General features: G+C 33.0%; 61 protein-coding genes, 1 pseudogene and 1 other annotated feature (1 of these 63 running past the window's edge). Of the genes and pseudogenes, 37 read left to right on the top strand and 25 right to left on the bottom strand.

The features are described 5' to 3' along the window. Positions 1-378, top strand: the 3' end of a protein-coding gene (topA, locus tag A9G07_RS08955; protein WP_065734879.1) for a type I DNA topoisomerase. It extends 2,223 nt beyond the left edge of the window; 378 of the gene's 2,601 nt are visible here — the last part of the coding sequence; the start codon falls outside the window, past its left edge; it ends in the stop codon at positions 376-378. 164 nt (positions 379-542) lie between these two features. After that, positions 543-1,514 (top strand): HTH-type transcriptional regulator CysB, encoded by a 972-nt coding sequence (cysB, locus tag A9G07_RS08950; RefSeq protein ID WP_065734878.1) that lies wholly within the window; start codon positions 543-545, stop codon positions 1,512-1,514. Between the two features lie 75 nt (positions 1,515-1,589). Here the strand turns inward: cysB and hisIE are convergent, their stop codons facing one another. From hisIE to A9G07_RS08905, 9 genes are all read right to left on the bottom strand, one after another. Further along, positions 1,590-2,216 carry a bifunctional phosphoribosyl-AMP cyclohydrolase/phosphoribosyl-ATP diphosphatase HisIE gene (hisIE, locus tag A9G07_RS08945; protein WP_065734877.1) on the bottom strand — a complete coding sequence of 209 codons (627 nt, stop codon included), beginning with the start codon at positions 2,214-2,216 and terminating at the stop codon, positions 1,590-1,592. Then, positions 2,210-2,986: an imidazole glycerol phosphate synthase subunit HisF gene (gene hisF / locus A9G07_RS08940; RefSeq protein ID WP_065734876.1), complete on the bottom strand. Its 777-nt coding sequence runs from the start codon at positions 2,984-2,986 to the stop codon at positions 2,210-2,212. Before hisF ends, hisIE begins: the two co-directional genes overlap by 7 nt. Continuing rightward, positions 2,968-3,705, bottom strand: coding sequence for a 1-(5-phosphoribosyl)-5-[(5-phosphoribosylamino)methylideneamino]imidazole-4-carboxamide isomerase (hisA, locus tag A9G07_RS08935; protein WP_065734905.1), 738 nt, complete (start codon positions 3,703-3,705; stop codon positions 2,968-2,970). The genes hisF and hisA overlap by 19 nt, the downstream gene beginning before the upstream one ends. 17 nt (positions 3,706-3,722) lie before the next feature. After that, positions 3,723-4,310: an imidazole glycerol phosphate synthase subunit HisH gene (gene hisH / locus A9G07_RS08930; RefSeq protein ID WP_065563474.1), complete on the bottom strand. Its 588-nt coding sequence runs from the start codon at positions 4,308-4,310 to the stop codon at positions 3,723-3,725. Beyond that, a complete protein-coding gene (gene hisB, locus A9G07_RS08925) occupies positions 4,311-5,378 on the bottom strand; it encodes a bifunctional histidinol-phosphatase/imidazoleglycerol-phosphate dehydratase HisB (RefSeq protein ID WP_065734875.1) in 1,068 nt (355 codons plus the stop codon). A gap of 8 nt (positions 5,379-5,386) precedes the next feature. Continuing rightward, positions 5,387-6,445 carry a histidinol-phosphate transaminase gene (hisC, locus tag A9G07_RS08920; RefSeq protein ID WP_065734874.1) on the bottom strand — a complete coding sequence of 353 codons (1,059 nt, stop codon included), beginning with the start codon at positions 6,443-6,445 and terminating at the stop codon, positions 5,387-5,389. Between the two features lie 12 nt (positions 6,446-6,457). After that, positions 6,458-7,756 carry a histidinol dehydrogenase gene (gene hisD, locus A9G07_RS08915; RefSeq protein WP_065734873.1) on the bottom strand — a complete coding sequence of 433 codons (1,299 nt, stop codon included), beginning with the start codon at positions 7,754-7,756 and terminating at the stop codon, positions 6,458-6,460. 4 nt (positions 7,757-7,760) lie between these two features. Next, entirely contained in the window at positions 7,761-8,660 is a 900-nt protein-coding gene (gene hisG, locus A9G07_RS08910; protein ID WP_065563470.1) for an ATP phosphoribosyltransferase, read from the bottom strand. A gap of 32 nt (positions 8,661-8,692) precedes the next feature. Continuing rightward, positions 8,693-8,818 (bottom strand) — a sequence feature (His leader region). A 191-nt stretch (positions 8,819-9,009) separates the two neighbouring features. Then, the gene (locus A9G07_RS08905; protein WP_065563469.1) at positions 9,010-9,402 is read right to left on the bottom strand and encodes an Lrp/AsnC family transcriptional regulator; all 393 of its coding nucleotides are present in this window, start codon (positions 9,400-9,402) and stop codon (positions 9,010-9,012) included. A gap of 106 nt (positions 9,403-9,508) precedes the next feature. On the opposite strand from A9G07_RS08905, the gene A9G07_RS08900 reads away from it, so the two are divergent. Then, positions 9,509-10,060, top strand: a complete 552-nt coding sequence (locus A9G07_RS08900; RefSeq protein ID WP_065734872.1) for a cysteine hydrolase family protein — start codon at positions 9,509-9,511, stop codon at positions 10,058-10,060. Positions 10,061-10,200: 140 nt separating this feature from the next. Continuing rightward, positions 10,201-11,355: a hypothetical protein gene (locus A9G07_RS08895; RefSeq protein WP_065734871.1), complete on the top strand. Its 1,155-nt coding sequence runs from the start codon at positions 10,201-10,203 to the stop codon at positions 11,353-11,355. A gap of 366 nt (positions 11,356-11,721) precedes the next feature. Here A9G07_RS08895 and A9G07_RS08890 read toward each other — a convergent pair whose 3' ends face one another. Next, positions 11,722-12,138 carry a DoxX family protein gene (locus tag A9G07_RS08890; RefSeq protein ID WP_065734870.1) on the bottom strand — a complete coding sequence of 139 codons (417 nt, stop codon included), beginning with the start codon at positions 12,136-12,138 and terminating at the stop codon, positions 11,722-11,724. Between the two features lie 414 nt (positions 12,139-12,552). Here A9G07_RS08890 and A9G07_RS08885 point away from each other — a divergent pair, with 414 nt between their 5' ends. Next, positions 12,553-13,176, top strand: coding sequence for a TetR/AcrR family transcriptional regulator (locus A9G07_RS08885; RefSeq protein WP_065734869.1), 624 nt, complete (start codon positions 12,553-12,555; stop codon positions 13,174-13,176). Positions 13,177-13,290: 114 nt separating this feature from the next. On the opposite strand, the gene A9G07_RS08880 is transcribed toward A9G07_RS08885, so the two are convergent. Both A9G07_RS08880 and crcB read right to left on the bottom strand, forming a co-directional pair. Further along, entirely contained in the window at positions 13,291-13,689 is a 399-nt protein-coding gene (locus A9G07_RS08880; protein ID WP_065734868.1) for a cell division inhibitor SulA, read from the bottom strand. 106 nt (positions 13,690-13,795) lie between these two features. Further along, on the bottom strand, positions 13,796-14,173 hold the full coding sequence (gene crcB, locus A9G07_RS08875) for a fluoride efflux transporter CrcB (RefSeq protein WP_065734867.1): 378 nt from the start codon (positions 14,171-14,173) through the stop codon (positions 13,796-13,798). 186 nt (positions 14,174-14,359) lie between these two features. On the opposite strand from crcB, the gene A9G07_RS08870 reads away from it, so the two are divergent. From A9G07_RS08870 to hxlB, 8 genes are all read left to right on the top strand, one after another. Further along, positions 14,360-14,962, top strand: coding sequence for a riboflavin synthase (locus tag A9G07_RS08870; RefSeq protein ID WP_065734866.1), 603 nt, complete (start codon positions 14,360-14,362; stop codon positions 14,960-14,962). A gap of 504 nt (positions 14,963-15,466) precedes the next feature. Continuing rightward, the gene (locus A9G07_RS08865; RefSeq protein ID WP_065734865.1) at positions 15,467-17,437 is read left to right on the top strand and encodes a BglG family transcription antiterminator; all 1,971 of its coding nucleotides are present in this window, start codon (positions 15,467-15,469) and stop codon (positions 17,435-17,437) included. After that, on the top strand, positions 17,427-17,882 hold the full coding sequence (locus A9G07_RS08860; protein WP_065563460.1) for a PTS sugar transporter subunit IIA: 456 nt from the start codon (positions 17,427-17,429) through the stop codon (positions 17,880-17,882). The genes A9G07_RS08865 and A9G07_RS08860 overlap by 11 nt, the downstream gene beginning before the upstream one ends. A gap of 29 nt (positions 17,883-17,911) precedes the next feature. Continuing rightward, entirely contained in the window at positions 17,912-19,249 is a 1,338-nt protein-coding gene (locus tag A9G07_RS08855; RefSeq protein WP_065563459.1) for a PTS galactitol transporter subunit IIC, read from the top strand. A 14-nt stretch (positions 19,250-19,263) separates the two neighbouring features. Continuing rightward, positions 19,264-19,548, top strand: a complete 285-nt coding sequence (locus tag A9G07_RS08850; RefSeq protein ID WP_065563458.1) for a PTS sugar transporter subunit IIB — start codon at positions 19,264-19,266, stop codon at positions 19,546-19,548. A gap of 97 nt (positions 19,549-19,645) precedes the next feature. Next, positions 19,646-20,161 (top strand): YjbQ family protein, encoded by a 516-nt coding sequence (locus tag A9G07_RS08845; RefSeq protein ID WP_065734864.1) that lies wholly within the window; start codon positions 19,646-19,648, stop codon positions 20,159-20,161. Between the two features lie 15 nt (positions 20,162-20,176). Further along, a complete protein-coding gene (gene rpe, locus A9G07_RS08840; protein WP_065734863.1) occupies positions 20,177-20,827 on the top strand; it encodes a ribulose-phosphate 3-epimerase in 651 nt (216 codons plus the stop codon). A 10-nt stretch (positions 20,828-20,837) separates the two neighbouring features. Then, positions 20,838-21,374, top strand: a complete 537-nt coding sequence (gene hxlB, locus A9G07_RS08835; protein ID WP_065734862.1) for a 6-phospho-3-hexuloisomerase — start codon at positions 20,838-20,840, stop codon at positions 21,372-21,374. A gap of 239 nt (positions 21,375-21,613) precedes the next feature. On the opposite strand, the gene mmuM is transcribed toward hxlB, so the two are convergent. From mmuM to mfd, 6 genes are all read right to left on the bottom strand, one after another. Beyond that, positions 21,614-22,540, bottom strand: a complete 927-nt coding sequence (mmuM, locus tag A9G07_RS08830; RefSeq protein WP_065734861.1) for a homocysteine S-methyltransferase — start codon at positions 22,538-22,540, stop codon at positions 21,614-21,616. Then, positions 22,540-23,931, bottom strand: coding sequence for an S-methylmethionine permease (gene mmuP / locus A9G07_RS08825; RefSeq protein ID WP_065734860.1), 1,392 nt, complete (start codon positions 23,929-23,931; stop codon positions 22,540-22,542). Before mmuP ends, mmuM begins: the two co-directional genes overlap by 1 nt. A gap of 150 nt (positions 23,932-24,081) precedes the next feature. Then, a complete protein-coding gene (locus A9G07_RS08820) occupies positions 24,082-25,602 on the bottom strand; it encodes a DUF945 family protein (protein WP_065734859.1) in 1,521 nt (506 codons plus the stop codon). Between the two features lie 250 nt (positions 25,603-25,852). Further along, positions 25,853-27,238, bottom strand: a complete 1,386-nt coding sequence (locus tag A9G07_RS08815; protein ID WP_065734858.1) for a DUF945 family protein — start codon at positions 27,236-27,238, stop codon at positions 25,853-25,855. 103 nt (positions 27,239-27,341) lie between these two features. Continuing rightward, a complete protein-coding gene (locus tag A9G07_RS08810) occupies positions 27,342-28,868 on the bottom strand; it encodes a DUF945 family protein (RefSeq protein ID WP_065734857.1) in 1,527 nt (508 codons plus the stop codon). A 25-nt stretch (positions 28,869-28,893) separates the two neighbouring features. Continuing rightward, positions 28,894-32,343 (bottom strand): transcription-repair coupling factor, encoded by a 3,450-nt coding sequence (gene mfd / locus A9G07_RS08805; RefSeq protein ID WP_065734856.1) that lies wholly within the window; start codon positions 32,341-32,343, stop codon positions 28,894-28,896. Between the two features lie 153 nt (positions 32,344-32,496). On the opposite strand from mfd, the gene lolC reads away from it, so the two are divergent. From lolC to lolE, 3 genes are read left to right on the top strand one after another with little or no spacing between them, the layout of a single operon-like run. Further along, positions 32,497-33,699, top strand: coding sequence for a lipoprotein-releasing ABC transporter permease subunit LolC (lolC, locus tag A9G07_RS08800; protein ID WP_065734904.1), 1,203 nt, complete (start codon positions 32,497-32,499; stop codon positions 33,697-33,699). Continuing rightward, a complete protein-coding gene (gene lolD / locus A9G07_RS08795) occupies positions 33,692-34,384 on the top strand; it encodes a lipoprotein-releasing ABC transporter ATP-binding protein LolD (protein ID WP_065563449.1) in 693 nt (230 codons plus the stop codon). Before lolC ends, lolD begins: the two co-directional genes overlap by 8 nt. 13 nt (positions 34,385-34,397) lie before the next feature. Continuing rightward, positions 34,398-35,636, top strand: a complete 1,239-nt coding sequence (gene lolE, locus A9G07_RS08790; protein ID WP_065734855.1) for a lipoprotein-releasing ABC transporter permease subunit LolE — start codon at positions 34,398-34,400, stop codon at positions 35,634-35,636. A 50-nt stretch (positions 35,637-35,686) separates the two neighbouring features. Here the strand turns inward: lolE and A9G07_RS08785 are convergent, their stop codons facing one another. The 3 genes from A9G07_RS08785 to A9G07_RS08775 form a co-directional block, all read right to left on the bottom strand. Continuing rightward, positions 35,687-36,412, bottom strand: a complete 726-nt coding sequence (locus A9G07_RS08785) for a rhomboid family intramembrane serine protease (protein ID WP_065734854.1) — start codon at positions 36,410-36,412, stop codon at positions 35,687-35,689. A gap of 54 nt (positions 36,413-36,466) precedes the next feature. After that, positions 36,467-36,991, bottom strand: coding sequence for a GNAT family N-acetyltransferase (locus A9G07_RS08780; RefSeq protein WP_065734853.1), 525 nt, complete (start codon positions 36,989-36,991; stop codon positions 36,467-36,469). A gap of 172 nt (positions 36,992-37,163) precedes the next feature. After that, positions 37,164-38,072 (bottom strand): LysR family transcriptional regulator, encoded by a 909-nt coding sequence (locus A9G07_RS08775; protein WP_065734852.1) that lies wholly within the window; start codon positions 38,070-38,072, stop codon positions 37,164-37,166. 217 nt (positions 38,073-38,289) lie between these two features. Here A9G07_RS08775 and A9G07_RS08770 point away from each other — a divergent pair, with 217 nt between their 5' ends. Next, positions 38,290-39,483 (top strand): MFS transporter, encoded by a 1,194-nt coding sequence (locus A9G07_RS08770; protein ID WP_065734851.1) that lies wholly within the window; start codon positions 38,290-38,292, stop codon positions 39,481-39,483. An 88-nt stretch (positions 39,484-39,571) separates the two neighbouring features. Continuing rightward, positions 39,572-40,297: a Vgb family protein gene (locus tag A9G07_RS08765; protein ID WP_065734850.1), complete on the top strand. Its 726-nt coding sequence runs from the start codon at positions 39,572-39,574 to the stop codon at positions 40,295-40,297. A 274-nt stretch (positions 40,298-40,571) separates the two neighbouring features. Here the strand turns inward: A9G07_RS08765 and A9G07_RS08760 are convergent, their stop codons facing one another. After that, positions 40,572-41,153 carry an IMPACT family protein gene (locus A9G07_RS08760; protein ID WP_065734849.1) on the bottom strand — a complete coding sequence of 194 codons (582 nt, stop codon included), beginning with the start codon at positions 41,151-41,153 and terminating at the stop codon, positions 40,572-40,574. Between the two features lie 60 nt (positions 41,154-41,213). Here A9G07_RS08760 and nfi point away from each other — a divergent pair, with 60 nt between their 5' ends. Together nfi and A9G07_RS08750 are read left to right on the top strand one after the other, a co-directional pair. Then, entirely contained in the window at positions 41,214-41,879 is a 666-nt protein-coding gene (nfi, locus tag A9G07_RS08755; RefSeq protein ID WP_065563507.1) for a deoxyribonuclease V, read from the top strand. Next, positions 41,869-42,615: a tRNA1(Val) (adenine(37)-N6)-methyltransferase gene (locus A9G07_RS08750; protein WP_065734848.1), complete on the top strand. Its 747-nt coding sequence runs from the start codon at positions 41,869-41,871 to the stop codon at positions 42,613-42,615. The genes nfi and A9G07_RS08750 overlap by 11 nt, the downstream gene beginning before the upstream one ends. Positions 42,616-42,626: 11 nt before the next feature. Here the strand turns inward: A9G07_RS08750 and A9G07_RS08745 are convergent, their stop codons facing one another. The 3 genes from A9G07_RS08745 to apt all read right to left on the bottom strand — a co-directional run bounded on the left by A9G07_RS08745 (position 42,627) and on the right by apt (position 45,633). Further along, positions 42,627-44,036 (bottom strand): basic amino acid/polyamine antiporter, encoded by a 1,410-nt coding sequence (locus tag A9G07_RS08745; protein WP_065734847.1) that lies wholly within the window; start codon positions 44,034-44,036, stop codon positions 42,627-42,629. A 37-nt stretch (positions 44,037-44,073) separates the two neighbouring features. Continuing rightward, positions 44,074-44,844 carry a dimethylargininase gene (ddaH, locus tag A9G07_RS08740; protein WP_065563439.1) on the bottom strand — a complete coding sequence of 257 codons (771 nt, stop codon included), beginning with the start codon at positions 44,842-44,844 and terminating at the stop codon, positions 44,074-44,076. Between the two features lie 243 nt (positions 44,845-45,087). Then, positions 45,088-45,633 carry an adenine phosphoribosyltransferase gene (gene apt / locus A9G07_RS08735; RefSeq protein WP_065563438.1) on the bottom strand — a complete coding sequence of 182 codons (546 nt, stop codon included), beginning with the start codon at positions 45,631-45,633 and terminating at the stop codon, positions 45,088-45,090. A 250-nt stretch (positions 45,634-45,883) separates the two neighbouring features. Here apt and A9G07_RS08730 point away from each other — a divergent pair, with 250 nt between their 5' ends. The 17 genes and pseudogenes from A9G07_RS08730 (at position 45,884) to A9G07_RS08665 (ending at position 57,527) form a co-directional block, all read left to right on the top strand. Next, positions 45,884-47,236, top strand: coding sequence for a vWA domain-containing protein (locus A9G07_RS08730; RefSeq protein WP_065734846.1), 1,353 nt, complete (start codon positions 45,884-45,886; stop codon positions 47,234-47,236). Positions 47,237-47,238: 2 nt separating this feature from the next. Continuing rightward, positions 47,239-48,705: a sensor histidine kinase gene (locus tag A9G07_RS08725; RefSeq protein WP_065734845.1), complete on the top strand. Its 1,467-nt coding sequence runs from the start codon at positions 47,239-47,241 to the stop codon at positions 48,703-48,705. Next, complete coding sequence (locus tag A9G07_RS08720; protein WP_065734844.1) at positions 48,686-49,369, top strand: response regulator transcription factor; 684 nt, start codon at positions 48,686-48,688, stop codon at positions 49,367-49,369. Before A9G07_RS08725 ends, A9G07_RS08720 begins: the two co-directional genes overlap by 20 nt. Before the next feature lie 149 nt (positions 49,370-49,518). Beyond that, positions 49,519-50,163: an RHS repeat domain-containing protein gene (locus A9G07_RS08715; RefSeq protein ID WP_065734843.1), complete on the top strand. Its 645-nt coding sequence runs from the start codon at positions 49,519-49,521 to the stop codon at positions 50,161-50,163. A 12-nt stretch (positions 50,164-50,175) separates the two neighbouring features. Further along, entirely contained in the window at positions 50,176-50,595 is a 420-nt protein-coding gene (locus A9G07_RS08710; protein ID WP_065734842.1) for a hypothetical protein, read from the top strand. 401 nt (positions 50,596-50,996) lie between these two features. Next, positions 50,997-51,251 carry an RHS repeat domain-containing protein gene (locus A9G07_RS12025; RefSeq protein WP_176713963.1) on the top strand — a complete coding sequence of 85 codons (255 nt, stop codon included), beginning with the start codon at positions 50,997-50,999 and terminating at the stop codon, positions 51,249-51,251. 104 nt (positions 51,252-51,355) lie between these two features. After that, entirely contained in the window at positions 51,356-51,571 is a 216-nt protein-coding gene (locus A9G07_RS12020) for an RHS repeat-associated core domain-containing protein (RefSeq protein ID WP_305082840.1), read from the top strand. Positions 51,572-51,577: 6 nt separating this feature from the next. Then, positions 51,578-51,724 (top strand): hypothetical protein, encoded by a 147-nt coding sequence (locus A9G07_RS12015; RefSeq protein ID WP_176713962.1) that lies wholly within the window; start codon positions 51,578-51,580, stop codon positions 51,722-51,724. A gap of 77 nt (positions 51,725-51,801) precedes the next feature. Further along, positions 51,802-51,987 (top strand): hypothetical protein, encoded by a 186-nt coding sequence (locus A9G07_RS08700; protein ID WP_065734841.1) that lies wholly within the window; start codon positions 51,802-51,804, stop codon positions 51,985-51,987. Between the two features lie 657 nt (positions 51,988-52,644). Continuing rightward, positions 52,645-53,085: a hypothetical protein gene (locus tag A9G07_RS08695; protein WP_065734840.1), complete on the top strand. Its 441-nt coding sequence runs from the start codon at positions 52,645-52,647 to the stop codon at positions 53,083-53,085. Between the two features lie 464 nt (positions 53,086-53,549). Next, complete coding sequence (locus A9G07_RS08690; RefSeq protein ID WP_065734839.1) at positions 53,550-54,215, top strand: hypothetical protein; 666 nt, start codon at positions 53,550-53,552, stop codon at positions 54,213-54,215. A gap of 70 nt (positions 54,216-54,285) precedes the next feature. Then, complete coding sequence (locus A9G07_RS12155) at positions 54,286-54,801, top strand: HNH/ENDO VII family nuclease (protein ID WP_081303405.1); 516 nt, start codon at positions 54,286-54,288, stop codon at positions 54,799-54,801. A gap of 58 nt (positions 54,802-54,859) precedes the next feature. Then, positions 54,860-55,282: a hypothetical protein gene (locus A9G07_RS08685; protein ID WP_065734838.1), complete on the top strand. Its 423-nt coding sequence runs from the start codon at positions 54,860-54,862 to the stop codon at positions 55,280-55,282. 125 nt (positions 55,283-55,407) lie between these two features. Next, positions 55,408-55,887, top strand: a pseudogene (locus A9G07_RS08680) (RHS repeat-associated core domain-containing protein); the annotation flags it as partial. 14 nt (positions 55,888-55,901) lie between these two features. Next, positions 55,902-56,258 carry a hypothetical protein gene (locus tag A9G07_RS08675; RefSeq protein WP_065734836.1) on the top strand — a complete coding sequence of 119 codons (357 nt, stop codon included), beginning with the start codon at positions 55,902-55,904 and terminating at the stop codon, positions 56,256-56,258. Positions 56,259-56,608: 350 nt separating this feature from the next. Continuing rightward, positions 56,609-57,184 (top strand): RHS repeat-associated core domain-containing protein, encoded by a 576-nt coding sequence (locus A9G07_RS12150; RefSeq protein WP_065734835.1) that lies wholly within the window; start codon positions 56,609-56,611, stop codon positions 57,182-57,184. Positions 57,185-57,188: 4 nt separating this feature from the next. Then, a complete protein-coding gene (locus tag A9G07_RS08665) occupies positions 57,189-57,527 on the top strand; it encodes a hypothetical protein (RefSeq protein ID WP_065734834.1) in 339 nt (112 codons plus the stop codon). Positions 57,528-57,671 lie beyond the last annotated feature (144 nt).

Genomic DNA, 57,671 nt, shown 5'->3' with positions numbered 1-57,671 from the left:
AAAATCTTGAAAAATGGTGATGTGGCTCCTCCTAAAGAAGATCCAGTTGATTTGCCTGAATTACAATGTACTAAATCAGATGCACATTTTGTCCTTAGAGATGGCGCATCAGGTATATTTTTAGCAGCGCATAATTTCCCAAAATCACGGGAAACTCGTGCACCATTAGTTGAAGAGTTACAACGCTTTAAATATCGTTTACCAGAAAAATTTATTTATTTAACTGAAGCACCAAGCCATGATCCAAATGGTAATCCAAGTATTGTTCGTTATAGCCGAAAGAATAAAGAACAGTATGTTACTTCTGAAGTTAACGGCAAATCTACTGGTTGGGTCATGCAATATGTTCATGGTAAATGGGTTAATAGTAAAAAATAGGTAATAACACTTAATCATTTTATAAAGAATAGCTCAGGTTAAGTAGCTATTTAATATAAAAGCCGTTTTTGTGGTAAAGTGTGAAGGGAATTACCTTAAAAAACCCCTTTCCTCAAGTTTTTTTTGAGAAAAGGGAAAGGTATATAGTTAAAGGAGCCTTTGTCATGAAGTTGCAACAGCTGCGTTATATTGTTGAGGTTGTTAATAATGATCTCAATGTATCGCTTACCTCTGAAAAACTTTATACCTCTCAACCTGGAATAAGTAAGCAGATTAAATTATTGGAAGATGAGCTAAATGTACAAATCTTTACCCGTGTAGGTAAACATCTTTCAGAAGTTACACCAGTTGGTGAGCAGATTATAGCTTTAGCCCGTGATATTTTAAATAAAGCACAAGATATTAAAATTTTAGCTAAAGAGTTTAGTCAACCAAATCAAGGCTCATTAACGATAACAACCACTTATACTCAAGCTCGTTATACTTTACCTCTTGTCATCCAACAATTTATGCAACAGTACCCGAGTATCACTCTTCATATGGAACAAGGGTCATCTCCTCAATGCCTGATGCAAGTACAAAATGGACAAGCTGATTTTGCTATCGTGACCGATTTATCAGATCTTAGTGATGATATGATTGCATTACCTTGTTATCATTGGAACCAAGCTGTCATTGTCATGAAAGATCATCCTTTAGCTAAAAGCAGTTTAGTTACAATTGATGAGCTATCTAAATATCCATTAGTTAGTTATGATTTTTCTAATGATGGTTCCGATCTTAATCAGGCATTTATTAAAGCTAATCAAGTCCCAAATATTGTATTTAGCACTACTGATGCTGATTTGATTAAAACCTATGTCAAATTAGGTGTTGGTGTTGGCATTGTGGCTAAAATGGCGGTTGATGAAAGTTCAGATTGTGAATTTGTGGTGCTAAATGCCGGCCATATATTCCCTTACAGTACAACTTATATCGTCTTCGCACGATCTCTGTTCTTGCGTAATTATATGTATGATTTTATTAGTCAATTTTCTCCACATTTAAATAGACAAACTATAGACAAAATTAGTATTTGTGAAAACAATGTAGCAGTGCAAGCTATGTTTAATGGAGTTAAATTACCTGTTAGATAAACCGATAGGTCATTTTGAAATGTATTTTAAGAAACCAAGCTCAAAGATTGTGCCTCGCTTGGTTTCTTCATAATATTATTTATGTCTAGCTTTTAAAATGCCAATCACATCTTGGAGTGATAGATTTTGATCCTGTAGTAAGACTAATAGATGGTAAATCAAATCTGCCGATTCATTTTTCAATTCTTCTTTATCTTTTACAGTTGCAGCAAGGGCGGTTTCTACACCTTCTTCTCCGACTTTCTGAGCAATACGCTTAGTGCCATCATGATAGAGTTTTGCAGTATAAGAGGTGTTAGGATCAGCTTGCTTACGAGAGCCAAGTAATTGTTCTAAATCGTATAGAAAGCCCCATTCAGTTTTAGAATTCTTAAAGCAGCTGTTTGCTCCAGTATGACAAGTTGGTCCAATCGGATTGACTAAAATTAACAGCGTATCGTTATCACAATCGGTTGAGATATTAACGACATTTAAAAAGTTACCGGAGGTTTCGCCTTTGGTCCATAAGCGTTGTTTAGTCCGAGAATAAAACGTTACTTTTCCGCTATTTAGGGTTTGAGCTAAAGCTTCCTGATTCATATACCCCAGCATGAGCACTTCACCAGAAATATAATGCTGAATAATAACTGGCATTAAATTATCGATTTTTTGCCAATCAAGTGATTTTGTATCTATCTGTATTTGGGAATGTTGAGTTAACATAATCGTATTTCTACTCCATGTTGAGCTAAATATTGTTTAAGTTCGCCAATATTAATAATTTGTTTATGAAAGACTGAAGCCGCTAAAGCACCATCAACATTAGTTTCTTTAAAAGCTTGTAAAAAATGCTCCATAGTACCCGCACCGCCAGAAGCAATCAGTGGTACTTGGCAAACTTCTCTAATCGTTTTAAGTTGCTTAAGATCATAACCATTACGAACACCATCTTGGTTCATCATATTCAATACAATTTCACCGGCACCTCGCTTTTGGACCTCTTGAACCCAATCAATTGTATTCCATTTGGTGGCTACAGTACGTTTTTCATCACCAGTAAATTGATAAACATGATAACTATCTGAATCTTTATCATACCAAGTATCGATTCCAACAACGATACATTGCACACCAAAGCAATCAGCTAATTGAGTAATCAAGTTTGGATTAGCTAATGCCGGGGAGTTGATTGAAATTTTATCTGCCCCATAAGTTAAAATCTGCCCAGCATCTTCAACTGTTTTTATACCACCAGCAACACAAAAGGGTATGTCAATAACTTGAGCAACTTTAGCCACCCAACTTTTATCAACCACACGCCCATCAGATGAAGCAGTGATATCATAGAAAACCAGTTCATCTGCACCTTCTTCCGCATAGCGTTTAGCTAATGGTACAATATCACCAATGATTTCGTGATTACGGAATTGCACGCCTTTAACAACTTGACCATTACGAACGTCCAAGCAAGGTATTATCCTTTTTGCCAACATGAAATTGCCTCCTGAACTGTAAATTTACCTTCTAGTAATGCCCGACCCACAATGACACCAGCAACACCACTGTCTTTTAAGTCTTTTACATCGTTCAACTGTCCGATTCCACCAGAAGCTTGAAAATCAATAGTTGGGTATTTTTTACTAATTTCTTGATATAAGCTTATGTTAGAACCAGTTAATGTACCATCTTTTGAAATGTCAGTACAAAGGACATGTTTTAAGCCATAAGGTAAGTAATCCTCAATTATTTGTTCTAAAGTTTGCTTAGAATCTTCTTGCCAGCCATGAATAGCGACATTTTTATTGCCATATTTGTCAATACGGACATCCAATGCTAATACCAAAGATTCAGGTCCATAATTTTCAAACCATTTTTTTACTAATTTGGGATCTTTAATTGCAGTTGAACCGATAACAACTCGTGTTGCACCAGCAGAGAGAAGCGCTTTAACATCATCTTCACTGCGAATTCCTCCTCCAACTTGTACTGGAACTTGGACACCATTAATCAGTGTTTTAATTAATGCGATTTGTCGAGCTTTTGGATCTTTAGCACCTGTTAAATCAACTAAATGTAGTAATTTAGCTCCTTGCCTCTGATAGTCTTGTAATCGAGCTAAAGGATCATTACCATAATCACGTTTTTGTTCATAATCACCCTGATGTAATCGAACCACAGTGCCATCAATTAAATCAAGAGCAGGAATAATAATAGGGTAAACTGCCATTTTTACATCTCCAAAAAGTTCTTTAGTAATTTTGCACCGGCTGAGCCAGAACGCTCTGGATGAAATTGCACACCGTAAAAGTTGTCTTTTTGTACGGCAGCTGTAAAGCTTTCGCCGTAATTGGTTTCTGCGATAGTTGATGAGCATAATGGTAAGGCGTATCCATGTACAAAGTAAAAATAAGCACCATTTGGAATATCTCGGAATAAATGGTGGCCAGCTTTAGGGTTAACTTGATTCCACCCCATATGCGGTAGTGGTAGTCCACAATCAGGAATTTCAGAGACTTTTTCGTGAATGATACCTAACGTATGGACATGCCCTTCATTACTATAATCGGCCAAAAGTTGCATACCAAGGCAGATGCCTAATACAGGTTGGGTGCAAACTTTTATCAGCTCGATTAAATTCCGTTCTTTTAACTTTTTCATTGCTGCAGATGCGGAACCCACACCCGGTAAAAAGAGTTTATCCGACTCAAGCACAATATCAGGTTCAAGACTAATAATTGGATTATAGCCTAGTCGTTGTATTGCGTATTTTACTGATGAAAGATTTGCACAGCCTGTATCGAGAATGACAATTTTCATCTATAGCACTCCTTTCGAACTAGGTAATCTATCACTTTCAATTTTAATTGCTTGTTTAAGTGTTCGAGCAAACGCTTTAAATAAGCTCTCGATTCTATGATGATCATTATTTCCCGATGTTTCAATATGTAAGGTGATCCCCATAGCATAAGTTAAAGAGTAGAAGAAATGTTCTACCATTTGTGTACTCATATCTCCAACTTTAGGATCACTAAATTGTGCCGAAAATACAAGGTAAGGGCGACCAGAAATATCTATTGCACATTTTGCTAAACATTCATCCATTGGAATAACTGATGCATAGCGTGTGATTCCACGTTTATCTCCAAGAGCTTGTTTTAGCGCTTCACCTAAAGCAAGGCCAGTATCTTCAATGGTGTGATGATCATCAACATGAAGATCACCTTCAACTTGGATATTGAGTTTAATGCCACCATGAGTAGCAATTTGATCGAGCATATGGTCAAAAAAACCAATACCTGTATTAATTTGGCTACCACCTTGTCTATCTAACCAAACCTCAACTAAAATCTTAGTCTCTTTGGTGTTTCTTTCGATTTTTGCATAACGATCTGCTGTGGTTAAACGTTGAGCTATTTCGTTCCAATTAAGATTCACTGGATCATAACGTAACCCTTTTATTTGCATATTTTCTGCAAGCTGGATATCAGTGACCCTGTCACCAATTACATAGCTATTTTGTTTGTCTAAGTTGCCATTCATTAAATAAGGAAGCACCAGTTTTAGTTTAGGTTTACGGCACTCACAATTGTCCTCAGGAAAATGTGGACAAATTAAAACTTCTTCAAATCTGACGCCTTGTGATTCAAATATTTGCATCATTAAGTTATGAGGGCCATCAAATTTGGCTTGTGGATAGCTGCTGGTGCCTAAACCATCTTGATTGGTCACCATAACTAATTTATAACCAGCAGCTTGTAATTTAAGTAATGCGGGTATCACATTAGGTTCAAATTCAAGTTTTTCGAAACTATCAACTTGAAAATCGATAGGAGGTTCAACAATTAATGTTCCATCACGATCGATAAATAAATATTTTTGTAACATACTTGCTCCTATAATATGGCTTTAAGTGCTGTTATTACTGCTTCACATTCAGCTTGAGTACCAATCGAAATTCGAACAAAACCATTTTGACCAATTGATTTACTTTGGTCACGCAATATAATGCCTTCATTCCAAAGTTTATGAAATACATCCTTATTACTCTGAAATTTAACACATAAATAATTTGATTCACTAGGATAAACTTTTTCGACTATAGGCAGCGCTGAAAGATGCTTAGCCAGCTTTTCTTTTTGGTTATTCAGATTGATGACATGCAATCTCATCGTATTAATACCATCTTTACTCAATGCCTGAGTGGCAATGTCAGCGACAGGTGTAGCCAATGGATATGGAGCGATCACTTTTTGTAACGCGTCGATTACCGGTTTATTAGCTAAAGTAAATCCACAACGTAAACCGGCAAGTGCAAATGCTTTTGATAAGGTGCGTAAAATCACTAAGTGAGGAAAGTCTTTAAGCCAACTGACTACCGTTGAATTAGGTGAAAACTCAATATAAGCCTCATCAATCACAACTAGCGCTCGATTTTCGGCTATATTAAGTAATGTTTTAATATCATCTTGATTGATTAAATTACCAGTGGGATTATTTGGTGAACAAACATAGATTAATTTAACACTATCAATATTTTGCTTAATTCCTTCAAGATCAAGTTGCCAATCTGATTTGGTCGGTACAGTTTTAGTTTTTATTCCTAAAGTTTCAGCACTGACTTGATACATACCATAAGTTGGTGGACAGTAAAGTATTGCATCTGTATCAGGTTCACAAAAAGCACGCATTAACAGTTCTATCGCTTCGTCAGCACCGCGGCTAACTATCACTTGATCAGGTCGAACTCCTGCATACTGCGCATAACCATTTATAACATGTTCAGGCTGTGCTTCTGGATAACGGTTTAAAGTTTGCTCTGTTAACTGATAATTGGGAGCAACAGGGTATTCATTGGCATTTAACCACACGTCACCTTTTCCACCAATACGCCTAGCTGATTGATAAGGTGTCAACTTTTGTACGTTTTTTCTGACTAATTGATTAGTATCCATTTTATTCACCTATTATTTATTATCAGCGTTAAGTTTAGCTAAACGAATCGTTACCGCATTTTTGTGGGCGGTCAATTGTTCAGCTTGCGCCATTAACTCAACTGCAATACCTATTGCTTTCAATCCATCAGGCGTTAATTTTTGTACAGTCATCCGTTTTTGAAAATCTGGTAACCCGAGGCTTGAATAAGTTGAAGTATAACCATAAGTAGGCAATACATGATTTGTACCTGATGCATAATCGCCAGCAGATTCTGGTGACCAATCACCGATAAATATTGAACCGGCACTATTAATTTTATCAACCAGTTGATCCGCATTTTTAGTTTGAATAATTAAATGCTCAGGCCCATAACGGTTGCTGATATCTACACATTCTTCTAAATCGTTGGTTACAATAAGTCGGCTTTCTTTCAACGCTTTTTCAGCAATATCTTGGCGCGATAGTTGCATAAGTTGTTTATCAACCTCAATCGAAACTTCCTGTGCAATCTTCTCATCAGGAGTAAGTAGTACCACTTGTGAATCCGGTCCATGTTCAGCTTGAGAAAGTAAATCAGCAGCTATAAAAGATGGATTAGCAGAACTATCGGCGATGACCAATACTTCAGAAGGGCCTGCTGGCATATCAATAGCTGCACCATCAAGACGTTGGCTTACTTGACGTTTGGCTTCAGTAACATAAGCATTACCCGGGCCAAATATTTTATCGACTTTTGGAACTGACTCGGTACCTAATGCCATTGCAGCAATCGCTTGTGCCCCACCTAGTTGATAGATTTCTGTTACACCGCAAAGTTCAGCTGCATACAAAATTTCATCAGCAATTGGGGGAGGTGAGCATAAAATCACTTTACGACAACCAGCAATTTTAGCTGGAATAGCGAGCATTAAAACAGTTGATAATAAAGGAGCAGAACCTCCTGGTATATAGAGACCAACAGAATCAATAGGTCTAGTGACTGACTGGCATTTGATACCAGGCATAGTTTCAACTGTTATGGTCTGTCTTACTTGTGCCTGATGAAATTTTTCAATATTGCTTACAGCCAATTGCATTGCCTGTTTTAAATCCGATTTGACACGACTAGTTGCTGTTTTTATCTCATCTTCAGTTAATTTAATTTGATTGGTTTGAGTTTTATCATATTTACTACTCAATGCTTTGAGGGCTTGGTCACCATTTTGTTTAACCTGTGTCAAAATATCTTTAACCACTTGGCTAATAGAATCTGAGGCAGCAATTGCCGGGCGAGTTAATAATTCTGCTTGCTGTTCTTTAGAACAATTTTGCCAATAAGAAAGCTTCATTTGATTACTCCATCATTTTTTCAATTGGTAATACAAGGATTGAACTAGCACCTAATGCTTTTAGTTTTTCCATGGTTTCCCAGAATAATGACTCAGTGCTAACCATGTGTAATGCTACCCGATTTTGTTCACCGGTTAATGGTAAAATAGTTGGATTTTCTGCACCAGGTAATAGCGAAACAACTTGATCTAAAACTGCTGTTGGAGCGTGAAGCATAATATATTTAGATTCACGAGCTTGAATTACACCTTGAATTCGAGTCATCACTTTATCGATTAGGGCTTGTTTAGTGCAGGACATTTCACCTTCACGTTGAATTAAGCATGCTTTAGATTTATAAATGACTTCTATTTCTTGTAAACCATTGGCCTCAAGAGTTGCACCACTTGATACCAAATCACAAATTACATCAGCTAAACCAGCTCGAGGAGCCACTTCAACAGAACCATTAAGCAAACAAGTTTTAAAACTTACATTATATTGAGAGAGATAACGGCGGAGTAGGTGAGGATAAGTTGTTGCTACACGCAAATTATTTAAGCACTCAGGACCTGTATAGTTAAAGTCACGAGGGGCGGCAATAGATAAACGACATCCTCCAAAATCAAGTCTACGTAATTTTTTATATTGTGGATTATAACCTTCAGCTTGCCTATCTAGAACTTCTTCTTCTAAAACATTTTCGCCCACAATACCAATATCAACTACGCCATCAATCACAAGGCCTGGTATATCGTCATCACGAACGCGTAAAATATCAATTGGCATATTTTCAGCGAAAGCAATTAGACGTTGCTCTTGTAGATTAATTTTGATACCACACTGAGCTAGTAATTTTTTTGACTCATCACTTAAACGTCCTGATTTTTGCATTGCTATACGTAAACGTGAATTATCCAACATGTTATTCTCCCTAAATAAAATTATTAACCACAAACAAAAAACCCTCGGAAGTTTGATCTTCCGAGGGTTCTCTATTTGCTTTTGCGAAATCACCGGAAGACCATTTGTCTTCCAGCACCAATCGCCCGAAGACTATTCAGGAATGATGGTGATGATGGTGTTTAGTCATACAAAAACAATTCATAAAAATTAAAACCTTTAAATTTAACTGTTGTACAAAATATAACAGAAACGATTAATGAGCAATATCTTTTTGTTAATTTATTGAAATAAATTGTAAGCAAGCGATTATTATTAACCATAATGACTTATCAAATATAAATATTTAATCATTTATTTTTACGATTAATTATAAGATTTGTTTTAACTTATGGCTGACTTTATAACGACTATAATCAGCAATTTTATTTAAGAAGTTCTCTAGACTATTATTTTCAAAGTGGCAGACAATCATATAACAACCATCACCAGTAATTTTGTAAAATTCGGAAACCTCATCAAAAGATTTTACTAACTTTTCAAACGATTCAAATTGATTTGAATTCATATAAATAGTAATAAATTGTAATTGAGATTTTTGCTCTTTAATGGTGAATTTTTCGATAATATGATTATTTAATAACTCTTGCACACGTTGACCAACTGCTTGGCTTGACAAGAATACCTTCTCTCCAATCTCTCGCCAAGATTGACGACTATTTTCTTTTAACTCATTTAATATAGCGCGATCTTTTTTATCCATATTTTCATTTTGAAAGCGAACTGCTGTTAATTCCTTCAATTTACTATGTTATTTAAAAGTTAATACCTGCAGAATAATAACATAAAACATTATAAAGGAGAGCAAAATGACGCAAGCATTAATAATTATTGATGTGCAAAATGATTATTTCCCTGAGGGAAAATACCCATTAAATAATACCGAACAGACGTTGAAATATATTTTAAAGTTACAAAATTATTTCCGTCAAAAGCAATTGCCGATTATTTATATACAGCACATTAATCAAGATGTTAATGCCGCTTTTTTTGTAAAAAATAGCTACGGAAGTCAGTTACATTCTAAATTACTTCCTCTTGAAGAGCATAATGAATTTATTGTTCAAAAAGCATATCCAAATAGCTTTTACCAAACTCATTTACAACAGAAGTTAGAGCAATTAGGTATATCACAATTAGTGATTTGTGGAATGATGAGTCACATGTGTGTTGATTCCACCACTCGTTGTGCATTTGAACTAAATTATCAACCAATTTTGATTCATGATGCTTGTACTACTCGTGATCTTAGCTTTAATGGCAATATAATTGCTTCTCAAGTAGTTCATGATAGTTTTATGTCTGCATTAATGAAGTTTGCAACAGTAATGAAGTGTGAATCGTTTATACAAAAAATTTAATGAAGTGAATAACTGAAATACTATCTTAAACTTTAATAATTGAAATAAAAATTCTTATTTTTGACATTAATATTTATCTGTGATAATACTAGCTGATATCAAAATAATTTGATATTAATTATTCTGTTAGAGGTATATACATGTTTCAATCCGTTGGAGGGCATCATGTAGCAAGAGAGGTTATTATATTATTATTCTTGTTGCCAATTTTTTATTTCTTTTATGTTCTGTCGTTCATAGTTATCTTTGCAAGAATGAATCGAATTATTAGAGCAATTCTTGCAACTATAATTTTGGCTTTAGCTATTTATATTTCAATCAATGCTAATTTAGAGTTTTTTGTATTTTTTCTTTCAGCTATTGTTTTTCCGCTTATCATTCGTTTTTGCCAATCAGAAACGAAAAAATATTTTGGTTCAAGACATAAATTGGCTTCTCTATTGAGTTATATATTATTACCATTATTTTGTACTTTCTTTTGGCCGACTTATTTAATCATAGTACCTGGCGTGACTAAGTATTTAGAAAATAGACCAAGTAGCGAGTGTAAAAAAAATGGACGTTTAGTTGAACTGTCCAAAGATGCAATCTTACGTATTTATCCGAATTCTAAATATTCACCATTTTGGGTTATTGAAGGATATAATAGTGCTAATGTTTCAGAAAGAAAATTTTGCGAGAAGTTTTCTAATGATACAGCTCATAAAATTGATAAAATTAGTGATATTAGAATTGACTCGAGTGATATTTGCCTTCATCCAACATCCAAAGCATTAACTGCTTATTGCAATAATATAAAAAATGAAAATTTACAATTTAACAATTTAGATATTGATTTTTTTAGAACTAATAAGAATAGCTCTGATGACAGTTCATTTAAAATATTTCAAGAAAACTTAGAGTATGCAAAAAGTAAAGAAAACTGCGATTATTGTTATAATAAATTTATAGAGAGTAGTCAATTTGACAATAATATAGTTCTGTATAGATTTAAAAATAATAATATTCTAATTGTTCCCCAACCAAATTGGTTACCTATTCAATCTGAACCATTAGTAATTAAATGTTCAATTGATAAGGATTTAGCATGTCATTATATTTATGAATATAAAGGGGATTTTAAAGTATCACTTCACTATGAATTTATTAATCATGATAATAAAGCCAATTATGGAGAGGAACCCATTTACAACCAAGAGTTCATTGATAAATATTTAGAAGGCGCTCAAAAAGCCGCTTTAGTAGTTGAAGATTTTATTGAGAGTCTAAGTGACAAGCAAGATATGGTGGATTGAGACTTTAGTTAAATAGTTTCAAATTACTTGCCGATTGATGTTAGTTTATATTTTAAGGATTGATTTCAGATAAAGCTTTCAATGCTTAGATAAATTTACCCAGAATATACAGATTATAGTTTTCTTATTATTAATAAATAAACAATCAAAAAATTGTAGCGTAATATGTTTAATAAAATAGATCATATAAACATAACTGGTTTAAATAAAATATAATTATCTGAATGTTAAGATAGGGAAGAGTAATAAACAATATCGATAGGAAAACTAAGCCATTATTAAAACTAGATTGAACTATTTATTTAAGCGATAAATCAAAATTAGAGGAAAGGTAATCATTTTTACCTTTCCTAGAAATTTAACATATTATGACTCGATAATTTGTGGATATTTTTTACCAGATAGAACACTAAATCTGCCGGTTCCAAGCAATGAAAGACTAAAAGCAGTTAAAGACATAAATGCTGGATATTCCCAACCACCACCTGGATTAGTAAATGACCAACCATTAGCCCAATGCACAATAGTTATTATTGCTAGTTGAAAAAAGGCAATTAATGCAACAGCGCGAGTTAGAATACCTAATAGCAACAATGCACCGCCACCAATTTCAAAAACGATTACAATATAAGAAAAGAACCCAGGAAAACCAAGAGTGTGAAAATACTCTGCGGTACCTTCTGGTGTTAGAACAAGTAACTTTGTAAAACCATGAGCTAAAAACATCATACCTAAAGCAATTCGTAATACGAAAGCAGCTACATCAGTTTGATATTCTTTCATTGTGTGTTTCCTATATTAAGTTAACAAAATAATAAAAATCTTATATATCTATTACTTATTTGAAACATAGGATACTGCATGTGAGATTGTCTCACAGTTAACAATCAATAGTAAAGGAACATTAAAATATTAAAGTTCTTCTTATCAATATGAATTAGTACTATTAATTGCGATAAAATAGCGGTGCGACTAATGTCGCACCGGTATTACTTACTTATTGTTGGTGTCGAATAGAATTGGTATTTAAATTTGTTTGCCTAAATTATGTTTCTAAACATTCAAATTTTATTGGGTAACATTATATATCAAAAATGAGACTTTAGTCTCATTTTTTTAAAATATTTCACAATTAATAATTTATTATTTAAAATGAAAGAAATGGAGTAAAATTAATATAAGTCAAAAAACACTGTTATGAACAAATTTGAAACTAGTTCTTTGAACAACTTTACAAGTCTTAAAAAAAAGAATTATGAGCGACTATTAGAGATTGCTTTGGACTCATTAGAAAATGGAATTGAACCTACGATTACTGAGTTAGCAGATAAATCAGGAATCTCAAGATCGACTGCTTATCGCTATTTTCCAACACAAAATGATCTGATATCGGCAGTGGTTAATCGTTCACTTGATCCTATTTTACAATGGCATACAGAAGAACAAAATATAAGCCAAAGAGTTAATGAATTCATATCGTTTGCTTATACTGAAATGATAAAACATGAAGGTGCTATAAGAGCGACGATGCGATTATCTTTGCAACAATGGGCTAATGAGCGTTCTAAATCAGCACCTAATACAACAAAACGAGTACGGGAAAATCGTAAAGAGGTAATTTCGAAATTATTACAACCGTTACAATCACAGCTTAGTGAAGAGCAATATAATAAAGTCATTTATACCATATCAATCATCTGTGGTTCGCAAATAACGGTTTTAAAAGATGTTTGGAATTTAGATGATTCATATATTATATCGCTTTCTCAATGGATAGCTAACGCTATCATTAATCAAGCGAAAAATGATGCTAACACTTAACGTGTTTTTTTCCTATTCCTTTCTAAGTTTTTAAAAAGAAAAATTATTCAAAACACTGTCATATTAGACAGTGTCTTTCTTTTATAACTATAAATTTTAGAAACAGATATTTTTTTAATGGTATTGAATTGGTTGTTGGTTTTGTTCATCGTGAACTAAAAACAAACAGGTATTGCTGGTTAAAACAGCTTGTTGTAAACGCAGTTTATCTTGCTCATTAAGATCATTAACACATGCAACTACATAACTACAGGTTTTACTTTGTAATGCTTTCTCAATAGTAGATACTAAATTTTCATTATTCAAATTAGCTAAATGAACAACTTTTTCTTTATCTAGTCCAGCAGTATTCACCCATGAACGTTTCAGCATCGGACGATCTGATAGCCATAATTGCCATTTTTTCTCTTTATTAAATGAACGTAATAAAGGTCGCTGTTGTTGTAACACCTGTTGAAAGGGGGTTTCAAAATTGATAGCCATAAGTTGTGGTGAAGAATGTTCAATAAGCATAAAAACCTCGATACTGTTTGCATATACAGTGTATATTAATACAGTAATTTGAGGTTGTAAATACTATTTGTGATCATTTTTTATATTGTTTTGGGTTAATATACCTTCATGAACGAAAAAATTGATAGGTAAAAAAGCCTAAAAATGTCATTAAAACTGAGCCAGTAACATGAACAGCAATGGTCGCTAATCCCCAACCAATACGACCTTCTTGAAGAAAATTAACAATTTCAGCCGAAAATGTTGAAAAAGTAGATAACCCACCACAAAAACCTGTAATTATCAGCAATCGCCACTCAGTAGAAAGATTTGCATGATTAAAAAAAGCAATTGCAAAACCAATAATATAACCAGCGATCAAATTAGAAAATAATGTACCTAAAGGAATAGCAAAAGCAATGACATTTAATTTTAACGATAAGAACCAGCGAAGCAATCCTCCGAAAACTGAACCGATTGAAATAGCTAAAATAAGTTTCAACATAAATGGGCAACCTTTAAATCATAAATTAAACCTGATCATATCAGTAGAGCATCCAATTGGATATCTTTTTGAAGATAAAATCATTCATTTATTAAATATATTAAATATTCGATTTCAATCGTTATTATTTTTTACTGGTTTGCGCTAAAATATTTAGCTAAATGATTAAATATAAAGGTTATGATAATGTTTACAGGAATCGTACAAGGTGTTGGTCAGATTATTTGTATCACAGATCAGGACAAATTAAGAACCTATAAAGTCAAACTTCCACACAACTTAACAAATAATATTGAAATCGGGGCATCAATAGCAAATGATGGCTGTTGCTTAACTGTAACCGGAATTGAAAATGACTGCGTAACCTTTGACATTATGCAAGAAACCCTTGCTTTAACTACTCTCGGCAATAAGAAGCAAAACGACTTTGTTAATATTGAACGAAGTGCTAAATATGGTGATGAAATAGGTGGGCATGTAATGTCTGGACATGTCTCTTGTACTGCAACCATTATCGATATCCAAAAAACAGCTACCAACTGTCAAATGACCTTAGCTATGCCAGAAAAATTTATGAAATATGTGCTATATAAAGGCTTTATTGGTATAGACGGCGCAAGTTTAACCGTTGGTGAGGTTAAAGATAACCATTTTAACATTCACCTGATCCCAGAAACCTTATCGATTACTACTCTTGATACCAAAAAAGTAGGGGATAGTGTTAATATCGAAATTGATTCACAAACTCAAGCTATTGTCGATACGGTTGAACGCGTATTAGCAAAATAAATGATTGAGCACAAAAGATTATTTAATAATGGTTTATTGCGAAAAATAGACTTTTTATTGAGATAAAAGCAAACTATTAAAAGCATCAAACCATTATTATTGAATTAACTTATAATATAAGTTATTACAAACATTTATCTCTTTTAAAAAAATAAACTCAGCTATTTAATAGGATGAAAATATTAAAGATATGCTTTACTATCTGAAATGAATCATCCAAATAATCATCATTCTTAATTTATTCATTAAAAAGAAATATAAAATAGTAATTTCATGTCAAATGACTAAATGTATTACCTCATTATTAAGACCTTTATAATCATCTAGATTAAGAAAAATACCCCATTTTAAGATTGTTATTCACGCAATCAGACTTTTCAACATTGGTTATTATCACATTTGATTCCAGATTAATCTGGAAAAAAATGTAATCGTCTTATTTATTTATCTAACTATACTTTAAATCATCATGAAGGTATTACATATAGAAAAAGGAGTTGAGTAATGGAAAGACAGATCAAATTACTTAAACTACTTTTTAGCCAGTCAGAATTTAAACCGGCTGCTTTTTTTAGTTCAAAATTATTAATTTCAACTAAAACCGTATATTGCGATATTGAAAAACTAAACGAACGTTTAAAAACGATACCGAATATGGATATTCGAATCGAAAAGTCACCTCGTAAAGGATTAATTTTATTAGGTCAAAAAACGGATATTGAAACAATAATTAATTATTTAGAACAAAAAAATAGTCACAGTTATTTTAATAAAAAATCACGGCGATTAAGTCCTGAATACCGTCGCTTAGATATTGTTAAACGATGTTTATTAAATAGTGAAAACGTATCACTTGAGCAATTATCTTTTGACTATTTAGTCAGTAAAACATCATTACACAAAGATATCGAATTTATTAATCGTGCGCTTGAACAAGAAAATATCGTATTAACCGTCACTCACAAAGGAATTCATGTTGACGGTAATGAAAATCAAATACAACGAGCGATTAAACATTTTCTCTCCTTATATATTCACAAACAAGATGACTATTATCTAAATCAATTGATGAAATCCTTTATAGGGGATGATTCGTTTAAACAGATAAATCGATTACTGTTTGAACGTTTTGAATCGGTCGTTGCACAATCTACTGAGCATTATCTATCTTCGCTACTGATATCAATTACCATACAACTTAAGAGATTGTGTTTGGGATATTCAATTCCTGAAGAAAATGATTTTTTATTTAATCATATTCGATATATGCAATCCTACTTAATTGCCTCGGAATTGGCAAAAACACTTGAGTCAACTTTTCATGTGGCGTTTCCAACCAATGATATTAAATATTTAAGCAAACTGTTTTTTGCTCATCGAATCATTGATGAAAATATCATTGTTGATGACAGTTTTTATGAACAAATTATCTTCAGGATCATAAAAAAAATTGGTGATATTGAGAATGTAGATTTAACGGGTGATAGTAAATTGTTTAACTCTTTATTGTCACATTTTCCATCGATGATTACTCGTTTACAAAAGAAAATCCGTATTATAAATCCAATATTAGACGAGATAAAACAAGAATATTCTAAATTATTTAGTGTGTTATGGTATGCACTTTCAGACTTAGAACGTAAATTTGACATCCATTTAAATGATCATGAAATCTCATTTTTATTGATTCATTTTCAAATAGCTTTAGATAAAGCCGCGGATGCAAATAATATTGTCATTATTTGCCAATATGGGTGCTCATCATCAAACTTAATTTTAAATAAAGTACGAAAACTTTTACCGTCGAAAGATAATATCGAAGTCTATTCTGTTTCAAAATTAAATTCGACCAAACTTAGTAATGTCGATTTAATCATCACTACACTTGATATCAACAACATTAATAAACCAATTGTCAAAATATCATCATTATTAAACAATCAAGATTACCAAAATATTATCCAAGCTTACGCCAACTATGTTCTTAATAAACAACCCGATTTTTTAGACAATTACTATCCAACAACAGCTAAATTCGTTAAAGCCGATTTAATTGAATTAAACGTTGATATTCAACACAAAAATGAATGCCTTAACTTACTGATAAGTAAGCTTGAAGAGAAAGGATTTGTAACTAAAAACTATCGTGATTCAGTGTTATATCGTGAAGAAATCGGTGATACCTCGATTGAAAACGGGATCGCTTTACCTCATGGTTCACCAATGTTTGTTATCAAATCAAGCATATCAATCATGACATTAAAACAACCGATCAAATGGGGCATGATTGATGTCAGCATCATTATCATGGTTAGTCTTTCGGAGAACAATATTAATAGTATTAATGACGTTTTCACTGAAATTTATGAAATAGTCTCGAATAAACAGGCAATTTCATCCTTAAAAAATCTCACAAACTTTAAACAACTTAAACTATTTTTGGACAATCAAAGAGGAATCAAGAATGTACTTTGATCAGCATTTATGCCTATTCAATATTGAGGCAAAAACTAAAGAAGAGATCTTAACAACAATGGCACAAATGTTATTTTCACATGGAATTGTTAAACAAGACTATTTAGATGGAATTTTGCAAAGAGAAAAACAATATCCAACAGGATTATTAATTAATTCCGTCGGTTTTGCCATACCACACACTGATTCTTCAAAAGTTAATCAGTCACAAATTTGCTTTGCATCCCTAAAAAATCCAATCATTTTTTCTGGTATGACTGATGATAAAGAACAAATCCCAGTCAAATTCATTTTTATGCTAGCAATGAAGCAGCCACATGAGCAAATTGAAAATTTACAAAACCTTATTGGCTTATTTCAAAATGATGAGCAAATAAAATTATTAGAAAAGTGTCAATCAATTAACGAATTTACCTCTATTTTAAATACCGCAGGCGTTAAATAGGGTTGATTAATTTTATCAAGGAGTTACAAATGGATAGTGTCATTAATATTTTTCAATGGTTAATAGATCTTGGTGGAGTGGTTTTTTTACCAATCATCATTTTTATCATAGCCTTATTTTTTAGAGTCAGTTTTTCCAAAGCGATAATGTCGGGTATTACCGTCGGTATCGGTATCGTTGGTCTTGGATTAGTTATCGGTTTACTATCTGACACTTTAGGTGTTGCCATCCAAAAAATGGGTGAACAGTATGGAACATCATTAAGTATTATGGATATTGGTTGTGGAGTAGGTGGGCCATTGGCATTCTCAACTACATTGGGGTTATTGCTAATTCCAGCATCATTAATTATCAATTTCTTATTTATCTCACTCGGTTGGACTCGAACTTTAAATGTCGATATCTGGAATTTCTGGTTTGCGATTTTCCTAGGTTTAGTGGCATATTCAGTCACAGGTGAATATTGGGTTGGTATCATTGGCTGTATAACTGCAGTAATGTTGCAATGGTTTTTAGCCGATCTATTACAGAAACCAATAAGCTCATTTTTTGGTTATCCTGGCATTGCTATTACTCACCTCATGGCATTATCGGGTGCAATTGTCGCAATCCCATTAAATTGGATCTTTGACCGAATTCCAGGTTTAAATAAATTAAATGCCGATTCAGAAACGCTAACCAAACGTTTTGGTATCTTTGGTGATACTGTTGTTATCGGATTAATCATCGGTATTGTCGTTGGGATTTTAGCCAATTATGATGTTCCAAAAATTGGTCAGCTAGGTATTTCAACTGCTGCAATCATGAAAATTATGCCAAAAATGGTTGCAATGTTTATGGAAGGCTTACTTCCTGTTGCTGACGCTGCGCGTGAATTTACTAGTAAAAAACTTAATGGAAAACAAGTAAACATCGGAATGGATGCCGCGTTAACTGTTGGTCATCCTGCGGTAATGGCAACTGCGTTAATCATGGTGCCTGTATCATTACTACTTGCTTTGATCTTACCGGGTAACAAAGTACTACCTTTTGGTGATTTAGCCTTCTATGCATTTGGCATCTGCTTAATGGTACCGTTCTTTAAAGGTAATATTATTCGTTCAATCCTTGGTGGCACCATTTACCTAGTTATCTGCCTATATATGGCAACTTGGCTTGCACCAGTCATCACTGATGTATTCCATCTAGCTAATTATGATGTAGGTACAGCTGGTATTGTTACTGTAATTTTATGTGGATTATGGCCTGTAACACTATTTGTACTGTTATTAACCCATATCGGATACCTTGGCCTAATTGGTTTAGCTCTCGTAATCCTTTGCTTGCTTATCTATATCAACAAAATCAAAAAAATTGAAATGTATTAAAAGGAAATAGTCATATGAAAAATTTACTCATAATGTGTGGGGCAGGTCATGCAACTTCAACTATTGCAGTAAGCAAAGTCACTAAATGGCTTAGTGATGAAAAATTAACAGATCAAGTGAAAATTTATCAATCTAAAATTGCTGATGAACTTAATAAAATCGACTCTTATGACGTTGTGGTGAGTACCACCATCGTACCAGATTCAATTAAGGCTAAAGTCATCAACGGTTTACCATTACTTACTGGTGTAGGATTGAATGAGTTTTTTGCAGAGTTAAAAAAACGTTTAGCTATTTAATTGAAAAGCATCATAAAGTATTTATAACGACCGCCTCATTGACTTTCGTTAACTGAAATAACAAAGTTAATGAGGCTGCAATAAGGAATAAAGCAATATGAAAATTATTCATCATGCCATTGAAATCAATACTGTTGCTGGCAGACACTCTTACCATGATATTACTGAAGAATTAAATCAATTTGTTAAGCAATCCAATATCGAAAATGGTCAGTTAACCATAGCTACCACACATACAACCTGCTCACTATTTTTTGAAGAGTGTATGCATGACACTAATTTTTTTGGGGATGAGTTTCTTCATGTCGATATCAACAATACCTTAGAAAAAATTGTACCACGCATGACCAGTGAAAATCAGTACAACAGCCCAGGTCCAAAGCATGTTGAATTTGGTTTAGGACTTAGTGATCCCAATTATCCAGCAGAAAAATGGGTTATGCTAAATACTGATGCTCATATCAAATCATCACTTTTTGGTCATTTCTCATTGGTGTTGATCATTAAAGATGGTTTGCCACTATTAGGGCAATTAGGAAAAATCTATTTTGTTGACTGGGATGCGCTACGTGAACGAAAACGTCATGTCAATTTTATGTTGATGGGCTGTTAATAAGAGGGAATAATTATGATACTGTCTCCATCACTATTTAATTCTGATCTTTATCAGATTAAAGAAAACTTGGAAAAATTGAAATCATTGGGTATTCGTCAATTACATATTGACGTGATGGATAATCACTATGTACCAAATCTTGGTTTTAATGCAAGCTTTGTCAAAAATTTAAAAACACATACTGATTTCATTTTAGATTGTCATCTTATGGTCGAGAAGCCTGAGTTAGCCATAGCAGATTTTATTGATGCTAAAGCTGATATCATCACCTTTCATTACGAAGCAACGACCCATCACTCATTCATTATCAACAAAATAAAAAGTAACAATATCAAAGCTGGAATAGCTATCAATCCAAGCACACCCATTGAAAACCTTAAGCTACTCTTACCTTTTATTGATTTGGTACTCGTTATGACAGTCAATCCTGGTCAAAAAAATGAAAGCTTTTTACCTTTTACCTTACAAAAAATTGAACAATTAACCCGTGAAAAGCAAAAAGGTAATTATCATTACGACATCCAAGTTGATGGCAATATTACCGACCAAACTATATCACTATGCATTGCCGCTGGAGCAAATAGCATTGTATCGGGTGGATTCATCTTTAAAAATAATGCCATCGAAAACAATATAGAAAAGTTAAAAATGGCAATAAAATAGGAATAAAACAGTGAATATCAAAAATGTACTTAGCAATATATTGACAGAAATATCGGCGCAGGAAGGCAATTTAAATGAAGATCAACTTCAGGAATTTAAAAACGCTATTATTTCCGCAAAACATATCTTTTTAGCTGGAACCGGCAGATCAGGATTAATGATTAGTGCATTTGCTAATCGATTAATGCATTTAGGTTTAAATGTGAGTTTAATAACTGAAATCAGCAAACCTAAAGCAAATGTTGGCGATTTATTGATTTTAGGATCTAATTCTGGGGAAACTAAAAGCCTCATTGCTTATGCTAATCAAGCAAAAGCAATCGGCGTTAAAATAATCCTATTTACCACCAACAACAACTCAAGTTTAGCAAAACTAGCTGATAACATTGTTGCAATTCCAATCAATGTTGTTCAATTAAATCAACCTATGGGCAGTACCTTTGAACAACTATCTCTGCTGACTTATGACAGCATCATTTATAGCTTAATGGAAGATTTGAACCAAACGCCAGAATCAATGAAAAATCGACATGCCAATATTGAATAGCATTGAGTCTAAAAAACTCCAAATCTCAAACCCAAATTAGTGACGGATGCTTTTGGAGGCAAGTTCATTGCATCTACACTATATGGGATAGTTAACATTATCGTATTTAATATCTTTATAAAATTTTGAGGAACGGGGTTTTTGAGGGGGATGAGAACGCAAATAGCTCTTAAAAAGTTAAACCGCTATTAATTTATCTATTCAATTAACAGCGATTTTATCCCTTACAGATTGAATCACTATTTAATATTTTTTAAATAGTCAGCAATTTCTGCAATATCTTTAGGTGTAGTTTGGCAGCATCCGCCAATCAATTTAGCACCTAATTTTAACCAAGTTGGTAATTGGTTTTTGAAAGTACAGTTGTGTTGGTGATTTTTATGCCATTGTTTGGTGGTTGGATCATACTGTTCACCTGAGTTTGGATAAACAATCAAAGGTTTTCTAGTTAAGGTTTGTAATACGGTTAATGCGGCAGTTACTTCTTCTAAGGCAATGCAATTAATACCAACACTAACCACTTGATCAACGTTATTTAGATAATCGATCACTTCTTTTAGCGGGGAACCATCGCTAAGGTGATTAGCATCTTTTAAGGTAAATGAGAACCATGCTGTCATTGTTGGATACTGTTTCAGTACTTTAACAAGCGCTTTAATTTCAGCAAAATTGGGTAAGGTTTCGCAAGCTAGGATATCGGCTTTTGCATCGATGAGTGCTTGTATTCGGATCTGATGAAACTCGATAAATTCTTCTTCACTTAATTGATAGTTGCCTGTGTATTCTGAACCATCAGCTAAATAAGCACCATAAGGACCAACTGAACCAGCTATAAATAGTGGTTTATTTTTACCAATCTGAGTTAAATATTGCTCTTTTGCTTGTTGAGCCAGCTCGACACTTTTTTTGATAAGCTTTATAGATTCATCTAAAGATATCCCTTTTTTAGCGAACCCTAAAGGTGATGCCTGATAGCTGGCAGTGGTTGCACAATCTGCACCAGCTTTAAAGTAGTCATAATGAACTTGCCTAATCAGATCGGGTTGTTCTATTAATACTTTGGCTGACCACAAACTATCATTAAGATCACAGCCACGGCGCTGTAACTCACTAGCTAAAGCACCGTCAATTATAATATTTTGGTTGAATGATATTGGATTAGACATTATCGGTTTACTCGTTGTTGATAAGCTCGGGTAACATGATAGGCGATATAGCAAAACACCACAAATGGAATACCACAATAAAGCGCGATGCGCTGTTCTGGATCGAATGCCAAACCAACACAAGCAACTAAGCATAGAATAAAGCCTAAAATTGGTACTAATGGGTATAAAGGTGCTTTATATTTGAGACCTTCAATGTCAGAAGATGAAAGTTGTTTTCTAAAAAAGTAATGAGAGGCACAAATACTTAACCAAACCGCCACCACAGCAAATCCAGAAATCGCGGTTAGGCCGACAAACACCGTATCTGGGGCGATGACACTAGAAAACAGCGCTAATAAACCGCCAATCATACTAACGGCAATAGCTGTGGTTGGAATACCTTTTTTATTTAGTTTACTAAAGTATTTAGGTAATGTGCCTTGATTGGATAATGACCATAACATCCGACCAGAAGCATATAGACCAGAATTAGCGGCTGATAGAATAGCGGTTAAAATAACAAAATTCATAATATCAGCCGAATAGGGGATACCAATACTTTCGAACACTTCAACAAATGGACTTTTGATTACACCAGCTTGCTCCATTGGTAGTAGCGCTGCTAATACAAAAATTGTACCGACGAAAAAGATGATTAATCTGAAAATAGTGGTTTTAATCGCTAATGGAATCGATTTTTCAGGCTGATGAGTTTCACCAGCAGCTATACCAATAAGTTCGGTTCCAGAAAAAGCAAAATTAACTGATACCATGGTCATAATTATTGGCGTAATACCATTTGGGAACCAGCCATACTCGGTAATATTATGTAAAAATGGAGCTGGCATATCATTTTTCATCGGAATTATGCCAAAAATAGCTGCGCTTCCGGCAATGATAAATACTACGATAGTGATGACTTTTATTATCGAAAACCAAAACTCACTTTCGGCAAAAAATTGTGCAGTAATTATATTCAACATAAAAATGACTAAGCAAAAAACTAAACACCACTGCCATACAGGGACTTGCGGGAACCAGTATTGCATACACAATCCGGCAGCGGTAAAGCTTGATCCTAATGCGACAGTCCAAGTTAACCAATAAAGCCAGGCTACCGTATAGCCTGTAGCAGGGCTGATAAATCGTGATGCATAGGTATGAAAGGCACCCGTTTCAGGCATAGCCACAGCAAGTTCACCTAAACATAACATGACAAGATAAACGACTAATGCGCCAATTAAATAGGCAATGATTGCACCAATTGCGCCAGCAGTGGCAATAATATAACCGGTATTAAAAAATAGACCGGTCCCAATTACACCACCTAAAGATAGCATAATTAAATGCCGAGTTTTCATGGTGCGTTTAAATTGATTTTCATTACTAACAGAAGAATGTTTATTCATAAAATTTATTTTTAGTTAAAGTAAAAGAATCCATAATTCTAAGTAAGTTGAATTATGATTTAAATTTTCAATGATTTATATCATGACATTTATTTGGATGATTGCTCTTAATTGTAATAGATACGATTAATATAAGCGATATTTTTGTCATCATTTAACTATTAATAAACGCATTGTTCTAATCAGCTGATTAAAGAAATCTTGTTTATTTAATTTTTTATCATTAACATCAACTTCATCTTTATCTCGTTCTAAATTGTAATCAATGTTGGAATAGATTCCTTTTTCATTGTTTTTATCAAATGTAAATAATGGATTATCCTTTAAAAATTGATGACAAATTATAAAAAGTTCTCGACTACTACTTTGTATCTCTTCCAACTGAACGTTATTGTCTATAGGATTGTTGGTTTGTGCTTTAATACGTCCTAATACTTTAATTGGTATATCAATATTCCATTTGAGGGCTTTTATTTTATCTATATTACGGTACTTATAGATATCATCGGTTATTTCAATTAAAGCACGGATTGCTATATCGCCTTCATCATTGTGCCAACTTAAATTATTTAATGAAATTTTTCGATTAGAAGGGGTGAGAAAATTATCAAAAAGCCATTTTTGTTTGGCTATTGGATCGATTGGATATCCCAAATCTTCACCATCTATGCCTTCATAATTAATATCTAATTTTCCTGATCCTAGATTTTGATTGCCATAAGTAATTGAATTAATATTTGTTATAAAATAACCATCTACTGTGAGATTATCATTAAGTTTACTACTTTGCTTTATGTTTAAATTATTAATTGCAATTGGTGGAACATAAGTCGAAGTGAATTTGATTTTATCAATATTTGTTATTGAATCGATATTAGGAATGGTAAATATTTCTTGTTCATCGATATTGAAAGCATAATGGCCTTTATTTTCAATATTGCTTATATCAAATAGAAATCGATTAATCGTGCCAACGTTTATGTGTAAGTTACCAAGGTTCATTTTATATTCTATCTGATCTTGGTTTGGTTTTGCCGTTAAGATAAACTGCTCAAATGAAATAGCATCCTGTTTATTTTTATAAAGTGTTAAATTATCAAATTTTAATGTCGATATGAGTTGATTTCTGTCTTCTCCACTTTCTAAATTGTAAATAACATCTGAAATATAAAATTCTAATTTCGAATGATTCAATTTGATTGCCTTTGTCGCTAATTTAACAATTAGATATTGCCCATATCCGATGCTTGCATGACCTGTTATAAAAGGTTTATTACCCGCAATTTTCCAAAGTTCTGGAGAGTTTATTTTACCCATTTCATATTCAATCCAAGCAAATTTTGGAGTAAAAACACCATTTGCCAAAGCTGCAGTGGGGAAGGGACCATGATAAATAGTTAAATCATCATCAAATACTTTTAGGGTACTTTTTTGAGATTGATTTTTAGGGGATAAGGTAAAAGTTAAGTGAACTTTTGTCGAAAAAATATTCTTTTGATAATGGCTTTTATTAATCGTAATATCAAATAATTGTTGATAGCTATTAACTTTTTCGGTTAAGGATTGAAGGTTATTATCAAATTCTCTTTCAATAATATTGCCTGTATGCCATGAAATTCCAATATAGCCAAGTCCTAGTGCTGACATTATAATTAAGATGCTTTTTTTCATTAATATTCACTTATAATATTCTTATTTTCTAATGATATTTTTTAAAGACTTATTTAACTATATTAAGTATGTTATTTCAAAATTTAATAAATTCTATAAATTTACATCTATCATTGTTTAATCAAAAACTTTATTTTGCGATTTGATATAACTAATCAAATAATATGTATCGGATTTGCAAATAAATTATTTTTTAGAAGCTATCCCGCCAAAAGGTGGCGGGATAAATTAGTGATAAAAAGTTTAACTTTTAAAAATGGTTTTGAAGCTCTTGAAAACTCATTTTTTTGCCATTAAGGTTGAATTGACCACTTTGTTTAGTGTATTCAATTTCAGTGAATATACCTTCCACATCTCCTTTTTTAAATAAAATTGCTGGATATGGAGATCTATTAAAAGATCTTTCAACGATGAATTGCATTTGTTTAGCATCAGACTCAAATTGTTGTTCAGAAATATTTTCATTTTCTGGATTATCAAATTGAGTCTTAATACGTGCTATAACTTTGTATGGTGCATCAAGATTTACTTTAAATTGGTTAAGTTGATCGATATTTTGAGCCAATCTTAAACTTGACATTATAGTGAAATCTGAAACATCAAAAAATGCACTGAAGTTAAAATCACCGGCTGCATTGTGCCAATTGACTTTTTTGAAGTTCATTTTGGTATTAGGTGAACTATGTTTTATTTTAGCTAAAAACGGCGCTGCTTCCGGGTAAATTTCTAAAAAAGATTTATCTAATCCTTCAAAATCAAATTCAAACGAACCATTACCTATGTCTTGTTTACCATATTTAAATGAACCAATCTTGAATGCAAAATCACCATTTAAGCCACTCTCTTTTGCTTCTAACACATAATTCCAAGCTAAATTTTTCAGAGAAATTTCTGGTGTATCTCTGGCCGATTCAAAATTAAAATAGAAATCATCAACGCTAGCATTTAAAGTATATTTATTTTGAAAATCTGCATCGTTAACAACTTTTAAATTGGTTATTTTTAATTGATTATCTGCATCATGTTGATAATTAATTTTACTTGCTTCAATCGAAATTGATGGGGCAACAAAATTAATGTTTCCTGAAGCACGCCAATTTATCTCACCAAGATCAAGTTTACCATCAGCATCTTCAACTCCGATATCTTTCAAATCAAATACAATTGGTTGAGTTGATATGTTATAGTTTATGAAGTCAGAATAAGATAGGCTTACATGACCTTTCATAAATGGCTGATTACCCGCTTTTTTCCATAAATCAGGATTAAATTGCTCACTATTTTGAAATTCAATCCAAGCTTGTTGTGGTGTGAATACACCATTTTTTAACGCTTCAATTGGAAAAGGACCATGATGAATAATCACATCATCATCGTATAATACAACTGTTTTTGAATTTTCAATGTTTGTTACAGCTAATTTTATGTGTGTTTTAGTTGAGAAGAGGCTTTTTTCGTCATTTGTATGCGTGATTTGTACCTCAAAATTATCTTGTAAGCTATTAACTTCTTGGGTTAAATTTTTTAATGTGCTATCAAGACCATCTTCTATTACATTTCCGGTATACCATGCAGTACCAACATACCCCAAACCTAATATTGCAATAACACCAACTGCTAATTTTGTTTTCTTCATTTTTACTCTCTTGATTTCTATTACTTGTTAATTACTTTTTAAAATTAATAATTTTTACTGTTTTCTTACTTCGGGTTTAAGCCTAATTGGGTTTAATTCATAGTTATTTAAATAGTTCCAACACATTACTTTTATTATAAATTTTTCCATTAATATTAACATCATTGCTATCTTGATGTATATCGATAAATAAACCTTGCTCTCCGTCTTTACTAAAGGTAAATAATGGCGAATCATTAGACATATGTGCCAATATGTCTTGGACTATTTTTTTAGATTTATTAAATTGATCCTCTGTTATACCACTATTATTAGGCGAATGATATTGAGCAAATGTACGCGCTAGTACGTTAAGCGGGGCGTTCACGTGTAATGTAAAGTTATTGATGTTATCAAACGGATCGTTAATTGTATAAATTTTACTAAGATTAGTAACATCAAGTAAGCCTTTGATATTGATGTCACCATTATCATTATGTAAATTTAATTTTTTTAACTCAAATCGACTATTGATAGGTTGATTATATTGAGTATCTTCATCGATAAACGCTGCACCAAATTCCGCCTTATCTAACCCTTGATAATCAATATTTATTTCTGCTTTGCCTAACTCTTGTTGTCCATATAAGATCGAGTCAATACTACCGCTAAAAAAGCCATTTAGAGTACGGCTATCACCAAAGTTAACTTTCTGATTGACTGAAATTTTATTTAATTTAATAGCAGGTCGTTTATCGTCTGACTCAGGAATTAAGGTAAACTTATCGAGGTTAGCTTGTAAGGTTATATTTTGATTATTGGAATCAATAGTGCTATCTACTTTTAGATTGTTTATTAAGAAAGTGTCATTATCGGACTTAGTAAAGTCATAATCAGGATTGAAAAAAGCATCTCTTAGATTTGTATTTAAAGAATCTAAACTCAATAAATAATGAGTATTTGTTGATTGTTTTTCGCCAGCAAACTCAATGTGAAGCTTATCTAAAGTGAAATATACATTAGCTTTTTTGGTGTGAAATCTATCTAAATCCAGCGTTATTGAAGGTATAGGGGAATCATTATTACTAATAAATGTAAAACTACCATTACCTAATTCGTATTCAAGATTAATATTAGTTTCGAACTCCCTTTTTTCACTAAATTTTCGACTAAAAAGTTTCATGATCAGATTATTACTATAATCCAAACTAATGTAGCCAGTAATAAATGGTTGATTTCCCATAGCTTCCCATAACGCAGGTTTAGCTTCTTGGCTGATTTCATAATCAATCCAAGCCTGTTGTGGTGAAAATATACCTTGTTTTAAAGCTGCAATTGGGAATGGTCCATGATGAATAGTAAAATCTTTATCAGCTAACGTTAATACATCCTCTGAACTTCCATCTTTGGGTGTTAGCGTCATATAGATGTGTGTTTTGGTTGAAAACAGATGTCTTTCATGATTAGAAAGGGAAATGTTTAACTTAAAGATATTTTGCGCATTGTTAAATTTTGCAACGGTTTCGGGTAACGTATTGTATAGTTCCTTTTCTATTACGATACCTGTATGCCATGCAATACAAATATAGCCTAATATAGTAATAATGGTGAATATAGCAATAGTAATAATGGTTAATATTGTTTTTTTCAATTCTTATGTTCCTGTATATTTCGAGCTATTTTTCTTGATGTTCAGCAAAATCCGCTAATAAATTTTTAATATAATCAATGTGTTCAATGCGCTCTAAATCAGCTTTGAGTAATTTTAATCGATTTGTTCCTTCCAAGCGATAATTTTTTGGTGATTTTTGAATTGTTTCAATTAAATAATCAACTGAAATTTTGTTGTTAGATCCAAACTCAATAAAACCACCTTTTTCACCAAATTCAATTTTTGTAATACCTAATTTTTGTGCTTGATAACGGATTTTCGTTGTTTCTAATAAAAAAAGTACCGGATCAGGTAGCTGACCAAAGCGATCGCGCATTTCGACTTGAATATCGGTTAATTCATCTAAACTTTCGATGCTTGCAATTCGCTTATATAGTGACAATCGAGTATTGACATCGGGGATGAAATCATCAGGAATCAACGTTGGTAATCGTAACTCAACTTCGGTCTGTTGATTATTGAGTAATGATTCAAGAGTCGGTTCTTTGCCTTCCTTAAGAGATTTAACGGCATCATCAAGTAATTCGATATAAAGGTTAAAACCAATTGTTTCAATCTGCCCACTTTGATCACTGCCTAATAATTCGCCTGCACCACGGATTTCAAGATCATGTGTAGCTAAAGCAAAACCAGCACCTAAGTCCTCTAATGTAGCGATAGCATCAAGGCGTTTTTTAGCATCTTTACTTAGTAATTTAGGGTGTGGTGTTAATAAATAAGCGTAAGCTTGGTGATATGAGCGTCCAACTCGACCACGCAATTGATGTAATTGTGCTAAACCAAATTTATCGGCTCTTTCAATAATAATGGTGTTGGCATTAGGGATGTCGATTCCGGTTTCGACAATGGTAGTACACACCAATAAGTTGAATCGTTGATGATGAAAGTCATTCATTACGCGCTCTAAATCGCGTTCATGCATCTGCCCATGACCAACTGCAATTCGTGCTTCAGGTACCAATTCAGCTAACTTTTCAGCCACATTTTCAATATCTGATACGTCATTGTGTAAGTAATAAATTTGACCACCACGCAAAATTTCACGCAAGATGGCTTCACGAATAACTAAGTTATCATATTCTCGAACAAAGGTTTTTACCGCTAATCGGCGAGCAGGTGGTGTAGCGATAATTGAGAGATCACGCATACCACTCATTGCCATATTTAGCGTTCGAGGAATAGGGGTAGCCGTTAAGGTTAATATGTCGATATTGGCTCGCATCGCTTTAATACGCTCTTTTTGGCGAACACCAAAGCGATGTTCTTCATCAACAATTAAAAGCCCTAAATCTTTCCATTTTACATCTTCTTGTAAAAGTTTATGGGTACCAATAACAATATCGATTTTACCTTCAGCGAGTTCTTGAATTATAGCTTGTTGCTGTTTAGCGGTTTTAAATCGTGACAAACTTTCAATGCGTATTGGCCAATTGGCAAATCTATCACAAAAACTTTCATAATGTTGCTGTGCAAGTAAAGTAGTCGGGACTAAGACTGCGGTTTGTTTATGATTTATCACCGCTAAAAATGCAGCACGAATTGCCACTTCGGTTTTACCAAAACCAACATCACCACAAACTAATCGGTCCATAGCATAAGGTGAGCACATGTCACCAATAACAGCACCAATGGCATTTTGCTGATCTTCCGTTTCTTGGTAAGGAAAAGCTTGGCAAAACAGCTCGTATTGTTCACGATCTTGTTTGAATTCGAAGCCTGGCTTACTTTCGCGTTCAGCATAAATATCTAACAATTCAGCTGCAACATCTCGTACTTTTTCGGCAGCTTTTTGTCTAGCTTTACTCCATGCATCAGTTCCTAATTTATTGAGTGGAGCATTTTCTTCATCACCACCTGAATAACGGCTAATTAAATTTAGCGATGAAACGGGTACATAGAGTTTAGTATCATTGGCATAAAGTAAAATAAGGTATTCAGCAGTAATACCACCTGTTTCTAATGTGGTTAAACCAGCGTAGCGACCAACACCATGCTCAATATGTACAACAGGCTTACCTGGTGTTAATTCTGCTAAACTACGGATTAAACTGTCAGTATTAATTGCCTGCTTGCTCTCTTTCTTACGACGAATAACTCGACGGCCCAATAATTCGTTTTCAGTAATAAAGGCCAAATTTTGTTGATGATCGATAAAACCTTGTTCGCTAGCACCAATCATTAAACAATAACGATTATCCGATTGTTGGCTAAGTTGAGTGATGGTGGTTGGATGTATTCTTATACGGCCTAATATTTCTAGCAATGCATCTTTTCGACCTTCCGATTCGACTGAAAAAATAATCCTGCCATTAAAATTTTGAGTAAATTGTTCAAAATGTGAATAGGGATTTTTCTGCTGAATCTGTATAGCTATTTCAGGCAGTAAACTAAATGGTAAATTAATACTTTTGTTCGATTCAGTGATTTGAGCGCGTGAAACAGTAATTCGTGGATAGTGTTTGAAATGAGCAAAGATTTCATCGGTTTTTGACCAAATAATTGTTGGTTCTAAAAGCGGTCGCATAGGATCGACTTTTCGGCTCTCATAACGCTGAGTAATATCTTGCCAATATTTATTAGCAAACTGTTCGATGTTAGCAGTGTTAATGATCAGTGTATTAGATAAAAAATAGCTGAATAGTGACGTGAGTGGTTCATTAAAGAATAATGCCTGCCAATACTCAATACCGGTTGGTAAAATATTTTTACTGACTTGTTGGTAGATACTTTCAGGGTCTAACCTTACTTCAAATCTCTCTCGCCATTGGCTTCTAAACAATTCTATTGATGTTTTATCAAAAGGAAACTCATGAGCAGGTAGTAGTTGAATTTCGGTAATTTCATCGAGAGTCCGTTGAGTTTCGACATCAAAGGTACGAATGCTGTCTATTTCGTCGTCAAAGAAATCAATACGGTAAGGGCTTTCACTGCCCATCGGATAGATATCAAATAATGCTCCGCGAGTAGCATACTCACCATGTTCCATGACTTGACTAACTGAACGATAACCGGCATTTTCAAGTTGCAAGCGTAGATTTTCACGACTTATGGCTAAGCCTTTTTTCATCATAAAGACATGCCCACCTAAATAGTTCTGCGGGCAAACTTTTTGCATAAGCGTATTAATTGGTAAGATTAATGCACCTTTGGTCAAATGCCCTAGATTATATAGGCAAGATAATCGTTCTGACACGATATCTTGGTGCGGGGAAAAGCTATCATAGGGAAGCGTTTCCCAATCGGGGAAGAAGATCGACGGATAGTGTGAAAATTGTTTTAGCTCTTCATGAAGACGAGTTGTTTGTTGCATATCATCTGTAACAATCACCACTAAACCATCATGTGCGTCAATGACTTGTGCACAAAATTGAGATAATGAAGAACCGACAAGTTGACCAACTTGTTTAACTTCACCTGATTTTTTAGGAATGATGCTAGAAATATTATTAGGCATGTTGGAATAATAGATAATTGCGACAAAGTTATCGTGATATTATAACGTAATTATATGGTTGTTTTCTATAACTGTTTAATCCTGTATGATAAGCAACTAAAATTTAAAAAGTTGATTGAAAACTTCAGGTATTTAATAACTATTATGTCAAAGATATTTCGTCCATTAGTATTTTATATTGGTTTACGCTATGTATATGGGCAAAAAAACGATGGTTTTGGCCGATTTGTTTCCTGGCTATCTATGATTGGAATTATGCTTGGTTCTATCGGTTTAATTGTGGTATTGTCGGTAATGAATGGGCTGGAAGAGCAGATGCAAAATAGTATCTTAAAGTTTTTTCCTCAAGCACAAATTACCTCTAAAACAGGTAAAATTGATTCTAGTATTATCACTTCATCGCAATTTGAAAATATCCAAGGTGTTGAGCGGATAACGCCGATTATTACCGGTGATGTGGTTTTACAAAGCCAACAAAGTATCACGGTTAGCACCTTAATGGGGATTACTGTTGACGACCACGATCCGATTGAAGATTATGTTTATGCTGGTTCAATCGATACCTTACAGGCGGGTAGCTATAATGTAATATTAGGGCAGACGTTAGCCGATCAATTAGGTGTGATAGTTGGTGATAAGATTCGCTTGATGGTCACCGATGCCAGTCAGATTACACCAGTAGGCCGTATTCCTTCCCAACGTTTATTTACCGTGAGCGGGTTGTTTTCCGTTAATCATGATATCAATCAAGCGTTAATTTATATCAATCAAACTGATGCTAGAAATTTATTACGTTATCCTGCTAATAATATTAGTGGCTGGCGTCTATTTTTAGCTCATCCACTTGAAATTTCATCAGTAACAAAAAATCCATTACCTGAAGACTTGGTGTTTACCGATTGGCGAGCAAAACGAGGTGAGCTGTTCCAAGCTATTAAGATGGAAAAAAATGTGATGGGGCTGTTGATTAGTTTAATTGTAATTGTCGCGGCATTTAACATTATTACTTCGCTTAGTTTATTAGTTATGGAAAAACAAGGCGAGGTGGCCATATTAAAAACGCAGGGTTTATCACGCTTTAAGATTATGCTGATTTTTATTATTCAAGGTGCTAGTTCAGGTGTCATTGGAACTTTATTAGGTAGCGCCATTGGTTTGTTACTAGCCTCATATCTAAATGAGTTGATGTCGGTGCTTGGTTTATCCTTTGCTGGTATTGAATTACCAACGCTAGTTGAACCTGCACAAATTATATTTATTATTTTCGGATTACTTATGTTATCGCTAATTTCAACTATTTATCCTGCATATCGTGCAGCCAATATCCAACCAGCCGAGGCTTTACGTTATGAATAATTCACAGCCACTTCTTTCAGCTAAAAATCTCTATAAAACCTATAAAGAAGGCAAAATGGTGACCGAGGTATTAAAAGATGTCTCGTTTGATATCTATCCTAAATCATTGCTGGCAATTATTGGTAGCTCTGGCTCAGGTAAAAGTACTTTGTTGCATTTGCTTGGTGGATTAGACAAACCAACTTCAGGTGAAATCACATTTAAATCTCAACAACTGAATCGCTTATCAGAACAAGAAAAAGCACATTTGCGTAACCAAGAAATTGGATTTGTATATCAGTTCCACCATCTATTGCCTGACTTTACTGCGCTTGAAAATGTAGCAATGCCTTTGTTGATTGGAGGCACATCACCTAGCGAAGCTAAAAAACGTGCTATGGCGATGTTAGAGTCGGTGAATTTAGTTAAACGTGCTAATCATCGTCCATCTGAACTATCAGGTGGTGAACGTCAACGCGTTGCGATAGGACGAGCGTTGATTAATAATCCTGCACTCGTGATGGCTGATGAACCAACGGGTAACTTAGATAAATCAACAGCTGATTCAATTTTTGAGTTACTGATAAAACTTAATCGTGAACATGGTACGGCTTTTTTAGTGGTGACGCATGATCTCGCTTTAGCAAATCAACTCGATCATCAATTGATTATGAGTGATGGGCAGTTGTCTCATTCGGTGAAATAAAGGTAAATGGATTATGAATTTATCATTAATCACAGCCATAAAATTCCGTAAAGGACGCCGTAAAAGCGGTATGGTTTCGTTGATATCAATTATTTCAACTCTGAGCATCGCTATAGGTATTGCTGCGCTGATCATTGGCTTAAGTGCCATGAATGGTTTTGAGCGTGAATTAAATGATCGAGTTTTATCGGTCGTGCCTCATGGACAAGTTTATTCTCATATGGGCAATTTGGAAAATTGGGAGCATATTCAAACTGAACTGCAAGAAAATAAACGTATTGTATCTGCCATGCCGTTTGTTAGTTTTACGGGATTGATTGAAAATGGTAGCAAGCTTGGTGCGGTTGAAGTACAAGGACTTGACCCAGAACAAGAAAAGAAGATAAGTGCATTACCTAATTATGTACTTAATAATAAATGGCAAGATTTTAAAGCAGATAATCAACAAATCATTTTAGGTGCCGGTTTAGCTAAATCACTTGCAGTTCAAGAAGGGCAGTGGGTTTCTTTGCTTATTCCGGTTTCAAACAATCCAGAACAACTTAAACCACCTCGTCGAGTTCGTTTACAAGTACATGGTATTTTAGATCTTAGTGGTTCATTGAGTAACAATGTAGCTTTATTACCTTTAACTGATTCACAAAAGCTACTCAATATTGGTGACAGTGTCACAGGATTGATGATCAATGTAGATAATGTTTATCAAGCTAGTGATATTATTGGCCAGGCAACGTTGAATCTTGAAGAGAATCTCGATTTTAATAGTTGGGAACGTACATTTGGATTTATGTATCGTGATATTCAAATGATTCGACAAATTATGTATTTAGCAATGATTGTCGTAATTGGCGTTGCTTGTTTTAATATAGTATCGACGCTAGTTATTGCAGTTAAAGATAAGCAACGAGATATCGCTATTCTTAAAACACTTGGCGCAACCAATAATCTTATAAAACGTATTTTTATTTGGTATGGTGTAATTTCAGGTTTGATTGGTAGTGTGATTGGCGTGGTGCTTGGCGTTATCGTTTCATGGCAACTCTCAAACATAATGGGTGTTTTTGAGTCGATGATGGGACATAAAATCTTAAATAGTAACATCTATTTTGTTGATTTTTTACCATCCGAAATTCATTTATTTGATGTTGTCATTGTATTTATTACAGCAATGTTATTAAGTTTGATTGCCAGCTATTACCCAGCTCGAAGAGCGTATAAAATTGATCCGGCTCGAGTGCTAAGTAGTTATTAATAAATCAGATAAAATAATAAAGGCGCAAAGTTCAATTTGCGCCTTTATTTTTAATAATTAAAACCATATGTTGTTTTATAATATTGATAAATTGAATATAACAGCAAACACGATGCCGCAAAGAGGATTAAGATTAATATAGTGTAAATATTGCTTTGATAGCGAAATTTTTTCAAACAGACCGTAACTATTCCACCTAAAATAAACCCTGTAATCGCACCACCAATGTGCGCCATATTGTCAATAGAAGGTAACAAACCTAATCCCAGAGTTAGAAATAAACTGATTACAATAGACTTGATAGGCATCTCTTGCAGATCGGTACGATTGATGAGTGAATAGGCAAGCAGTGCAGTGATAATACCTAAGATAGCCCCCGAAGCACCACAACTAATAACACTATGACGAATGGTTGAAACGTCACTCGCTAAGCTACCAAATAAGCCGGACAATAAGTAGATACCAATAAAAGAAAATGGTGGGATCAATCGTTCTAAAACAATCCCAACACTCCATAATGCTAACATATTCATAGCAAGATGAGCTAATCCTGCATGTACAAAGATATTGGTAAATAAACGCCAATATTCACCAGAAAAAGTTAACTGAGCAACATCAGCACCCCAGTCAATCAAGAAGGCGTTTTCCATATATGTTGAAAAACCACGAGAATCAAGTAGATGAGAAATAACAAACCATGCAACATTAAGCAGAACTAAAATACTCGTAATTTTTGCTTGTTGAAATAAATATTGAAGATTTCTTAGATTGCCCATGTGTGGAGTATCCCTTTTGAAAAAAATAAATCATAACTAAGTTAGATAGATGTGTTAATCCAGATGCTTACCTAAAATAACTAAATCACGCTTGACGCCATCAAGTTCGGCAATTTTGGGGAGTAGTGCCCAATGTTGATAATGAAGCTTTTCAAATAGTTTTATGCTAGGCGTATTGTGCCCAAAAACATAGCTAAGTATGGCTTCGATACCAATTTGCTTAGCAAATAATTCAATTTGAGTCACTATGGTTTGACCGATTTTTTTTCCTCTAAAATCTTGATGAATATATAAACTTATTTCAACCGTTTTATCGTAAGCCGGACGGCCATAAAATGATGATAAGCTCACCCAACCACAAGGTTGATTTTGATATTTGATTAACCAAAGTGGGCGTTTTTGTGGATTATGCTGCTCAAACCACGCTAAACGACTTTCAACAGACACCGGTTGTAAATCAGCTGTAACTTGGCGACTAGCAATTGTTGAATTATATACATCCACGATAAAGGGCAAATCATCTAAAGTTGCATCTGTATAAGTAATCATAAGTTTAAAAGAAAAGTGATTAGTTTGCATAATTGTAATGGCTTTGTTATGTACAAGCAACCAAAGGCGATTTAATAACTAAAAAAAGAAAAATAGTTTAAAAGAATTTACCAAAAACCCCTTTCCTCAACATTTTTGACACCATTTCAATAATGAATAAATTAGCAAAAAAAGTTGAGGAGCGGGGTTTTTGAGGTTTAATTTAGCTGATTTTATGCTGATTAAAATAATCAATTATTGCTTGATTGACTGTTGAAGTTTTAATGTTTTTACGCCATATCAGATAAATATTTATTTTTAATTTTTTATCTTGGCTGTTGATCAACTTTTTATAGATAACACCATCGACTTTCATTTGTGTCATCGATTGTGGTAAAAGCATTATTGCTTTACCCAATGCAACTTCCAGTAGCATAGATAAATTATCAGCGAGTTCGGCACGACGATGTAGTGGGTGGTTTAAGCTATTGAAAACCTTTTCACACTGGTCGTAAAAAAATGGGTTTAAATGTTGTTTAAACCAAAACAGGGGTAAATCAATCACATCATTAAGATTAACTTTATCTTGTTTACTACATGGGTGATGAGCTGGCAATACTAAGGTCATGGGTTCTTGATAGATTAGTATTGAGTTTTCATTAAAATCTCTAGTTGAATAATCCGAAACAAAGGCAAAATCAATATTGCCTTTTTGTAACTCAAGTAGCAGCTCTTTAGAGGTATAGTTATGTTTATATATTTCTGTTTCATCACTAAATTTGGATAAAAACGATTTGAAATAAGGAATATAGTCAAAACTTAAGGTTTTAGTTGTTCCTATAATAACTTTTTCTAGATGCTTTGTTGATTTAACCATTGAACAAAGATCACTTAATAATTGTGTTACTTTAGATTTTAGTATTTCGCCTTCATTGGTTAATACAATATTGTGAGAGTTCCTTAAAAATAGTGTGCTTTGTAGGGTTTCTTCCAAATTTTTAATTTGAGTTGAAAGAGGAGGTTGGCTAATACCAAGTTTTTTGGCTGCGCCAGTAAAACTAAGTTCTTCACAGACCGCAATGAAATATTGTAATTGCTTAATAGTTGGTAATCTTTTGCTGTAAATGTCCATAATTACACAGTTCTTAATACATCAATTAGTTTGGTGTCCAAATTGTCGTATAGTTTTTTTAGCTCAATCATCATTTAGTTATTATGAATGAGTTTTACATCTTTTGCTAATCATCATTTTTGGCTATACGATTTTCGTATAACAAAATATGTATTTTTAAATTAATTATTTGTCAGATAGTCTTCTTGAAAACTAATCAATCTTTATTATGAAATTTATGTTAAAAGAAGAAACAATACAGAAAAAATCCAGTCTAATTTTGTCAGCAATTTTAATTGTGCTATTGGTCGGTTCAGTTTATATAAGTCAACTTATCTTTCAAGAAATATCAAAAAGTTATCATATTGATATTTTAGAAGCGAGAAATGTGTTTAGTTTATCTTGTTTTTTTTATGCGATTTCTTTTTTTATTTATGGTCCACTCTCGGATAACGTTTCAACAAAGTTATTAGTTCTGATTGGTAGTATTGGTACCATTTGTTGTCTTATTTTATCGGTGATCATTGATTGTTTTAATTTATATTTGGTTGTTATGTCATTAATAGGCTTTTTTGCAGCTGCTGTTCCTGCTGCTTTGTTTGCTTATACCGCTAAAAACACGCCAAATCATAAGTTACCACAAGCAATGGGAATTATGATTTCAGCTTCCATTGTTGGCATCATTTTTAGCCGTAGTGTGATTGCGATGTTAACTGATTTTTGGTCTTGGCAGATTGCTTTTATCATTTATGCGGGATTAATCATTGTAGCATGTCTTTTTGTTCCTTTTGGTATAAAGCAAACAACAAATCAATCTCCAACAACCAGTTTGATAGGTACGTATTTCTCTGCACTTAAATTATTTCTTGATAAAACTGTCGTTATTTTTTTAGTAATCGGTTTTTTACTATTTTTTGTTTATCTTGGAATATCTTCTTTACTCACTTTTTATTTGAAGGGCGAACCTTTTTACTTATCTTCAACCGTTTTAGGTTGGTTGAATTTTGCTGGTCTAAGTGCGGTAGTCGGTAGCATGATCACTGGTAAGTTAACTCAAGTCATCAATGAAAAATACTTATTCATTATCTGTCTGTTAGCTGTATGTATGTCGATTGTCACTATCGGATTTAGCTCATCATTATATGTTATTGGATTAGGCATTTTTTGTTTATTCCTATTCGTATTTGGTATTCAACCATTAGTTATTGCAATGCTAAATAAAATTGTACCAATCAGTTCTAGAGGTGCTATTTCGTCTTTATATCTTCTTGCTTGTTTAGCTGGCGGTAGTATTGGTACTTATTTACTCGGTATTGTTTATCAAAATAAAGCTTGGAATGGAGCCATAATACTTTGTGTCTTTTTGTCTATCGTTAATTTAATCCTAGCGTTAATTGCGATTCGATTAATTAAAAATAGTATTAAAAATTAATGTGTTATAAATAAGGAAATTAATAATGAAAAAATTTTTACTGCGTATGTCGATGTTTATATTTTGCTGTTTTTATGGAGGGTCATCTATGGCAGGTTTAACAAAGATTTCCTCAGACTTCAATGCTCCAACAGGAATCGCATTTGATAGTAAAGGGGAGATGTATGTGACAGATTGGTCAAATAATTCAGTTTTGAAAATAAATGCTAATGGTAAAAAAGAGACTTTTTATTCGGGTATATCATCACCAGCTGGAATAGTTTTTGATGCAAAAGATAATATGTATGTTTCATCTTATGGCGATGATTATATTTTAAAAATTAATCGTGATGGTAAATCAGAAAAAATTTCTGATGGTTATCATACGCCTACCGGAATCGCTTTTTCTAATCAGGGGCAGTTACTCATCACTAATCGTTCAACAGGTGAAATTGTTTCGCTTGATCTTCAAACAAAACAAAAAAATATTGTTGCTCGTGGATTAACTACACCAGTTGGCGTGACTCAATTAGCGGATAATAGTTTAGTTGTTTCTCAATACAGTGGACGTCTAACTATGATCAGTCCAAATGGTACTCAAACGGAGCTCGGCGCCGAATTTAATCGCCCAGGTGTAGGTATTGTACTAATTGCCCCAAATGTAGTGGCAGTGGTTGATAATGGTGCAGGTATGGTGCGAAAAATTGATGTACAAAGCAAAAAAGTGACGACATTAGTTTCGAACTTATCTCAAGCTGTTGCATTAGCTTATCATAATAGCCGTTATTACATTGGCACATGGGGTGACGGTAGTGTATATGAGTTTAATAATTAACTATTTATCACTAGCAATTATTTATCCTTGAGGGGAAAGAAAAAAAGTTGAGGAGCGGGGTTTTTGAGGTTTTATTTAAATGATTAAAATCATTTACATTAATTCTTTATATTATTACGCCGCCTCGACTAAATATGTTAAATAAACTTTCTATTCTGATTGAAGCTGTATTTTACTTTATACTTTTATGAATTATTCATTTATCTATTTCATCATCAGTTTAATTAAGCTTATTGATAAAATTTATCGATATTGAAGATACTCAAAAGATTTCTTATACTTCAATAATCACTCTTCCGCGAGTAATATCACTAATATTCTTTTTAAGTGTGAGTAAATTGTCTTGCGTGATAGCGATGCCGACTGTGACACCTTCTGCATCAAAATTTTGTTGTTCAATAATTGCATCGAGTTCCTTCAGTCGGTTTTCTATAATAGGCCACTCGTTATAGTAACAGTGAAATTCTAAGGTTGTTCTGGCAATAAGTTCTATTAATTCAGCTTGTTGTAAGCAATGGCTTGCTGAACCACCATAAGCACGAATTAATCCACCTGTGCCTAATTTAATTCCGCCAAAGTAGCGAGTCACAACAACGACGACCTGATCGCAATCTTGTCCTTCAATAGCCGATAGAATAGGGCGCCCAGCAGTACTGGTAGGTTCTCCATCATCATTGAAACGATATTGTTGTCCTATTTTCCATGCCCAACAGTTGTGAGTTGCATTTGGATCACTAATGCTATCAATAAATTGTGCAGCCTGCTCCGCATTTATAATGGGTGCCGCATTGACAATAAAGCGACTTTTTTTTATTTCTTCGGTTAATTCGGTTGGATTTGCTAATGTATAAGGCATACTTATTCTGGTAAAATCATTTTATTGTAACTAATAATACTCAGCAGAGTTGAAATGTCTATTAATTTAGCACAATTAAAACTTTCACAACAACAATTAGCCAATCAGGTTAGCTTGGTGGATGATTTTAACCCAGCAATAAAATTGATTGGTGGGACGGATGTCGGTTTTGAACAAGGTGGCATGATAACTCGTGCTGCGATTGTGATATTGACATTTCCTGATTTTGAAGTGGTTGAATATAACATTGCTCGATTGGAAACAAATTTTCCTTATATTCCAGGATATTTGTCTTTTCGGGAGTATCCAGCATTGCTTAAAGCATGGCAACAGCTTAAGCACAAACCTGATTTGTTGTTGGTTGATGGGCAGGGTGTTGCTCATCCCAGACGATTAGGAATTGCAAGTCATTTAGGTTTATTGCTCGATATACCTACGATTGGTGTAGCAAAAAGAAAATTATGTGGACAATTCGAACCTCAATCGAAAAAAGCGGGAAATGTAACGCCTCTGTTTGATAAGCAAGAACAGATAGGCTGGGTTTTACAAAGTAAAGATAATTGTAATCCGTTATTTGTTTCCGCAGGGCATAGAATCAGTCAGGACAGCGCATTACATTGGGTCAAACAATGTTTACGCGGTTATCGTTTGCCGGAGCCAACTCGTTGGGCTGATGCAATTGCGTCCAATAAGCCATTATTTAGAAAGTTTAGTCATGCCAAATAATCAGCTACCATTAAAAAAAGGTGGATTTACCTTTAAGCGTTTTTTTATTGCTCATGATAAAAGTCCAATGAAAGTGACAACGGATAGTTGCTTGTTAGGTGCATGGGCACCAATTAAACCTGATATACAAAATGTTTTAGATATTGGTACTGGATGTGGCGTTATTGCATTGATGCTTGCCCAGCGTTTAGAAAACCATTCATGTCAAATTGATGCGATCGACATTGATCCGCAAGCGATTATGCAATGTCAGCAAAATAGCTTAAATGCTAATTTTCAAACGATCCAAGCGTTAAATATTAATGTTAATCAATTTAGAATAGATGATAATGCTTGTTATGATTTGATTATAACTAATCCACCTTATTTCCAATCAGCAGTCGAATGTCGAAATACAGAGCGTCAGTTGGCTCGTTATACCGAGAGTTTAAACTATCAGCAACTTATTGATGCGGTAATTCGTTTATTAAAACCAAATGGATTATTTTGTTTAGTCTTACCTTATCATGTTGCAGATAAATTTAAACAGTTATGCGAGTTAAATAGGTTATTTTTATGCAGTGAAATGCAAGTAAAATATTCAGCTGATAAGGATTTTTCGTTGGCACTGATGGCCTTTTCATTTCATCAAAATGATAATTTCCTTAGTCAATCATTGTGTATGTGTGATGACCATGGGAGGTATTCTCAACCATTTAGAGAATTATTGGCTGATTTTTATCTGTTTCGTAAATAATGCCTTTTTGGTTATTGCGGAATAATGTAGAAGTATATTATCGCTATAACAGCTAGTATAACTATGGTTATGGCATAAATTTTGTCATGCAAATAACTGAAAGATGATAGATGCCTTTGTTTTCTTGCATAAAGGTAGAACAATAATCCAACACTATATAAGATCATGGATAGTAATAAATAAGACACTCCACCAGCATAGATTAACCAGAATCCATAAATTGAACCCAGTGTACCGATGAATAATAGATGTTTTTTTCGTTGCCTTATAGATAGTTTAAACACGAATAGTGCTGATAGTAGATAGGGGATGAGTACCATTGAAGTTGATAGCTGAATTAAGGTGTTGTAACCCGATTGATAAAAATGTGCCAAAATCATAAGTACACTAATTAAACTCGTTGTTAACCACAATGCATTAGCGGGTGTGCTGTTTTTATTGAGTTTACCGAAACAACTAGGTACGGTATGTTGATTTCCTTGGCCAGAAAGGAACAGCATTTCAGCCGCTAACATTAACCAAGACAATAGTCCACCACTGACCGACACAATCAAACCAATGTTGATACATTTAGCTCCCCAACTACCTACAACATGTTCAATCACTAAGGCCATGGATGGATTTTTCATTTGTGCTAGTTCGTGTTGTGGGACGATCCCTAAAGATAGTACCGAAACACAGACTAATAATAGACTGGTAATAGCAAAACCAAAAAAAGTGGCTCGACTTATACTAATTATATTTTTAGCTCGAGCGGCATAAACTGTTGCACTTTCAATCCCTAAATAAACCCATACGGTATAAAGCATGGTATGTTTTACTTGACTGAGGATGGTTCCTAATTGAGGTGTCCCCCAAAAGTCCATATTGAAAGTATCAACTTTAAACGCTAAAACGACACAAACAATAAATAAACAAATAGGCACAATTTTAGCTAATGTGACTAAACAATTAAGTAAGAATGCTTGATAGATGCCTTTTATGACAAAAAAATGGATAATCCATAAGAATATAAGTCCAGCAATCACAGCGGGAATAGTTGTGCCATTACCAAAATAATTGAAGCACTCAAATGAACCTAATGCGCTAAATAGGATAACTAAATAGCTGCCACATGACATCCATGCCGATATCCAATAGCCCCAAGCGGCATTAAAACCAATATAATCACCAAATCCTTCACGAACATAGCCATATAATCCTTCATTGATTTTGTAAAAACGAATTGAAAGATACTGAAAAATTCGCGTAAGCATAAACATGCCAAATAAGGTTATTACCCATGCAATTAAAATTGCACCTGCACCAGCCCCTTCGGCCATGTTTTGAGGAAGGCTAAAAATACCACTACCGACAATACTGCCCACTACCATTAATGTAAGTGGGAGTATGCCAAGCTTTTTTCTTACTGGCATATTCATATCGTTTTCTTATTTTAATTGTTCAGTTAAGTTTTAATTAAAATCGCAATGACATACAACTAACTCCGCCATCAATTTTGCGATATTCTGAGGTATCAACTTCGATGACTTGATAGCCAAGCGCTTCAATTTTAGCTTTAGTAATTGGATAACCAGCCGGCATGATGACTCGCTCATTAACCCAGATACAGTTAGCGGCATAACTCTCTTCTTCTGGTATTTCAATAATATTAAGATGTTGAAATTCTGGTTTAGTGATAAATTCACCCGCAGCTAATAAATTATTGTGTTCCAAATAGGCAAGTCCGGTTTTTAGATGTAATACTTTCTCTAAAGTCACCACTGAACCGGATAGTCCGTATTTTTCTAAGATAGCAATCATTTGATTGGCACCTTCTTGATTGGTACGAGCGGATAAACCAATGTAATAGTGATTCTCAACCATCATAATATCGCCCGCTTCAACAGTGCCAGGGGCGGTAATGTGTTCAACATTATTAGGATAAAATCGTTCAATAGTATCAACGATGATTTCTGTTTCTGCACGACGGCTTACCGCGCCAGGGCGAGTAATAATGGCGCAACAGGGCGTACATAACACGGCATCTTCGACAAAAACAGAATCTGGAAATCGTTCATCGGCAGGTAATATTGTGATATCGACATCGCATTGCTGTAATGCTCGAATGTAGTTGTTATGTTGATCAAGCGCTTTTTGATAGTCTGGTTTTCCTAAATTGGCAGAGGTTAATCCGTTGATAAGTGACTTAGCTGGGGTTCTGGCAATAATATGATTAAATTTTTTCACTGTTCAATTCCTGTTATAAATATTCATTATTTTTGAATAATAATTCATAATAATAACTATTTCAAGCATTAAGTTGATAATTTATGCAAATTGAGTGTGGCGATATTTGTTGTGGTTTGGGCTAGTTAAAATGAAATTAGAGTAGCGGATAAGATAAGCCTGAATTTGATGGCAAAAATAAGGATATTAATAAATGAGGATGTTGGAGACGAATAGGGCGACATTTCGCCCTAAAAATATGTGTTATTCACCGGCAAAATCGACTAATGTGTAACAGTTTATTCCCATATCAGTTAATTTTGTTTTCCCGTGTAAATCAGGTAAATTAATTACAAATGCAGCATCTTGAGCAATACCACCTGCTTTTTGAATTAATTTTGCGGTAGCTGCAACTGTGCCTCCAGTTGCAAGTAAATCGTCAATAATTAAAACTCGCTCGTTAGGTTTGATCGCATCGCAATGCATTTCTAAGGTATCTGTACCGTATTCAAGTTGATACTCTTCTTTAAATACTTTACGCGGCAGTTTATTTGGTTTTCTTACTGGTACAAAACCAACGCCTAATGCTAACGCAAGTGGCGCTGCAAAGATAAAACCTCTAGCTTCGGTGCCAACAACTTTGTCGATTTTTTTATCTTTATAATGCTCAATTAAAAGATCGACTGATGTTTTAAATGCAATAGGGTTTTCAAGTAGACTAGTGATATCACGAAATAAGATACCAGGTTTAGGATAATTTGGAATCGTGACAATACTATTTTTAATAAGTTCAAGTTTTGATTGAGTCATTTTAAATGTTCTCTAACTATTCTCTTCAAGAGCGACTAATTTTTTATTATATACCTTTGCACTTTAGACTGGCAATAAACAAACAGTTAACACACCGTAAAATAGAGAGATTGGTTAGTTTAAGTACTAATAGGTGTTTTTTATCACGGTTTTACTTTTTACAACTTTTTACAATTAAATACATTATTTAGACAATTTATTTGGCGATTGATGAATAATTGAATAAACTTTATATAGGAAGGAAAATACTATGAAATTTATTAAAATATTTGTCATGTTAGGTTTTGTCTTGTCTAGTTTATTTAGCTATGCCACGACAATTCTACCAAGTTCACAAGTTTCACAAATTAACGTCCGTTCAGAATTGTCTTCACCTATTATTATGGCAGGAAGTGAAGAAACCAATTATTTAAAAGTTTCATTAACTGGTGAAAAAGCGAACTCTAATAAACATGTGCCGATCAATTTAGCGCTTGTTATTGATAAATCAGGTTCAATGCAAGGCGATCGCATAGTAAAAGCGAGAGAAGCTGCTATTTTTGCGGTTAATATGCTAAATGAAGAAGATACATTATCTATTGTTACTTATGATTATGATGCGAAAGTTATTGTTCCAGCAACTAAAGTAAAGAATAAAGAACAAATTATTAAACTAATCAATAAAAATTTAGTTGCAGGTGGAGGAACAGCCTTATTTGCAGGATTGAGTAAGGGAATAAAACAAGTTGAAAGCCAACTTACGAAAGATAAAGTTAATCGTATTATTTTGTTATCTGATGGTCAAGCCAATATAGGTCCTAGTTCAGTAGCTGAACTTTCTCAATTAGCTATTATTGCGGCTAAAAAGAATATTGCTATTACCACAATGGGGATCGGTTCAGATTATAATGAAATATTAATGTCATCTATCGCAAGTTATAGTGATGGTAATCATGTATTTGTTAATAATACTTTTGATCTTGAAAAAATGTTTGTTCACGAGTTTACTGACGTGATGTCCACGGTTGCTCAAAATGTTGTGATTACTATCCAATTGAAAGATGGCGTTAAACCAGTGCGTTTACTTGGTCGAGATGGTGTAATCAAAGGTAATCAAGTTACGATTAAAATGAATCAATTGTTTTCAAATCAAGAAAAATATGTACTGTTAGAAGTCATCCCTGAGGAAGGAAAAGTTGGCCAAAGTAAAACGTTAGCTCAAATTGATTTATCATATGACAATTTATTGAAAAATAAAGCTGAACACGAAACTCAATTTGTAAGCGTAGCGTATACCGATGATAAAAAGTTGGTCAAGGATTCAATGATTCAAGAAGTTTTAGCTGAATCAGAGATCCAGAAGGTAACCATTGAGAATGAAAAAGCCTTAGAGTATTACAATCTAGGTAGGTTCCAAGAAGCAGAAGATATTCTTATGGAAAATAGTAAAAAACTTAGCTCAATTTCAAATTCAGTATCCTCAGAAGAGGCAAAACAAAGATTAAGAGGCCAAATTGAAAAAAATAATATTATGGCTGATGCTGCTAAAGCTGATAAAGACGTTTTCAACAAAATTTCAGCTGAAAAGCAGTTTGAGTCAAAAAGCAATGTAATTAAGAAATAATTATGAAAAGATTAGCAACGATTTTATCTTTAATGATGTTAATAGCGTTTATAAGCTATTTAGGTTGGCGAAGTGTAGAACACGAAGTGTTATTACGAGAAAGCAACCAAATCTTACTCGCCAAAAGCCGTATAAATAATATCAAGTTATCGATTGAATCGTTGTTAAATCAGCGTCTATCTTATTTGAGTAGTTTGACACTTCAAATTAATGACGACAACGATAAAGCGGAAGATTTATTAGGATCAGAAACTGATATTAAAAATATTTTTATCATCAATAAAAATAAAATTTTATTTGTAAGTGATGTGTATGATTCGCAATGGCATAAGATAGTAGAATCCATCGCTTTAGATAATTCTGTTTTATTCAATCAACAAGATCATACTGAACAGTTTCAACCAAGTTCTGGTTGGTATCAAATGTATAACCACTTAATTTACTGGTCAATTCAATCGGATAATATTATTGGTTTTGAGCTTTCTAACATCAAGCTTTCTTTTGATATGATCAATTTATTAGATAAGCAAGCTTTTGATGATAATTTTAAATTATCCGATGGCGATAAGCAGATTTATACCAATGGTGAAAAATCTGATAATGAAATTTTGATATCGCTTGACTATCCTTTACAAAATTGGCATTTAACCTATTATTATTCCTCCCCAAATGTTGTTAATTTGTATTTATTAGGTTCTGTTGTTATTGGTCTTTTCATTACCGTAATACTTGGATTGATTTTCTATAGCTATCGAGAATATACTCGAACATTGCGCTTAGCAAAGCAGCAGGTTAGTTTTGTTGGACAAGTTTCCCATGAATTTAAAACACCTCTAACCAATATCACACTCTATTCTGAAATGTTATCAGAGTACCTAGAAGATGAGCCTGCGCCCATTCCTGATTATTTGCATGTAATCAGTGCTGAAAGTAAGCGATTAACTAGGCTAGTTCAAAATGTTTTAAGTTTTAATAAACCACTTAGTATCAATATAAAACCAGTTAATTTAACCGAGCTAATCAACCAGATATATCATACCTTTAGTCCTATTTTAGAGGCAAAATCGTTACATCTTAATATCACTAATATTACAAGTGATTGTATTGTTAATACAGATGAAGACAGTGTAATGCAAATTCTCAATAATTTTCTAAGTAATGCTGAGAAATATGCTTCTAAGGGCAAGCAAGTTGATTTATCTTTAACTAAATCGGGAAAACAGGTGATAATTACGGTTCGAGATTATGGTGAGGGCATTGCTAATCATTTATTAAAACAGATTTTTGATCCTTTTTATCGGGTTAGCTCATCGATAACAGAAGGGGTTTCAGGTACAGGAATAGGGTTGACCATTGCCAATCAGTTAGCTAATCAGATCAATGGTGAAATTGAAGTGATGAATCAGAATCCAGGAATTGCGTTTTCACTTATTTTAATGGAGTTAGAAAATGAAGATTTTAATTGCTGAAGACGATAAGCATATTCTTAATGGTATGTCAGATCTTCTAGAAAAAGAAGGTTATACGATTATCAAAGCAAATGATGGTAAAGTTGCACTTGAAATGTTTAATCAACATCAACCCGATTTTATTATTTTAGATATTATGATGCCTGAACTTGACGGTTATTCGGTTTGTCGTGAAATCCGTAAATTAAATGAGGATGTGCCAATTCTATTTTTATCTGCTAAAGATGAAGAGATCGACCGAGTAATTGGATTAGAGCTCGGTGCTGATGATTATATGAATAAACCATTTGGTATTCATGAACTGAGGGCAAGAATCAAAGCAATAGCCAAACGTTACTTAAAATCAAAATATTCAAATAGCTCTAAAGAAGACTATTTTCAATTTGGTGATTTAAATGTCTATTCTTCCGAATTGTATGCAAAAAGAAACGATCAGGTTATCGAATTAACCTTAAGAGAAATTAAGATTTTAGAGTGTTTATATCAATTTAAAAATCAGGTTGTTACTCGAGATATGCTTTTTGATTACGTTTGGGGATATGATTTTTTACCTAATAGCAGAACGCTCGATCAACATATTTCAAAATTAAGAAAACAAATAGAAATTAATCCATCCACACCAACTTTAATTAAAACTGTTCATGGGATTGGTTATAAACATTAAATTTAATATAAATTTTATGAAGTTCAATTTTATTTTATGCAAGTAACATCTTAGATGTATTAGCTCAAACCCGAGCTGACAGTTACCCGTTTTTTATAGGTGTCTGTCAGCTATGCTAGGACAAGTCCTACTCAATTGTATCGGATTATTTGGGCAGACCCGCTCAGGCCTATGATGATAAAGGTGAGCTGGTTTGGCAGGTGGAATTTGACATCTATGGAAGAATACGGGAAAATTTATTTAACAATAAGTCGTTTATTCCGTTCAGGCAACTGGGGCAGTATGAGGATGTAGAAACGGGGCTTTATTATAACCGTTTCCGGTACTATAACCCTGAAACAGGTTCCTATATTAGCAAAGACCCTATTGGACTCGCTGGAAATAACCCGAATTTATACGCTTATACTCACGACTCCAATACGATGGTCGACCCGCTGGGGTTGGATATTTTTGATAGTATTGATTGGGATTTACCTGTAAATACAAGAAATGGTGTAAAAACTAATTTAGATTTAGCATTGGAGGGTAAAGCCCCTTTTATAGTGAAAGATGGGAAATATAGTCAAATTAATTTGCATCATTCCAAGCAAAATGCTAAAGGTTCATTATTTGAACTATCAGCATCAACACATCAAAAATATTATGGAAGTGATGCGCTCCATCCTCATTTACCAAATGCACACCCTGATAATCCAGTAAATAGATATTTATTCAATATTGATAGAGAAGCTTATTGGAAGCAAAGGGCAGAAGCAGAAGTTAATGCTCGAAAATTAAAAGTAAAATGTCATTAAAATTTATTTTATATGTTATCAAATAAAGTTATAAACTTTTGTAAAAATAATGGTTGGTGGTTCAATGATGTATCAGAAGAATATTCAAATGTTTTATTAGATTTAAACATTTCATTAGAAACAGATTTTAGTCAATTTTATTTACATGCAGAAGATGGTCCAACTTTTTATTCTAGAGGATATGAATTATATCAAATTTGTTGGTTTTCTATAAATTCTCACTATGATTTAGATATCAAACGAACTCATGAGATACTTAAAATGCCTAAGCAGTATATACCGCTTGACAGCTTTGAAGGTGAAGAAGGTTTTTTTTATAATATAAAAACAGGAGAAATAATAAGCTTTAAATTAGGAGAAGAATTAAGTAATTTGCAACCACAGTGGAATAATTTTAATGAATTTTTAGAATGGTATTTTGAATTAAATTGAAAAGAACAAGCCAACTTTTAAAGTTGGCTTTTTTGTTTTTTAAGCATTGAGCTTATCTAAGAGTTCGAGTTCATCTTTGGGAATAAGCGAGCGAATCAGTTGCAGAATGTTGTAGATATCCCATTTATTGTGTTCCATATAATTCGGATACTAAATTTCTGCCAGTAAAGCCGTTTGCCACTATTACAACTAGAGTTAAGCGTGAAGCCTAAATTCTTATCATCAGGAATAAATTTTAGATATGATAAAGTTATTAATAATGCTTGAGGTTTAAGTTTTTTTTCCGTTTTTATTCTGAACTCAAACAATACAATAAAATAAGAAAAAAAAGAACGCTTAAAAATTCTGCCCCTCCACAATGGCGGCAAGGTTACTGGGAATACCAATGGCAGGGAAACGGAATGTTACAAGCGGTACGCAATCCTCAGGGGAAATGGATCCGTTTTGAATACGACGCTTTAGGAAGAAGAACAGCAAAAATTGTAAATACAAAGATTTATCGCTATCTTTGGAATGGTAATGCATTATTGCATGAGTGGTTTTATGAGAATGAACGTCGTCCTAAGGTTATTTCTGATGAGCTGGGAATGCTTATGTTGAAACAGCCCGAACCAGTCGAAAACTTTACTCCTAAGTCTATGAAGAAGGAAGTTTAGTACCCACAGCTAAGCTATGCGAAGGCAAGTCCTACTCGATTGTATCGGATTATTTGGGCAGACCCGCTCAGGCCTATTATGATAAAGATGGACTGGTTTGGCTGGTGGAATTTGACATCTATGGCAGAATACGGGAAGATTTGTTTAACAATAAACAGTTTATTCCGTTCAGGCAACTGGGGCAGTATGAGGATATTGAAATGGAACTTTATTACAATCGGTTTAGATACTACGACAGTAATACTGGAACTTATATAAGCCAAGATCCCATAGGGTTAGCAGGTAACAACCCGAATTTTTATGCGTATGGGGCTGATTAGAATACGATGGTTGATGTGTTCGGGTTGATTATAGTATATAGAGATCTTAACGGAGCTCAAGAAGCTAGTGATAAAGCAGGAGAAGCAATTAAGGCAAAAAATACAGCAGCAACATATACTATCCAACAACATATAGATGATGGTAGTGTTTAAATACTCAATATATTTCTACAACCAAAAAGTCTTCCACAGCAGAATTTTATGCCAAACCTAACCCAAAAGGAGGAAAGATGGATAAAAGTACAATAATTGATACTAATAAGTTAGATGCTTCAAAAGTATTTGATGTTTCATCTGGGGTAGAACCACAAACAAAAACTAATTTGAAAGACCCAGCATTTAGATATTCTGTAAAAGATGCAGAAGTTTTAATTGAAAGGGAAATACCAAATCATGCTTATGCTGTAAGTGAATAAAAATATTTAGATTAGGCAAAAATATTTAAGATTACTAGAAAAATAGGAAATGAATGGGATATATTCTATAAGAATCTTGATGTAACTTATAAAGAAAATGTTAAAGAAAAAGAAAAAATAAAAATTATAATTGAACAATTTTATAATGATCGTTTTTTAACACAAGAAGATAAAAATGAGTTATTATTTAAATTTATAATTCATTAGCAAAATACTCAGGTTGTGCAGAAGATTTAGAAATTTCTGAAAATCTACTTAATTTTTTAGAAAATATGAAAATAATAGATCAAAAATATTTTGATTTATTTTACGGTAATACTTCGACTAATAGATGGATGTAGTTATTTAATATTGATAAATTTTCTAAAGTCATTAAAAAATCAGGAGCAGATAATGTGATGGGAGATATGAATCCATAAATGGGATCAGGAGTAATTAAAGCTAGTGATCCTTGAGTTTGAGGAAAATGGGATTAGCAGAGGAAAAAGTACCCATTATATAGCTTTTAAACTGGATAAATAAAGTAAATTAGTCGATCTTCAAAATCCTACATTGAGATTATATATTAAAGGTGATGTGGAATTAAGAGATGCAAATAATAAACTTAAAGAAGGTGTTTCTCATGGGAAAACCCCTTGCAAATAAATAATATTAAATATGGAATTTAGCGGCGAATTATATTTTTATTATTCTGATAAATCAAACGAAACTGTGATTAATTTGTTAAAATTATATGCAGATAAGATAGGTTATGACTATAATTATGAAATTAATGATTTAGATGAACATTCCATTATGTTTTTTAAAAATAAAGAAATGTTGGAATATCATTTAGAGCATGGATATAATGTTGATTTAAATGGAGAAGGTTGTTTTTATATAAATGCTAAAATGGTTTCTTTAAATGGAAAAGCCTCTTTATATGAATTAAATGGACGTTCAAATTTTGATCCTACTGATACATTTTTTGTATTTTCTAAAGTACCTTATTATGTATTAACAGTTCCCTATGATATTGAAGAAGACCCTTTTTCTAAAAAAATATATACAGACTTTTACAACATTTTAGTAATGAAGGGCATAGAAGATAAAATATAATAAAAGCCAACTTTAAAATTGGCTTTTTAAATTAAAAATATTTATTCCACTGGTCTAACAATTCCCATTCCGAATTAGGGAGTAAAGATTTAACAAGCGAAAAAAGGTTATAAAAGTCTAGGGGAGAATGACAGAGCCTAAGCCCTTTGCACTGCGTTTCCGCTAAAAGGGCTGTTTGCCCAATATTACAAATAGAGTTAAGCGAAAAAACTAAATTCTTATCATCAGTAATCAATTTTAGATATAGTAAAGTAATTAAAAATTCTTAAGAATAAAGGATTCTTTTCCGTTTTATAAAGATTGATTTTTATAAAATTTCTATTCCAATCTACAAAAATCTGATCAAATATATGGTGCATCGGGTAAGATTTTAAAGGAAATAAATTAGCATTATATTTTTGATAAACAAGGAAATTTTATATTAAACAAGCTAAATTTAATAATTAAAAAGTAAAAGGAATAAAATGTCATTAGACAAAAAAATACGAGAAAATTTAGATGGAAAGTATCTAACAATATATAGCGATTCTTTCAAAGAAGGAATAGAATATGCTTCTAAATTAAAAATTAACCATGTTCAAATAATTTGGGTATCTAAAAAAGAAGTAGATTTTAAAGAGTTTGAAAAGGTTGGTGATTTTTTAAAAATAATATCCTTTGTAAGCGTAGTAGATCGTATTAAAAATTTAGATTCAATTTATTCATTACAAAGGATTGAAAAACTTTATTTTCAACAAAAGCAAAAATTTAAAATAGATATTTCAAAGTTCCCAAAAATTGAATATCTAGGTAGTGAATATTGGAAAGGCTTAATAAATATAAATAAAGCACATTCTCTAAAAGGTTTGTTACTTTTAAAATTTCCCAAAGTAAATCTTAATGAACTATCAGAATTAAAAAAGTTACAAAAACTTCATATCTATAGCTCAAAAATAGAAACGTTAGCAGGAATAGAAAAACTCCCTTTGAATAACTTATCTTTGGTTCGGAACAACGCTTTAGAAAATATAGAAGCCATAAAAGAACTCAAAAAATTGAACGATTTACTGATTGAAAAGTGTAAAAAAATTTCTGATTACACTTTATTAGATAGCTTAAAAAATAAAGTGGATATAAGAATTATTAAATAACTAATTCAAAATTACTATCCTAAATTTTGTGTATTTATCCACTAAAGGTAATGGTTGATTCTGTCTTCAAATTCAGAAAATTTTAAAACGGGGCTTTATTATAACCGTTTCCGTTACTATAATCCTGAAACTGGCTTATGTATTAGCCAAAATAGATAATAACCCGAATTTTTATGCCTATACGCATGATAGTAATACATGGATAGATCCGTTTGGGTTAGATATCTTTAGTGTTATTGATTGGACGGCTCCTGATCCTGGTAAAGGAGGAACAGGGTATACTTACAAAATTTTCCAACAAGATGTAAATTGGGATTTAATTGATTCTAAAGGTAGAACTAATTTAGATAGAGCTTTAGGAGGACTAGCTCCTATAGGAGCAGATGGCAAATCTATAAATTTAAAACATTCCAAACAACAAGCAAATGGACCTCTATTTGAATTGTCAGCTACTTCACATCAGCAATATGGACATACAAATGCTTTACATCCATATAAAGTAACTCCTAATCCTGATGGGACTAAATTTAATCCGTATGATGCAGTTGATAGAAAAGCCTTTGATGTTGATAGAAAACAATATTAGAAAGATAGAGCTAATGCTGAAATAGAAACAAGAAAATTAAAAATAGGATGTAAATAATATGTTAAAACAAAATATTAAAAACTATTTAGATGAAGAATATGGTACTGTTCTTCCAGAGTTCCAAGAAAAATATAAAAATACTTTATCAAAATACCACATTAATCCCAATAGTACATTTTTTGAATTTGTATCGAAATATAGTGATGAATATTATGGTAAATATGGTTTATTATATGATATAGCAGCAGATTTAAGTACAGATGATAATGTCACACAGATATTGCATGAGAAAGAACAAGTCCCTTTAAAGTATATTTCATTATTTAACTTAGAGACAGAAGATTATTTGTTATATAATAAAGAAAATGAGCATGTTGTACTCATAGAGGGTGGAAATATTGATAAACTAAAAAATAATAATTTTGATAAAGAATGGAATAGTTTTAATGAATTTTTAGAAGATATCTTTGAATTAAATTGATAATAACAAGCCAACCTTTTAGATTGGTTTGTTATTTTTATTCTATTTAAAGCGTTAGATAAATTATCTTTAAGTCTTTTTAGTTTTAAAATTCTGAATTACATTATTTACTTCTTTTTCATAATCGGTTCCGATATTATAATTCTGAAACTGGTTCATACATTAGCCAAGACCCGATAAAACTTGAAGGGAATAATCCGAATTTTTATGCTTATGTGCATGATAGTAATGCTTGGGTAGATTTTTTTGGATTATCATCTGCATACGAAGTAGATACTTATGATAATTTAAAAGCAAAAGATGTTGTAGGAGATAAATTAGGTATTCATCACGTACCTCAAAAAGCATTGGCAAAAACGCAAGTTGTACGCTATCCTCAAACAGCATTAGCAGGAGATGCTCCTGCAGTTAGATTGCCTGATGCTGAACACGCCACAATAACAAAACTACAATCTCAAAATAAAGTAGCACGTTCTCAAATGACAGCAACACAGTTGTTACAGGACGATATTGATATGTTACGTACACATACAAACGCACCTGAAACCTCTATTGAAAAGCTAAAAGATATGAATAAACAGAAATATGGAATAACTTGTCATTAAAGAGAGTATTAATAATGGAAAACAATCTAATTGAAGTATTTGGAAAAATAGTAAAAACAAGTAGAGATACTGGTTTAGATATAGTATCGAATTACAAAAACAACATTGAAATTCCTAAAAGTCCAGATGAAGAACAAAAAGCATTAATGGAATTAATAAAAACATTAGATGCCGAGCAGTTTGATCAATTACAAAAAGGGGTAAAGTATTGTATAGAGCTTTCTCTTTTTAAATTGATAAGCACTATTGAAAGTGGCGTAAGCGATTATGCTTTTGACTTATCTATTCAAAACAGTAGTGATAAAACACAATTAGTTGGAGAAAATATTGATAACGAGCTTTCTCTCGAATATTGGCATTGGATTAGTTAATATTGAAATTTATTATTAATTGGTTGGTATTGCACCAACCAATTTTTTATTTCTTTCAGAATGCGGAATAAAAAAGGGGGGCAAAAAAAGGTGTGGCAAAGCCACACATTTATAAAAATTGCTTAAATCCCTTTACTGTTCAACATTTCCACCTTTTTTCAAACTATCAATTTGTATTCGGCGGTTTGAGAATGTTTTTTTACGTATTTTTGGCGATTTAGCGCTTTTTTGTTTTATCAGTGTTTTTCGAGCTGTTTTAAATTCTTAATTTTAAAAATTAAGAAGTGTAAAGCTATCTCCCTACTGCTAAGTTATGCGAGGGCAAGTCTTACTCAATTGTATAGGATTATTTGGGCAGACCGATTCAGGCCTATGATGATAAAGGTGAGCTGGTTTGGCAGGTAGAATTTGACATCTATGGCAGAATACGGGAAGATATCTTTAACAATAAGTTATTTATTCCGTTCAGGCAACTGGGGCAGTATGATGATGTTGAAACGGGGCTTTATTACAATCGTTTTAGGTATTACGACAGTAATACAGGAACTTATATAAGCCAAGACCCCATCGGTCTGCAAGGAAATAACCCGAATTTGTATGCGTATACGTTTAATTCTAATTCGGAAGTTGATCCGTTTGGGTTGATGGCAGGAGGAAATAGACTATTTAGCTCTTATTTTTGGAATACGGTCAAAGATTCTATTAGACCTACTAAGGGTAGTGTAAAAGGAGCAAAAATTTATGAAGTTATTAAAAAGGTTGATCTTCCTAATATAAAAAAAGGTGATTTATTCCATTTAAATACATTACATAAAACAGGTGTGGAAATAAAGCTATATGATAGCTTAGGTAAGCATAAGGGAGCATTATCTGGAGAAACTGGAGAGAAAATTAAATCCTCAGTAAAAGGTAGAAAATGTAAATAATATAATGGCTGAAAATTTAAAAAAATATTTATTAGATGAAATAGAGGGCGAAAAGAAAAGCACTTTTATTTATAAATTAGACAAAGAAAATTATTTTGATGAAAAAAGACTGAATATTTTATTGAAAAAAACAGATTTTTTTTTAAAAAATAATTCAATAAATGATCCTGAATATATAGATATTTTAAAAGGATTATTTAATGTTTTTTTGCACACTATATTTTTATTTTATTGTAATAATTCTACAGATGATTTTTATAAAATAGTCAATTATGATGAATGTTTAAATTCTGAAAAAATAACTAATATATACTTAAGAATAAAAGATGTGATATTTGCGTAAACTAAAATAACTTTTAAAATCAAGTATATTGCATGTGTGTGAAGAAAGAAACTAAGCAACAGAATATAATATAGATAGTGAGCGCTTGCTTGTTAAAAAGTGTAAATGTTTCCCTATTAAAAATTACACTCATTTCCGATATTA

Origin of the sequence: Gilliamella sp. wkB72 (assembly GCF_001693745.1) — a bacterium.
Lineage (GTDB): Bacteria > Pseudomonadota > Gammaproteobacteria > Enterobacterales > Orbaceae > Gilliamella > Gilliamella apicola_E.
The sequence above is the reverse complement of the archived record's forward strand: the minus strand, read 5'-3'. Positions and strand labels throughout refer to the sequence as shown.

Excerpts from the sequence above, each read along its gene's own strand:
- cysB (WP_065734878.1), top strand. The coding sequence starts at position 543 with ATGAAGTTGCAACAGCTGCGTTATATTGTTGAGGTTGTTAATAATGAT.
- hisIE (WP_065734877.1), bottom strand. The coding sequence starts at position 2,216 with ATGTTAACTCAACATTCCCAAATACAGATAGATACAAAATCACTTGAT.
- hisF (WP_065734876.1), bottom strand. The coding sequence starts at position 2,986 with ATGTTGGCAAAAAGGATAATACCTTGCTTGGACGTTCGTAATGGTCAA.
- hisH (WP_065563474.1), bottom strand. The coding sequence starts at position 4,310 with ATGAAAATTGTCATTCTCGATACAGGCTGTGCAAATCTTTCATCAGTA.
- hisB (WP_065734875.1), bottom strand. The coding sequence starts at position 5,378 with ATGTTACAAAAATATTTATTTATCGATCGTGATGGAACATTAATTGTT.
- hisC (WP_065734874.1), bottom strand. The coding sequence starts at position 6,445 with ATGGATACTAATCAATTAGTCAGAAAAAACGTACAAAAGTTGACACCT.
- hisD (WP_065734873.1), bottom strand. The coding sequence starts at position 7,756 with ATGAAGCTTTCTTATTGGCAAAATTGTTCTAAAGAACAGCAAGCAGAA.
- hisG (WP_065563470.1), bottom strand. The coding sequence starts at position 8,660 with ATGTTGGATAATTCACGTTTACGTATAGCAATGCAAAAATCAGGACGT.
- A9G07_RS08905 (WP_065563469.1), bottom strand. The coding sequence starts at position 9,402 with ATGGATAAAAAAGATCGCGCTATATTAAATGAGTTAAAAGAAAATAGT.
- A9G07_RS08900 (WP_065734872.1), top strand. The coding sequence starts at position 9,509 with ATGACGCAAGCATTAATAATTATTGATGTGCAAAATGATTATTTCCCT.
- A9G07_RS08895 (WP_065734871.1), top strand. The coding sequence starts at position 10,201 with ATGTTTCAATCCGTTGGAGGGCATCATGTAGCAAGAGAGGTTATTATA.
- A9G07_RS08890 (WP_065734870.1), bottom strand. The coding sequence starts at position 12,138 with ATGAAAGAATATCAAACTGATGTAGCTGCTTTCGTATTACGAATTGCT.
- A9G07_RS08885 (WP_065734869.1), top strand. The coding sequence starts at position 12,553 with ATGAACAAATTTGAAACTAGTTCTTTGAACAACTTTACAAGTCTTAAA.
- A9G07_RS08880 (WP_065734868.1), bottom strand. The coding sequence starts at position 13,689 with ATGCTTATTGAACATTCTTCACCACAACTTATGGCTATCAATTTTGAA.
- crcB (WP_065734867.1), bottom strand. The coding sequence starts at position 14,173 with ATGTTGAAACTTATTTTAGCTATTTCAATCGGTTCAGTTTTCGGAGGA.
- A9G07_RS08870 (WP_065734866.1), top strand. The coding sequence starts at position 14,360 with ATGTTTACAGGAATCGTACAAGGTGTTGGTCAGATTATTTGTATCACA.
- A9G07_RS08865 (WP_065734865.1), top strand. The coding sequence starts at position 15,467 with ATGGAAAGACAGATCAAATTACTTAAACTACTTTTTAGCCAGTCAGAA.
- A9G07_RS08860 (WP_065563460.1), top strand. The coding sequence starts at position 17,427 with ATGTACTTTGATCAGCATTTATGCCTATTCAATATTGAGGCAAAAACT.
- A9G07_RS08855 (WP_065563459.1), top strand. The coding sequence starts at position 17,912 with ATGGATAGTGTCATTAATATTTTTCAATGGTTAATAGATCTTGGTGGA.
- A9G07_RS08850 (WP_065563458.1), top strand. The coding sequence starts at position 19,264 with ATGAAAAATTTACTCATAATGTGTGGGGCAGGTCATGCAACTTCAACT.
- A9G07_RS08845 (WP_065734864.1), top strand. The coding sequence starts at position 19,646 with ATGAAAATTATTCATCATGCCATTGAAATCAATACTGTTGCTGGCAGA.
- rpe (WP_065734863.1), top strand. The coding sequence starts at position 20,177 with ATGATACTGTCTCCATCACTATTTAATTCTGATCTTTATCAGATTAAA.
- mmuM (WP_065734861.1), bottom strand. The coding sequence starts at position 22,540 with ATGTCTAATCCAATATCATTCAACCAAAATATTATAATTGACGGTGCT.
- mmuP (WP_065734860.1), bottom strand. The coding sequence starts at position 23,931 with ATGAATAAACATTCTTCTGTTAGTAATGAAAATCAATTTAAACGCACC.
- A9G07_RS08820 (WP_065734859.1), bottom strand. The coding sequence starts at position 25,602 with ATGAAAAAAAGCATCTTAATTATAATGTCAGCACTAGGACTTGGCTAT.
- A9G07_RS08815 (WP_065734858.1), bottom strand. The coding sequence starts at position 27,238 with ATGAAGAAAACAAAATTAGCAGTTGGTGTTATTGCAATATTAGGTTTG.
- mfd (WP_065734856.1), bottom strand. The coding sequence starts at position 32,343 with ATGCCTAATAATATTTCTAGCATCATTCCTAAAAAATCAGGTGAAGTT.
- lolD (WP_065563449.1), top strand. The coding sequence starts at position 33,692 with ATGAATAATTCACAGCCACTTCTTTCAGCTAAAAATCTCTATAAAACC.
- lolE (WP_065734855.1), top strand. The coding sequence starts at position 34,398 with ATGAATTTATCATTAATCACAGCCATAAAATTCCGTAAAGGACGCCGT.
- A9G07_RS08785 (WP_065734854.1), bottom strand. The coding sequence starts at position 36,412 with ATGGGCAATCTAAGAAATCTTCAATATTTATTTCAACAAGCAAAAATT.
- A9G07_RS08780 (WP_065734853.1), bottom strand. The coding sequence starts at position 36,991 with ATGCAAACTAATCACTTTTCTTTTAAACTTATGATTACTTATACAGAT.
- A9G07_RS08775 (WP_065734852.1), bottom strand. The coding sequence starts at position 38,072 with ATGGACATTTACAGCAAAAGATTACCAACTATTAAGCAATTACAATAT.
- A9G07_RS08770 (WP_065734851.1), top strand. The coding sequence starts at position 38,290 with ATGTTAAAAGAAGAAACAATACAGAAAAAATCCAGTCTAATTTTGTCA.
- A9G07_RS08765 (WP_065734850.1), top strand. The coding sequence starts at position 39,572 with ATGGCAGGTTTAACAAAGATTTCCTCAGACTTCAATGCTCCAACAGGA.
- A9G07_RS08760 (WP_065734849.1), bottom strand. The coding sequence starts at position 41,153 with ATGCCTTATACATTAGCAAATCCAACCGAATTAACCGAAGAAATAAAA.
- A9G07_RS08750 (WP_065734848.1), top strand. The coding sequence starts at position 41,869 with ATGCCAAATAATCAGCTACCATTAAAAAAAGGTGGATTTACCTTTAAG.
- A9G07_RS08745 (WP_065734847.1), bottom strand. The coding sequence starts at position 44,036 with ATGAATATGCCAGTAAGAAAAAAGCTTGGCATACTCCCACTTACATTA.
- apt (WP_065563438.1), bottom strand. The coding sequence starts at position 45,633 with ATGACTCAATCAAAACTTGAACTTATTAAAAATAGTATTGTCACGATT.
- A9G07_RS08730 (WP_065734846.1), top strand. The coding sequence starts at position 45,884 with ATGAAATTTATTAAAATATTTGTCATGTTAGGTTTTGTCTTGTCTAGT.
- A9G07_RS08725 (WP_065734845.1), top strand. The coding sequence starts at position 47,239 with ATGAAAAGATTAGCAACGATTTTATCTTTAATGATGTTAATAGCGTTT.
- A9G07_RS08720 (WP_065734844.1), top strand. The coding sequence starts at position 48,686 with ATGAAGATTTTAATTGCTGAAGACGATAAGCATATTCTTAATGGTATG.
- A9G07_RS08710 (WP_065734842.1), top strand. The coding sequence starts at position 50,176 with ATGTTATCAAATAAAGTTATAAACTTTTGTAAAAATAATGGTTGGTGG.
- A9G07_RS12025 (WP_176713963.1), top strand. The coding sequence starts at position 50,997 with ATGTTACAAGCGGTACGCAATCCTCAGGGGAAATGGATCCGTTTTGAA.
- A9G07_RS12015 (WP_176713962.1), top strand. The coding sequence starts at position 51,578 with ATGGTTGATGTGTTCGGGTTGATTATAGTATATAGAGATCTTAACGGA.
- A9G07_RS08700 (WP_065734841.1), top strand. The coding sequence starts at position 51,802 with ATGGATAAAAGTACAATAATTGATACTAATAAGTTAGATGCTTCAAAA.
- A9G07_RS08695 (WP_065734840.1), top strand. The coding sequence starts at position 52,645 with ATGGAATTTAGCGGCGAATTATATTTTTATTATTCTGATAAATCAAAC.
- A9G07_RS08690 (WP_065734839.1), top strand. The coding sequence starts at position 53,550 with ATGTCATTAGACAAAAAAATACGAGAAAATTTAGATGGAAAGTATCTA.
- A9G07_RS08685 (WP_065734838.1), top strand. The coding sequence starts at position 54,860 with ATGTTAAAACAAAATATTAAAAACTATTTAGATGAAGAATATGGTACT.
- A9G07_RS08675 (WP_065734836.1), top strand. The coding sequence starts at position 55,902 with ATGGAAAACAATCTAATTGAAGTATTTGGAAAAATAGTAAAAACAAGT.
- A9G07_RS08665 (WP_065734834.1), top strand. The coding sequence starts at position 57,189 with ATGGCTGAAAATTTAAAAAAATATTTATTAGATGAAATAGAGGGCGAA.